Below are 55834 nucleotides of genomic sequence, written 5' to 3' on the forward strand. Positions count from 1 at the left end.
TGTCCACCGTGCTGAACCGTCCGGTGGAGGTGGTGTTCGCCACCAAACTCGGGCCACGAGAACAGCAGCTGCGCAACGCGGTACGCCGACTCCGCACCGCCGGAGCGGATCGCATCGCGGTGAGTCCCTACTTCCTGTCCGCCGGACTGCTCACCGAACGGGTCGAGGCCGCGCTCGATGCCCACGCACCGGGCGCCCTGGTCGCCGGGCCGCTGGGCGCCCACCGCGACATCGTCGATGCGGTGTGCCACCACTACTGGACCGCGGCCTCCACCCGTACGGCACGAGCTCAGGAGTCGTGCGCACACGATTCACCCACTCGCGATTCACCCACTCACGATTCACTCAGCGCGGCCACCTTCGTCGCTCGGGCGTAGATCGCCTCTCCCGCCTGCAGATTGAGCGCGTTGGCATCGCCTCGCGTGATCTGTGCCAGGAACTCGTCACCGGTGGTGGCCGCGATCAATTCGACCCGGGTCTCGAATCCGAGATGGACCACCCGCTGCACCGTCGCCTTGATCACACCGGTGTCGAGCGAGGCATCCGCCGCCGGCAGCGCCAGTTCCGGATTGCGGCCGATCCGGATGTCGTGCGGACGCACCAGCTCACCGTTGAGGCGCACGGTGGATCCGAGGAACGACGCCACGAACTCGTTGGCCGGACGGTCGTAGAGATCGTCCGGTGCACCCACCTGCTCGATCCGACCCTTGTTGAGCACGGCGATCCGGTCGCTCACGTCGAGCGCCTCCTGCTGATCGTGCGTCACCAGGACGGTGGTGACGTTGACGTCCTCGTGTAACCGCCGCAACCACTTTCGTAGATCCTCGCGGACCTTCGCGTCCAGGGCACCGAACGGCTCGTCGAGGAGCAGGACCTGTGGGTCCACCGCCAATGCACGGGCCAACGCCATGCGCTGACGCTGGCCTCCCGAGAGCTGCGACGGGAAGCGCCGCTGGAACACGGTGAGTCCCACGATGTCGAGCAGCTCGTCGACCTTGGCGTCGATCTGTGCCTTGGGCCGCTTGCGGATCTTGAGCCCGAACGCGATGTTGTCGCGCACGGTCAGATGTTTGAAGGCCGCATAGTGCTGGAACACGAATCCGATGTCGCGCTTCTGCGGCGCCGCCCCCGACACGTCGTTCCCACTGATGATGACGGTGCCCGAGTCGAGACTGTCCAGACCGGCGATGGCCCGCAGGAGGGTGGATTTGCCGGAGCCCGACGGTCCGAGCAACGAGGTCAACGATCCTTCCGGAATGTCGATCGACACGTCGTCGAGTGCCGCGAAGTCGCCGTACCGTTTGTTCGCGCCGATAACCGAGATGGACATGTCAGATGCCTTTCTTGCGCTGCACGACTTGCTGGGCATCGATGGATGCCGGACCGTGGGGAACGGTGAGGTCGGGTTCGACGTCGGCCTCGGTGCTGCCGGTGTAGGTTTCGCTCGCATCGGCGTAGCGACCCTTTGCCCGTCGTTCGACCAGCGTCATCGCCACCAGGACGAGGATGGCCACCAGCATCAACAGCGTCGCCGCGGCGTAGGCACCGAATTCGTTGTAGTCATCGGTGTAACGCGAGTTCACCAAGAGCGTCAGGGTCTGCGAGATACCCGGGAAGTTCGACGACACCATCGTCACCGCGCCGTATTCGCCGAGTGCGCGGGCGATCGTCAGGACGATGCCGTAAGTCAGTCCCCAGCGGATGGCGGGCAACGTGATCCGGCTGAAGGTCTGCCACCCGTTGGCGCCCAGCGTCGCCGCCGCCTGCTCCTGCTCGGTACCGATCTCACGTAGCACCGGCTCCACTTCGCGCACCACGAACGGCAGGGTGACGAACAAGGTGGCCAGCACCAGGCCGGGGAATCCGAAGATGATGCGGAATCCGGTGCTTTCGATCCCGCCGAACCATCCCCCGTAGCCCCACAGCAGGATCAGCGCAACACCCGCCACCACCGGGGAGACCGCGAACGGGAGGTCCACCACGGCCTGGAGGAAGCCCTTCCCCGGGAACCGGCCGCGGACGAGGGCGAGTGCGGTCACGATACCGAAGATCACGTTGAGCGGCACCACGATCACGACGATGAGCAGGCTCAACTGGAGAGCGGCGATGGCGGCCGGGGTGGTGATCCACTCCCAGAACTGACCCAGGCCGTGCTCGAACGACCGCCAGAAGATGAGCCCCACCGGCACGACGAGCAGGATGAACACGTAGAGAAGCGCGATGGTGCGCAACGTGTATCGCGTGGTTCTGGAGACCTTCATCGATCCTGCTCCTCTCGCACGGACTGGCGGCGGCCGATGATCCGCAGGACGAGCAGCGCGACGAACGCGATCACCAGGAGCATCACCGACACGGCCGCGGCGTTGACCGGCTCGTCGACCTCGATCTGCTGCTGGATGTATTGCGACGCCACCTGGGTGTCACCGGGGATGTTGCCGCCGATCAGGACCACCGAGCCGAACTCGCCGATCGCACGGGTGAAGGCGAGGCCGGCGCCCGTCAGGATGGCGGGCAACAACGCAGGCATGATGATCTTGGTCCAGATGATCCAGTTGCCCGCACCCAGCACCGCCGCGGCCTCCTCGACGTCGGTGTCGAGCTCGATGAGCACCGGCTGGACCTGCCGCACCACGAACGGCAGGGTGACGAAGGTCAGCGCGACCACCAGGGCCGGCTTCGTCGCATTGAGCTGGATGTCGATCGGACTGTTCGGACCGTAGAGGGACAGCAGCACCAGGCTGGCCACGATCGTCGGCAACGCAAAGGGCAGATCGATGATCGCATTGACGAATCCCTTGCCCGGGAACTCGTCTCGTACCAGTACCCAGGCGATCAACGTACCGAACACGACGTTGATGAGCGCGACGATCACGGAGACCAGGACGGTGATCCACAGCGCGTCGAGCGCGTTCGGGTCGGTGACCGCATCCCAGAACCCGCCCCAGCCGTCGGTGAAGGCCTGCGCCGTGATCGCCGCGATCGGCAGCAGGACGATCACGCTGAGCCACAGCCAGGCGACACCGACCCCGGCGGGCGAGACCCCGCTGAACGTCCGGCTTCGCCCGAGGAATCCTCCTGGCGGGGTGGAGTCAACCGTCTGCGTACTCATTGCCGGCCTCCCGCGTTGTAGATCTCGGTGATCGCGCCCTTCGACCCGAACAGTGCCGAGTCGACGGCCTTCCATCCGGTCAGGTCCTTGCCGTCGTTCTCTGCCGCAGTACCCTCCCCGAGCACGGCTCCGACCTCGTTGATCGTCCAGAGCTTCGCGATGTCGCCGGGGAACAGGTCGCGTGTCCGCGCGACCACGTCCGGCAGCACGGGACGGAACCCCTCCTGCGCCCAGAGTTGTTGGGCTGCGGGTGTGAAGAGATAGTCGACGAACGACGTGGCGGCTTCCTTGTCGGTGGAGGTGTTGACGACGGCGACCGGATTCTCGATCTTGAAGGTCTGCGGCGGGAGGAGGTAGTCGACCTGTTCGTCGGCCGGCACCGACGAGTTGGCCCGGTTGAGCATGATCGCCTCGTTCTCATAGCTGATCAGGACATCACCCTGCCCCTGCTCGAACGCGGTTGTCGCCTCGCGGCCGGACTTGGGCACCACTGTGATGTGGTCCCGGACGAGTTCGCTGACGTAGTCGAGACCCGCCTGGGAATTGCGGCCACCATCGCTCTTCGCGGCGTACGGGGCGAGCAGGTTCCACTTCGCCGATCCCGAACTGCCCGGATTGGGCGTGACGACCTGCACTCCCGGCTTGAGGAGATCGTCCCAGTCGCGGATGTGCTTCGGGTTGCCCTTGCGCACCACGAGGGCCACCACCGAACCGAACGGAGTGCTGTTGTCGGGTGCCTGCTTCTTCCAGTCCTCGTCGACGACCCCCTCTTTCACCAGACGGGTGATGTCGGGCTCCACCGAGAAGTTGACGACGTCGGCCGGCACCCGCCGGGCCACCTTGCGGGACTGGTCGCCCGAGGCGCCATAGGACTGGGAGAAACCGATGTCGTGGCCTGCGTCGGTGTCCCGGAACGCGGGGATGATGACGTCGAAGCCGGGCTTGGGCACGGCGTACGCCACGAGGTTCACATGCCGACTGCCACTCGAGATGTCCGCCCCTCCGGGTACGTCCGTCGAGCCGGCTCCACACGCCGTCACACTGGTGATGGCCATGAGTGTGACAGCCGCCACCACGGCGCTTCGCCAACTCCGCACAACCACGGATCTCGCCACGCAATCCTCCCGGGCTCACACGCCTCCACCGGGATCACCGAGCCCTCGCCCGTCCGCCCCCGGCACAACCTTGGACGCGTAAACGCTAGCAATGCCGTTTCGGTGTCCTGCGCATGTCAGGTGGATGATTTGGGGTGCGCAGTTCGCTGTGCTAGCGGGTGAGCACCCACGCGAGGACCACCAGCACGATCAGTGCGATCAGTGCGAGGGTCACACGGGACCGGATCATGGTCTAGAGCCCCTTCCCGTCGTCATCGGCGAACCGCCTGCGGTCGAGGACATCGGAGACCGTATCGACCAGCAGATTGAGGGCCGCGGCGATCAGGACGGCCAACGGGATGACGACGACGAGGGTCACCAGCAGCTGCGGGACGAAGGACAGTCCGGTCAGCCACTCCTCGACGCTGTCCCACCAGGCACTCACCGATGTCATCGTTCACCTCTTCCCGCAGTTCGCCCGAATCGGACACCGATCGAGAGTTTCGATCAGTCTGAATAAAACGCCCGACAGTCCGGTCGCCGGTCGAGTGGCGACAACAGGGGCCGATCGCAATGATATAGCCATGACCGTCCCGGCAGACGCCGCCGTCACCGCACTGCCGACCGCGACCGCATCACACGGGCCGGGTTCGACTCTCATCGAGCCGGAGGCGAAGGCGTTCTCGCCGGCCACGGCGGCCCACAATGCGTTCCCGCCCATCGGGGACTATGCCTTTCTCTCCGACACCGAGCCTGATCGCCCGGAACGGGTCCATCGAGTGGATGTGTGTGCCCCGGCCGGATTCGCCGAGTGTGTTCGGCGCCATCCTCGATCGCAGCGCCGGCCATTTCCGACTGGCGCCGTACGGCGTGAACGTCCCGGTCGACCGTCGCTACCTGCCTCACGTTGAAGGGTCTCACCTACTCCCCGACCGGTGCCCTGCTCGCGGCCGCCACCACTTCGCTCCCGGAAATCCCTGGTGGCGAACGCAACTGGGACTACCGCTACGCATGGGTGCGCGACTCGACGTTCGCGCTGTGGGGTCTCTACACGCTCGGTCTCGACCGTGAGGCGGACGACTTCTTCTCGTTCATCGCCGACGTGTCGGGCGTGACCAATTCCCAACACCACCCGCTGCAGGTGATGTACGGGGTCGGTGGCGAACGCACCCTCGAGGAGGAGGAACTCCACCACCTCTCGGGCTACGACGGCGCACGACCGGTCCGCATCGGCAACGGCGCGTACAACCAAGCGCAACATGACATCTGGGGAACCGTGCTCGACTCGGTGTATCTCAACACCAAGTCCAGCGAGGCAGTTCCCGAGACATTGTGGCCGGTGTTGAAGGCACAGGTCGAGGAGGCGGTGAAGAACTGGCACAAGCCGGACCGCGGGATCTGGGAGGTGCGTGGCGAGCCCAAGCATTTCACCTCGTCGAAGGCCATGTGCTGGGTGGCACTCGATCGTGGTTCCCGCCTTGCCGCTGCACGGCGAGAGGTCCTACGCCAGGCAATGGGCCGAGATCGCCGACGAGATCCGCGACGACATACTCGGCCACGGTGTCAACGCGCGCGGCGTCTTCACCCAGCGCTACGGCGACGACGCACTCGACGCCTCCCTGCTCCTCGTGCCGCTGCTGCGCTTCCTGCCCTCCGACGACCACCGGGTCCGCAACACCGTGCTGGCCATCGCCGACGAACTGACCGAGAACGGACTGGTCCTGAGATATCGCGTGGAGGAGACCGACGACGGGCTGTCCGGCGAAGAGGGCACCTTCACCATCTGTTCGTTCTGGTTGGTGTCGGCGCTCGTGGAGATCGGCGAGTTGTCGCGCGCCAAGGCGCTCTGCGAACGTCTGCTCTCCTACGCCAGCCCGCTGAAGCTCTACGCCGAGGAGATCGACGCCAAGACCGGACAGCACCTCGGCAACTTCCCGCAGGCATTCACCCATCTCGCACTCATCAACGCGGTCACGCATGTGATCCGCGCCGAGGAGGCGGCGAGTCACGGGACCTTCCAGCCCGCACACCACTGACGGCCGGGCGGCACAATCGGGTCCGAGGGATCAGCGGGTCACTTGGGTACGCCGCCCACGAGATGGTCGAAGGCGACCTGGACATGGATGCGCAGACTGTCGACCAGGCAGTCGTCGTCGGCGTAGAACGCGGGGCTGTGATTCATCGCCATACCCCGCCCGCCCTCGACCGGCGCCAGTGATGTGCCGGCGAACTGCGTGTCCTGGGTACCGAAGTTCAGGTACGCGCCACCGAATGCACGGGTGAACTCCGACATGTCGTCATAGCCGAGCATCCCGGGCATCTCCACCAGACGGTCGGGACCGATCACCCGCTTCACCGTCGGCAGGATCGCGTCGATCCACTCCTCGGTGTTGGCCAGCGGCGGCACGTACTGCAGGTATTCGACCGTGGCACTCGCCCCGTAAGCCGCAGCGTGATGCTCGGCCATGCGGCGGAGGTTGTCCTGCACGGTGCCCATGGAGGCCTCGTCGAGGCAGCGGATGGTGCCCCACAGCGTGACCCGCTCACCGATGATGTTGAACCGCCCGACGTCCTCGACGTGACCGATCGACACCGTTACCGCTTCGGTGGCCGGTACCTGGCGGTACAGCTGACCTGCACCGGAGATGATGTCGGCGACCGCAGGCATCGGATCGATACCGGCCCAGGGCATCGAACCGTGTACCTGCTTGCCCACCACCTCGATCTTCACCAGGCACGACGCCGCGTACTGGTTGCCGATGCCATAGCCGACGACGCCTTTGGGCAGTGGGGCGACGTGCATGCCGAACATCATCGTCGGGCGCAGGTCGGTGAATGCGCCGGCGTCGATCATGGCCTTGGCCCCGCCCGCCTCGTCGATCGGCGGCCCTTCTTCGGCCGGCTGGAACACGAACATCACCGTCCCGGGCAGGTCCTCACGAACCGACGAGAGCACGTCCGCCGCGCCCAGCACGGTCGATGTGTGGCAGTCGTGTCCGCATGCGTGGGCCACCGGGAACGGACCGCCCGGATACTCGCTGTCGACGACCGTGGATGCGAACTCGACTCCGGAGGCCTCGGCGACCGGCAGTGCGTCCATGTCGGCGCGTAGACCCGCGACGCGATCTCCCTTGCGACCACCGCGCAGGACGCCGACCACACCGTGCCCGGCGATGCCCGTGTGCACCTCGTCGAGCCCGGCCTGTCGCAGCCGATCCGCGACCAGCGCCGACGTCTTGACCTCGCGGTTCGACAGCTCGGGATGGGAATGGAGGTGGTGGCGCGTCTGGATCAGTTCGCCCAGTGCGTCTCGCGCCCTCTCGTCCAGCAGTTTCCTCGTGGCGGCAACATCATCGGCACCCATCGCACCATTGTCGCCGATCAGATGCCGGGACGTGATCAAACAGCGCTATCCGGCGACCGCTCCCAGTCCCCGGCGGACCAGCAGCGGACCGATCTCGGGTCGGCGGCCGATCAGTTTCTCGTGTGCGACAAGCGGATCGACGCTGTCGCCTCGGGAGAGGGTGGCCTCGGCAAACCGCTGCCCGTTGCTGCGTTGCAGACCACCTTCGGTGAGAAACCACTGCTCGGTCTCGGCGTCGAGGACCTCAGACCAGATGTAGGAGTAATAGCCGGCCGAGTACCCACCGCCGAAGATGTGATTGAAGTAGGCGCTGCGATACCGCGGCGGGATGAGATCGCCGACGAAGCCGGCCGACCGTAGCGCCGCGCGTTCGAACGCCTCGACGTCGTCGATGCTGTCGTCGGCGGTGATGCGGTGCCAGGCGAGGTCGAGAACCGCGGCGGCCAGATATTCGATCGTGCCGTGAGCGGTCTCGGTGTTCGCCGACTCGCGCGCCGCTTCGGCCAGCTCCGTGGGGATCGGGTCCCCGGTCTCGTGATGACGTGCGTAGTGCGACAAGACGTCCGGGTGCAGCGCCCACATCTCGTTGACCTGCGACGGAAACTCGACGAAGTCGCGCGGGACCGACGTCCCCGACTGCGACGGATAGTCGACCGCCGACAACAGGCCGTGCAGAGCGTGACCGAATTCGTGGAACAGGGTGGTGAGCTGATCCATCGTGAGCAGGCACGGCTTGTCGTCGTCCGGCTTGGTCAGATTGAGGACGTTCACGACCACCGGCTGGGTGGACAGCACCGTCGACTGGTCGACGATGTTGTTCATCCACGCGCCACCCCGCTTCGACGGCCGTGCGTAGTAGTCGCCGAGGAACAGACCGATGCTTCGGCCGTTGTCGCTGAACACCTCCCAGATCCGGACATCGGGGTGATAACCGGCCAGGTCGAGCCGTTCGGTGAATCGCAGTCCGTACAGCTCGCCCGCGGCATGGAACACGCCTCGGTCCAGGACCATGTTCAGCTCACAGTAGTTCGCGAAGTCGTCCAGTGGTACCGCCGATTTCGATCGTCGGTCTCGTTCCAGCCAGAAGGTGAGATCGGCGGGTCCGATGTGGTGGTCGGCCAATTGCGTCAGCCTCGTCAGCTCTCGGCCGCCGGCCCGCATCGCGGATTCGGTCAGCTCGCCGAGCAAGGCGGTGACCGATGCCGGGTCCGGTGCGGTCTCCTCCGCGATGACGTATTCGGCGTGATCGGTGTACCCGAGCAGCCGAGCGCGCCGGGCACGCAGACCCACGATCTCCAGGACCAGTTCGCGCGTGTCATCGCCGTTGGCGCGGGAGCAGCGGCGCACCGAGGCGTCGAAGACCCGTTGCCGCACAGCGGGATCGGTTAACGAGGTGAGCACCGATTGACTCGTCGGCAATTCCAGCGTGATCAGATATCCGGCGTCGTGTCCCGCGTCCGCGGCGGCCCGACGGGCCGCCCGGATCTCCCCGTCCGACAACCCGTCGAGCTCGGCCTCGTTGTCGATCAGCACTGCTGAGGCATTGGTGTCGTCGAGGATCCTCTGCGAGAACGTCGTGGTCAACCAGGCCAGCCGCGACGAGATCTGCCGCATCTGCTCCTGATCGTCGGAACCGAGGCCTGCGCCGGCACGGACCGATTCGCGGTATCGCTTGGCCAACAGTCGTTCCTGCGCCTCGGTCAGTGCCAGGTCATCCCGGCGCTCGTAAAGATCGGCGATCCGCGTGAACAGGCGGCCGTCCATCGCGATGGTGTTGGCGTGATCGGTGAGTAGCGTCGAGAGCTTCTGGGAGATCTCGTTGCGCACCGGATTCGTGTCCGGCCCGACCAGATTGAAGAACACCCCGCTCGCCCGCGCCAGATCGCGACCGGATAGTTCGAGTGCCTCGACCGTGTTGTGGAACGTGGCCGGGCGCGGGTCGTCGGCGATCGACTCGACCTCGGCGATCTGGGTCGCCATCGCCTCGGTGAAGGCGGGAAGGAAATCACCGTCGGTGATCGACGCGAAGTCGGGCAGGCCATGCGGCAGTGTGCTCTCGGCGAGAACCGGGTTGACCTCGCAACGATTCATCAGACTATTTCCCCTTCGGTTTGTCTCCGCCGGCATCAGTGGACAGGGCTGCGACGAAGGCCTCCTGCGGGACATCGACACGGCCGATCGTCTTCATCCGCTTCTTGCCTTCCTTCTGCTTCTCGAGCAGTTTGCGCTTACGGCTGATGTCACCGCCGTAGCACTTGGCGAGCACGTCCTTGCGGATCGCCCGGATGTTCTCGCGCGCAATGATCTTCGACCCGATCGCGGCCTGGATCGGCACCTCGTACTGCTGGCGGGGGATGAGTTCCTTCAGCTTGGTCGCCATCTTGTTGCCGTAGGTGTAGGCGCCGTCGCGGTGCACGATGGCGCTGAAGGCGTCGACCGCCTCGCCCTGCAGCAGGATGTCGACCTTCACCAGGTCGGCCTCCTGCTCCCCCGACTCCTCGTAGTCGAGGCTCGCGTACCCGCGGGTCCGCGACTTGAGGGCATCGAAGAAGTCGAAGATGATCTCCGCCATCGGCAAGGTGTAGCGCAACTCGACGCGGCTCTCCGACAGGTAGTCCATCCCGCCGAGTTCACCACGCCGCGTTTGGCACAGTTCCATGATGGTGCCCACGAACTCGCTCGGCGCGATGATCGTCATCTTCACGATGGGCTCGTAGATGTGCTTGGCCTTGCCCGCAGGCCAGTCCGACGGGTTGGTGACAGTGATCTCCGCACCGTCCTCCATGATCACGCGGTACACGACATTCGGTGCCGTGGAGATCAGATCGAGGTCGAACTCCCGCTCGAGTCGTTCGCGGGTGATCTCCATGTGCAGCAGGCCGAGGAATCCGCAGCGGAAGCCGAAGCCGAGCGCCACCGACGTCTCCGGCTCGAACGTGAGCGCGGCATCGTTGAGCTGCAACTTCTCGAGGGCCTCACGCAACACCGGATAGTCCGATCCATCCACCGGGTAGAGCCCCGAGTAGACCATCGGCCGCGGCTCGCGGTATCCGGTCAGGGCCTGCTGGGCACCGTTGCGCGCGGTGGTGACCGTATCGCCGACCTTCGACTGGCGCACGTCCTTCACGCCGGTGATCAGGTAGCCGACCTCACCGACGCCGAGGCCCTTCGACGGTTTCGGCTCCGGGGACACGATGCCGACCTCGAGCAGTTCGTGTGTCGCGCCGGTCGACATCATCAGGACCTTCTCGCGTGGGACGACGCGACCATCGACGACTCGGACGTAGGTGACCACGCCGCGATAGGTGTCATAGACCGAGTCGAAGATCATCGCGCGTGCCGGTGCGTCGGCGTCACCGGTCGGCGCCGGGATCTCGTCGATCACCTTGTCGAGGAGGGCACCGACACCCTCGCCGGTCTTGCCCGAGACACGCAGGACGTCATCGGCCTCACAGCCGATGATGTGGGCGATCTCGGCGGCATAGCGATCGGGATCGGCGGCGGGGAGATCGATCTTGTTCAGCACCGGGATGATGGTGAGGTCGTTCTCCATCGCGAGGTAGAGGTTCGCGAGGGTCTGCGCCTCGATGCCCTGGGCGGCGTCGACCAGCAGGACCGCCCCTTCGCAGGCCTCCAGAGCGCGTGACACCTCGTAGGTGAAGTCGACGTGGCCAGGAGTGTCGATCAGGTGCAGCACGTAGTCGGTGGACGAGCCGTCGGCATCGGTGACACTCCACGGCAGACGCACGTTCTGCGCCTTGATGGTGATGCCCCGCTCACGCTCGATGTCCATCCGGTCGAGGTATTGCGCGCGCATCGCTCGTTCCTCGACCACGCCGGTGAGCTGCAGCATCCGGTCGGCCAGGGTGGATTTTCCGTGGTCGATGTGGGCGATGATGCAGAAGTTCCGGATCCGCGCAGGGTCGGTGAAGGTGGTGTCGGCGAAGTTGGGAATCGAACTGCTCCTCGGAACGTGCGTGGCATGGGTCGCGGTCGGTGCGGCCGCATCTGTACACCAGTTTCTCATGCCTGACCGTGCTGTCGACGTGGACGCTCGCCGCTACCGTGAGGGACATGGCCTCGAGCACCCCTGAGACGACGTCCCATGACACCGACGGCGTGGTCGCCGAGGTGTCTCGTCCAGCCGGTCCGAGCCGCGGCGTGGCAGTTCTCGCGCACGGCGCCGGCGGCAATCGTCACGCGGTGATCCTGCGGGCGATCGCCGCCGAACTCTGCACCCACGGGCTCGTCGTCGCCCGCATCGACCTCCCGTATCGGCAGCGGAGACCCAAGGGACCGCCGAGTCCGTCCACGGCTGCCGCCGACCGTGACGGCATCGTGGCAGCCTGCGCCGCCTTTCGCGAGGAGTCCGCCGGCCCCCTGATCGTCGGCGGTCACTCGTATGGCGGCCGACAGGCATCGATGGCCGTCGCCGAGAATCCCGACCTCGCCGACGGCCTGTTGCTCAGCTCGTACCCACTGCACCCACCGGGCAAGCCCGAGCGGCTCCGAACCGAGCATCTCCCCTCGATCACCGTGCCCACCGTGATCGTCCACGGGAGCACGGATCCGTTCGCGACCCCCGACGAACTCACCGCGGCCGTCGCACTGATCCCGGCACCCGTGCGGGTCGTCGAGATCGACAAGGTCGGACACAACCTGAACCCCGACCGGAAGCCGACCGCCGCACTGACGGCCGAAGCGGTCACCGAAATCTTTTTCGCCCCGGAGCCGACATGACCGCCGACAGCGAGGCCGGCGGGGCGCAGAGTCCGCCGCCCGGGCATCCGACACACGAGTTGGCCCGGCAGATCCTCTACTCGCCCGACCTCGACGGTGCGGCCGATCCGGGTGAGATCGTCTGGACCTGGGTCCCCTTCGAAGACGACGCGGACAAGGGCAAGGACCGCCCGGTACTGGTCGTCGGACGCGACATCGACGACGCCGACCGTTCCCACCTGCTCGGCCTCATGCTCTCCAGCAAGGACTGGCACCGCGAGGACTCGGACTGGATCTCGGTCGGGACGGGGGTGTGGGATTCCTGGCACCGCGAGAGCTTCGTCCGCCTCGACCGCGTTCTGATGGTCGCCGAGCACGGCATCCGCCGCGAGGGGGCGATCCTCGACCAGGATCGTTTCGAGATCGTCGCCGCACGGCTGCGCACCGATTTCGGCTGGCGGTGAGACCACGTGTCGCTCGCTCCTCAAGACAGCACACCGCCCATCGCGGTCCCTGAGGAACAGCGCCGGCGGGGTGTCACTAAGGGCGCCCCCTCCGGTCACCGCCGGTGTTCACGCCAGTCGCGTGATCTCCACGACGACGTCGAGATCTGTTGCCCCGCCGCCGGTGTAGATGCCTTTCAGCGGCGACACGTCGGAGTAGTCACGGCCGACGCCGACCGAGACATGTTGTTCGCTGATACCGGTGTTGTTGGTCGGGTCGTATCCCCACCAGCCGCCGGTCCACGCCTCGATCCACGCATGGCTCTGTCCCTCGACGGTCGTGTCGATCGTCGCGTTCGGCTTCGGGTGCAGATATCCCGACACGTAGCGGGCCGGAATCCCCAGACTGCGCAGCATCAACAAGGTCAGGTGCGCGTAGTCCTGACACACGCCCTTACGCTCGTTCCAGGCATCGACGGCAGTGGTGTGCACACCGGTGGTACCTGGGACGTACTCCATCTCCTCGTGCACATACCGGCACACCGCCTCTACGGCGTCTTCGGGATCGAGACCCTTCGCCAATCGGTTTGCCGCAGAATATAGTTGACGGTTCTTGCAGACGTATGTGGTGTACGAGAGCATCTCGTCGTAGCGATCCGCGACGTAACCACCGCGTATCTCGTCCCAGGTGACCTTCTCGGAGGGACGTTCTCCCGCTTCGGTTTCCACCACCGACATACCCGACACCTCGAGCTCCTCGTGCGGAGCGTGCAGATCGAAGGCGGTCACCGCGCTACCCCAGTAATCGGTGTACCGATAGGACCGGGTGGCGGGCACCGTCTCCACCCGGTTCACGATGACGTTCTGCCGGTTGTCACTGCGCGGGGTGAGGCGCGCCTCGTTGTAGGACGACGTGACCGGGCTCTTGTAGGCGAATCCGGTGGAATGGACGACGCGCAGACGCCAGCTCACAGCTCACTCTCCTCGATGACATGATCTTCGGCATCGCTGACCCGGGCGTCCGCCCACGACACGTAGGGCGACACGTGGAAATACTGTGCGGTGACCGCCTCGTTCACCTCACGACAGGTGTCTTGGAGGTCGATCAGACGATCTTGCAGGTCGTCGAGCAGCTTGCCCGGCTCGAGGAACTCGAGGGAGCTACGCGCCCGCCCGAGCAACAGGAGGGCCTCCACCTGGGCACCCACCCGGCTCGGACGTTTCTCCAGCTCGACCAGATTGCTCTCCGCCACGCGCAGAGCATGGAACACCGACCGCGGGAAGAGCCGATCGACCAGCATGAACTCGACGATGTTCTCAGCGTTGAGGACGCCACGGTAGGTACGCAGGAACGTGTCGTGGGCGCCCGCGGACACCAGGACGCTCACCCACGCCGGCGAGCTGACCCGGTCCCCCGCACGCGACAGCAGCATTCGGATGGTCATGTCGACCCGTTCCACCGACCGCCCGAGGAGCAGGTAGCGGTAGCCGTCGTCGTGACTGAGGGTCGCGTCGGCGAGGCCCGCGAACATCGCGGCCCGATTCTTCACGTACGACAGGAACTCGTGCGGTCCGAGGCGCCGGGCACGTCGTTCGGCATCCCCGAGTCCGTTGTAGGTGGTGTTGAGACACTCCCACATCTCGCTGGACGTCACTTCTCGTGCACCGCGGGCGTTCTCGCGTGCCGAGCGGATCAGATCGATGATCGACCCGACCGAATCCTTGTCGTAGGCGACGCGTTCGGTGAGGGTCCACACGTCGAGTGGGTCGTCGGTGTCGGGTGTTTCCAGACCCAGCACCTGGATGACCAGGCGAGCCTGACGGTCCACGTCCACCGTCGCGTCCTCGAGGAGTTGGTGGATCGCGACGTCGAGGATCCGGGCCATGTCGTCGGCGCGTTCGACGTACCGGCCGATCCAATACAACGATTCGGCGTTGCGGGCCAGCATCATTCGAGCCCACCCCGCGTAGCGCCGATGCCCTGATGCCGCGTCGCGGATTCTTGTCCCTGCTGCTGTTGCTGGGATTGGGTGTGCAGCGGGTCCGGCGCACTCTCGGCCGGCCGAGCGGCGGCCACACCGCTGGCGTCGACGACCTTCGCCCCCGAGAGTTCCCGTTCCTCCGACGACCGGGACGACGCGAGCACCCAGGTGTCCTTGGAGCCGCCACCCTGGCTGGAGTTGACCACCAGCGAGCCCTCCGGCAGGGCGACGCGGGTGAGCCCGCCCGGCAGCACCCAGACGGATTCACCGTCGTTGACCGCGAACGGCCGCAGGTCGACATGGCGGGGCCGGACGTCACCGTCGATCTTGGTGGGCACGGTCGAGAGCTGCACCACGGGCTGCGCGATCCAGCCGCGGGGATCGTTGCGGACCTTGCGCGCCAGGGTGTCGAGTTCCGCCTTGGTGGCGTCCGGACCGAACACGATGCCGTAGCCGCCGGAGCCCTCGACTGGCTTGATCACCAGTTCGTCGATGCGGTCGAGGACTTCCTCGCGTTCGTCGTCGAGCCAGCACCGCAGCGTGTCGACGTTCATCAGTGACGGCTTCTCGCCGAGGTAGTACTCGATGATCTCCGGTACGTAGGTGTAGATGAGCTTGTCGTCGCCGACGCCGTTGCCGACCGCGCTCGAGATCACCACGTTGCCGGCCCGAGCGGCGTTCAGCAGCCCGGCGACCCCGAGCATCGAATCCGGCCGGAACTGCATCGGATCGAGGAAGTCGTCGTCGATACGGCGGTAGATGACATCGACCCGCTGCTCTCCCTCGGTGGTCCGCATATAGACGATGTTGTCGCGGCAGAACAGATCTCGTCCCTCGACGAGTTCCACACCCATCAGGCGGGCCAACAGCGAATGCTCGAAGTAGGCAGAGTTCGCGACGCCCGGCGTGAGCACCACGATGTTGGGGTCGGCCTCGTTGAAGGCCGCCGAGGCACGCAGCGCACGCAGGAGGTGACTCGGGTAGTCGGCCACCGCGCGGACCCGATGTGACGAGAACAGATCCGGGAACACGCGCGCCATGGTTCGTCGGTTCTCCATCACATAGGAGACGCCGGACGGCGAACGAAGATTGTCCTCGAGGACCCGGAAGTCACCGTTCTCATCCCGGATCAGGTCGATGCCCGCAACGTGGATACGAACTCCGTTGGGTGGCCGGATGTTTGCGGCCTGCCGGTGAAAGTGCTCGCACGAGTGGACAAGGCGTTTGGGAAGGACGCCGTCCCGAAGGATCTCCTGCTCGCCGTAGATGTCGTCGAGGAAGAGTTCGAGCGCTTGCACCCGCTGGGTGATCCCGGCCTCCAACTTTGTCCATTCCGTCGCCGAAATGACCCGTGGCACAACGTCGAGCGGGAAAGGCCGTTCTTTGCCGGACAGCGAGAACGTGACGCCCTGGTCGATGAAGGCGCGACCGAGCGCGTCCACGCGGACGTCGAGATCGGCGCGGTCATACTCGGCCATCGCCTTGTAGATGCCACGGTAAGGCGCCCGAACCTCGCCGTCGGCGTCGAACATCTCGTCGAAAGCCTTGCCGTACGGGCCTTTCGAGTATCCGGTGAAGATCGTGTCGTCGATCGCCTTCGGTTCCCGCACAACAGTCTTCGCGCGCTTGGCGGTGGCACCCGACTCGCGCGCCCGCCCCTTGGCGGCGGGCGCCGCCTTACCGTCGCCACGGGTACCGCCGGACTTGGCACCCTTGGTCGTTCCGGTTGCGTTCGACTTGCGGGAGGCGGCCTTGGTGGCGGCTCGCTTGGTGGACGCTGAGGACGTCGACGCGGGACTCATAACTTGACATGGTGCTACAAAAACGCGGATTCGGCATGACGGTTCGACACGCCAGGCTCACAGCGAGCGGCGAACTCCCAGTGCGCGCCGCCGAATCCGGCGCACGATGTTCATCGCGCGGGTCTTCCATCTCGGGCCGACCGCGGGCAGCGGCGCCACCTTGACCATCTCGGCCATCGTGTCGAGGGCGACGTCGAGGACGTCCTGGGCCGCCGGCGGCCGCTCGTCGCCGGCAACCTCTGAGCTCACCGCCAGATCACCGAGCTCACCCGAGACGTGATAGCCGGCTGATCGCACCTCGCCGATCATCTCGTCGGCGGTGTGCGCAACCCAGGTCCGCTGATCAGCGGTGAGACCACGCGGAAGTCCCCGGGCACCGCGAAACAGGATCTCGCCGATCACCTGCCCCTTGATGACCCGCTCGTATCGCTGCCACGCCACCTCAGACGGCTGCAGGCGATGGTTGAGCTGACGCAGGAAGTCGGCCTGGGCAGCCGACAGCGACGAGTTGAGACTCGGCACCGGGATCGTGAGTGCTTCGGGGTCCACTTCGAGCACCCGAAGAAATCGTTCCCACAGACCGTCGCCGGGCGTGTCGCGCTGCGCGGGCACGGTCACCACGTGCACCCGCTCCGGCCCGACCGCGCGAGCCCAATCAGAGAGGATCCGGATGTAGTCCTGGAACTCCCAGAACGGTTCCTCGACGCCGCCGTCGGTCGGCGCGACGAATCCTGGAAGGGCCGGACCGGAGGTGTGTACCGAGGCCAGGAACTCGTCGAAGGTCGCCTGTCGCTGGTTCTTGATATTCTCCTGCCAGACTGACGGCAGCTGTCGCGCCAGGTCACGCACCGTGGCGATCACGTGCACCTCGTCGGCGAAAGAAAGATCGTCCATCAGTCTCGCGATATGCTCCGGCGTCGCCGTCGCGTAGAGCTCGTGAGACAGCAGCGAGGTCTGCGGCCACGCCTTGATCTGCGCGAGCAACGTCGGCCACTTGCGCGCGAAGGCCGGATCCACCCAGTCGAGGTAGCGCTCAGGCTGCAGATGAACCGCGGCGTGAAAGTGATCGGAGATGACGTCACCCGGATACAGGAGGCCGGACGACCGCATGGCCAGGTCACGGTTGCGCCAGAGCCGGTCCTGAAGATGCGTGGTTCCCGTCTTGGGCAGGCCGATGTGTACGTAGACAACAGACATGATGGGTTGAAGCCTAGTTGGTGGAAAACCTTGCGCATCGTCTGGCGATGGGGTGCCCGGCCGCGCCGGCAGTCGCGATTTGGGTGCTGTGGAGCTCGACTGGTAACGTAGACCGCTGTCGCAGTGTCGGCAGGATCATCCCGATCCGGACCGGTCCGAACTGCTCAGGCGCGACACGCTCGCCGCCGAAACAGAACAACGAGTACCAACCCGAACCAAAGAGGTATACACGCGTGGCAAACATCAAGTCGCAGGTCAAGCGCATCCGCACCAACGAGGCGAGCCGTCAGCGCAACCAGGCTGTGCGCTCGTCGCTGCGGACCGCGATCCGTCAGTTCCGTGCGGCTGCCGACGCCGGCGACAAGAACAAGGCCGCCGAGCTCGCCGCCGATGCAGGCAAGAGGCTCGACAAGGCCGCTTCGAAGGGCGTCATCCACGCCAACCAGGCCGCCAACAAGAAGTCGGCGATGGCGCTGGCAGTCAACAAGCTCTGACCTGCCCCCAACAGCTGTAGCCAATTCTTCACGGCTTACCCCGGTGACATTCACGCGGTCACCGGGGTGAGTTGCGTCCTGTCAGTCCCGTCGGCTGCGTTCGCGAGCAGGACGTAGATCCGCGACCGCCGCGACCGCGTGCTCGAGACTGAAGTCCGCGTCCGCTGCCTGTCCTTTGACGTCGCCGTTGAGCTGGGCGACCACGACGATCGCCGACGCGATCGAGGTGGAGTCCCAGGCCCGGGCCTGCGCCTGCACTTTCTTCACCCGCCGTGGCGGCATGCCCAATTCCGATGCGGCCGCGTACTGGTCCATCGACCCCATCGCCCGCACGCGGGCGATCGCATGCACCGCCTCCGCGAGGGCATCGGCCAGCAGCACTCGAGGCACCCCGTGATGCTCGGCCCACGCCAACGACTCCAGTGCGCCCGCCCGATCGCCGGTGACCGCCTTGTCGGCGACCTCGAAACCCGTGATCTCCGGGCGGCCCTGGTAGTAAAGCCGTACCGCGTCCACGGTGACCTTGCCGCCGGTGTCGGCCACCAGCTGGCTGCAGGCCGCCGCGAGTTCCCGCAATTCGGAACCGACCCCCTCGACGACCTGCTCGACGACGTCGTTGCTGACTTTCGCACCGACTCGCCGGAACTCGTCACGGACGAAATCGATGCGCTCGGATGGCCATTTGGGACCGGCGCAGTCGTGCTCGACCGCACCCGCCTTCTTCAGTGCCGGCACCATCGACTTGGCACGGCCACCGCCGGTGTGGGCGACCATCAAGGTGATGCCCTCGGGGAGCTCCTTGGCCGCCTCGCTGATGAGCGCCGCGGGCTCCTTGCCGGCCTCGGCGGCCGACTCGACCACCACGATGCGATCCTCCGCGAACAACGATGGGCTGAGCAGTTCGGCGAGCTCGTGCTCGGTCACGTCGCCCGCCCGGACCCGCGTGACCGGGATGTCACCACCGGTGGCCGCGGACCGTTCGGCGACCACCGCCGTGATCACCCGGCCCGTCAAGAAGTCGTCGTCCCCGAGCAGCAGGTGCAGGCGTTGCGTCACGGCGACCATCGTGCCAGACCCGCCCGACATCGCGGCCACGACCGGGCACCCGCGCATCGAGTTCACGGCGACGCGTCGCCAGATTTGCCAGGTGGTGCAGCACGAAGACGACCAGGGCGAGGCCGCTGGCCACGACAATCGCGCCGACGAGGCCCGACGGCACCGGGACGGCAGCCCAGGACCACCTCCCGAGCACCCGGGCACACATCAACATCCACCACAACTCCGGTCCCAGACCTCGGATGACCAACTCGGCACAGCCCGCGCCGAACCCGTCCGGCCCGCCGATGGCACCGACCACGGCGGCCGCCGTTCCGACTACGCCGACAAGGCCGACCACCGGGACGACCAGGATGTTGGCCAGTAGCCCGACGATGCTGAATCGCCCGCTGAGCACCGCGATGACCGGCGCGGTGGCCAGCTGGGCGGCCACCGCCATCGCCACGAGTTCGGCCAGCATCGGCGGAACACGCCGATCTCGCAACCAATCTCGCAACCCACCGGACCAGAGCACCAACCCTGCGGTGGCCAGTACCGACAATGCAAACCCCGGCGCGACGGCCAATTCCGGCCACCACAGCAGCCCGACCACGGTTGCCGCGCCGAGGGCAGGCATCGCCTGGGCCCGCCGTGACCCGACCAGTGCCAGCAGCCCGACCATGCCCATCATCGCCGCCCGCAACACGCTCGGCGACGGGCGGACGAGGATCACGAAACCCACCAGGACGATCGTCCCCACCACCGCCGTGACCCACGGCGACGCGCCCAGCGATCGGATTCCGACTATGGCTGCCCCGCAGACGATTGCGAAATTGCTGCCGGACACGGCAAGCAAGTGGGTCAATCCGGCCGCCCGAAAGTCGTCGCGCACGTCCGCGCCGAGCATGCTCGTGTCCCCGAGGACCAGCCCCGGCAACAGACCCGAGGCATCCGGGCCGAGTGCGCGCGCCGACAGCACCCTCAGCCGTTGCCGGATCTCGCCCGCCATACGCTGGTGCGGTGGCGGGCGACCGACCAGTCGCGGCTCGGACACCGCTGACAGCTGTGCTGCCATCAGGTCGTGACCTCGAGGCGGGCTGATGCGCACCAAAGCCGAAACATGCTGTCCTGGAATGACTTCCGCCCAGTCATCGGCCGCACCGGTCAGCTCGGCACCGATACGGCGACAGTCGCGACCGGCGACCGCGTGCACGTCGACGCGGACCCGGACCCGCGCTCCGGGATCGAGGGTCACCGGGTCGTCGCGGATCGTGACCGTGACCCGGGCCTTCCCGTCGATGTGCGACAACGGATGCGCCGCACGCGCATCGAGACGAATCGCGAGGGCCCCTGCCGTCACCGCCGCCAGACCGCAGATCACCACCGCGAATGACACCGCCGCCCAGCTCGCCCACCCGAGTCGGACCGACGCCGCCGCGCTCACGCATCCGGCGCCTCCGGCCATCACGATCATCCACAGGGAATCCGACCTGCCGAACAGCCCGATCAAACTGACCAGCCACACGACCACTGCGGGTACGACCAACCGGTAGTCGCCGGCGGGAATGAGCCCGCCCGCCATCGACCGGCGCGTCACACGGTGACCAGGTCGCGCAGCTTCGCGAGACGGGCCGGACCGATGCCGTCGACCTCGCCGAGTTGCTCGACCGAGGCGAACTGCCCGTGGGTGTCACGCCATCCGATGATGGCCTTGGCCGTCACCGGGCCCACCCCGGGCAGCTCGTCGAGCTGTGCCTCCGTCGCCGTGTTCAGATTCACCTTGCCCGTTGTGCCGCCTGTCGGGCCCGAGGTTGCCGGTCCGCCACTCCCCGCGGACGGCGGGTCTGCTGCACCGGCAGCACCGGACGGCCCGACGACGGCGCTGCGCATGGACATCCGTCCACCGCTGCCGGCATAGCCGACCAGGATCTGGTCACCATCGTTCAGCCGCTGAGCCAGGTTGAGAGACAAGAGATCTGCACCCTGGCGGGCACCGCCGGCCCGGTCGATGGCATCGGCGACGCGCGCCTGCCCGCGCAGCCGGACGAGGCCGGGACGATGCACGAGGCCGACGACGCTGACCACGAGGTCCTCGGCGGCAGGCGGCGGCACAACCGACGCGGCCGGCGCCGCCGCCGAACCGGTCGGCCCGGCCGCAGTCGGAAAGGCAACGGGTGTCGTCGCGTCCTCGGACCCGCCCCCTAGCAAAGTGAACCCGGCCACCGCACACGCGACGATCCCGACCAGGATCAGGGCGATCGCGGCGGGCGGTGCGACGGCAAACCGCCGCCGCGGGCCCGCCTCGTCCAGCTCGTCCGGATCGGGTTCGCCGAAACTGTCCCCGACGATCATCCGGGATCGCGGGCGCTCTTCCGGCGGAACGGGATCCAGCCAGGTGGGCACCGCCGCGACCCCCCACGGGCTGTCCACCGCACCGGTGTCGACCGGCTGGTCGATGGGAGCGGGGGCGCCCGGGCCGACGTCGGCCGCAGGGTCGGGAGCGGAATCCCAGACGGCGGAGACGTCGACGTCAGGAGCATGCGGTGGCGCGAGCTGCTCAACGGGAGGCGGCGACAGCCGGTCCAGCGCGGAGCGGGAGCGCCGAGCGCCCCGGTGCTCGACCGCAGGCGCACCGGAGGAGGGTCGTCGCGCAGAGGTGCTCATGACCGATGAGCCTAGGGACCGACACCGCCGATGACGGCCGCCAACGGGCCGGTCGACCCGATCTGTGGATGGATTCGGATCTGTGAATGGCCTGCGGCGTCGGTCTTCTCAGACCTCGACGGGATCGAGGCCCGTGGCGATCGCCACCCCGATGGCCCCGGGGCCAACATGGCAGCCGAGGATCGGCCCGAGGTCGACGATGAGTTCCGACGTCACGACCCGTAGCCGCTCGGTCAGTTGGTCGGCCAGTTTTCGTGCCAACTCGGGGGCCGCACTGTGCTGGACGCCGAGAGTCACCGGCCTGCCGTCGGCCGACTCGACGGCCGCATCGACCATCTTGGTGAGCGCCTTGGAGAAGGTGCGGTGGCGCTCCTTGAGCGTGAGGATTCCGTCGACCATGTGCAGGATCGGCTTGATCGAGAGCGCCGAGCCCAACATCTTGCTGGCCGCACTGATCCGGCCGCTCTGGCGGAGGTTGTCGAGCTGGTGAACGCAGATCATCGAGTCGACAGTGGCGGCCTGCCGGATCGCCGACTCGTACACGCGGTCCCGATCGGCGCCGGAGGCCGCGGCCTGGGCGGCACCGATCGCGGTGAAGCCGACGGCGAGGCCCACCGACCTGGCGTCGACGACCCGCACCTGTCCGGGAAACTTCTCGGCCGCCAACCGGCCGGCACCCCAGGTGCCCGACAGCCTGCGTGACATGTGGACCGCCACCACACCGTCGCCGTCGCTCGCGGCCAATGCTTCCTCGTAGGCGATCCCGAGGTCGTGCGGATTGGCGCCGGAGGTCGTCACGCCTGGCGTGGAGATGATGTCGTCGGGGATGTCGTCGACGCCCTCGAGGTAGTCGGTGCCGTCGAGTTCGAGGTGAAGCGGTACCTGCCGGATGCCGTAGTGATCGGTGACGGCGTGCGGCAACCGCGACGATGAATCGGTGACGACGACGACTGGCACGCGTCTACGTTAGCCGGTCGCCTCCCGACCGGCCGCGCGCCGGTCGAGGACGTCGCCGACCACCGGCACCACGACGTCGGCGATGCCCCGATGACACTCGTATCCCCAGTGGATCCCGTCCGGATTCATCTCGTCGCTCATGCCGCCACCGACCGGAAAGAACCCATCCCGGGTGACCGGGTAGAAGTCGGCGGTCGGCAGATCGTGCGCGCCCGCCCATTCGGCCATCGCGGCCGTGGTGGGGATGCGGCCACTGTGCACGTAGCCGTAATACGGACTCCGATGCGTGGGAGGCAGGCACACCACGATCGGCAGATCCGGTCGGAGGTGAGTCAGCGCGGCGCGGATCTTCTCCAGGTATTCGACCGTCACCGTGGGAGGCAGGGCCACCGGCCAACCGACCGTGGACAACCGCGGTTGCAGCCACTGGTATCCGTCCCGGACGACCTGCCGCAACCGGTTCGGACGGACATACCGGATCTGTTCTCGGACCGCGGTCGGCAGCGGCGAGGGAAGACTGTCCATCCCGCCGAACGCCAGGACCACGACGTCGGCGCCCGGTACCGCGGCCCAGATGTTCGGGTCCTGGGTCAGCGCCCACCACACGTCACGGCTCGTCCAGCCGATCCGCCCGAACAGCCGTACCTCGCGGTCGCAGGCCGCACCGACGAGATTCGGCCAGATCCTCGGATCGTCGGCGGCCAGCCCGCCCGACGGGCCGTAATAGGCCAACGAGTCGGACAGGATCAGGACCGTGCCGTCGGAACGTCCGGACGACGCCGCCGGGAAGGTCATTGGACGGCCGCGTCGGCGCTCTCGGCCGACGCGTTCCAGACATCGAGCCGCCAGTGTGGCGGGCTACCCGGGACACCGTGACCCGACAGTTGCACCCAGCTGGTGTTGGCGAGCCCGCCGAACACCGGCCACGACGTCTCCGGGAGGTCGAGGAGCGCCGCGGTCAGTGCGGCGATGACGCCGCCATGGGCCACGAGCACGACCGGGGCCTCCGGATTGTCGCCGGTCCCCCATTCGTCGAGATCGGAGACCAGCTCCGCCACGAGCGGCACGGCCCGCCGCGCGACGTCGATCCGGCTCTCGCCGTTCGGCGGACGCCAACCGGCGTCGTCGCGCCAGATCCGCCGCGCACCCGGCATGACGTCGTCGACCTCGTGGTGGGTCATCCCCTGCCAATCGCCGAGGTGGGTCTCACGCAGCCGCTCATCGGTGTCGACCGACAGCCCGGTGCTCCGCGCGAGCGCTTCGGCGGTGTCCCGGGCGCGCGCGAGATCCGACGACCTGATGAGCATCGGGGCACGCTTGGCGAGCACCTCCGCCGCGGCAGCTGCCTGCCGGACCCCGAGGGCCGAGAGGTCGGTGTCGAGTTGCCCCTGCATGCGGCTGGTGGCGTTGTATTCGGTCTGGCCGTGCCGCAACAGGATGAGGCGCCGCACCACGGGTGTCAGTCGCTCGACCGCGGTGTCGTGCGAATCGGGTCCCCCGCTCATCCCAGGCCGTCCACCTCGATGATCGGGCAGTCCTGCCACAGCCGCTCGAGCGCATAGAACTGTCGCTCGTCGCTGTGCTGGATGTGCACCACGATGTCGGCGTAGTCGATCAGCGCCCAGCGTCCCTCGCGTGTGCCCTCACGACGTACCGGCTTGTACCCGGCCTCGCGGAGTTTGTCCTCGACCTCGTCCACGATCGATGTCACCTGCCGCTCGTTGTCGGCAGAGGCGATCACGAAGATGTCGGTGATGACGAGCTGTTCGGAGACGTCGATGACGGTGACGTCATGCGCGAGTTTGTCGGCGGCGGCGAATGCCGCGACCTTGGCCATCTCCAGCGCTTCGGCTGTGGCAGTCACGGGTGTCCTTCCATCGGAGGTTTCGGGGCGGTCGCAACCGATCGGTCGCACCAGATCGATCAGGGAGCAGAAACGCCCGGCGAGGATGCCCTCGGTGAACGGTACAGCTTGCGTTTGGCGATGTACTGGACCACACCGTCGGGAACCAGATACCAGACGGGTCTTCCGCGGGCTGCGCGGGCGCGGCACTCGGTCGACGATATCGCCAGCGCCGGGATCTCGAGCATCTGCAGGGTGTCCGGGGGCAGCGCCTCGAGGTGTTGCGCGAGGTGCATGGCGTGGAGTTCATACCCGGGCCTGCTCACGCCGACGAAGTTGGCGAGTTCGAAGAGTTCCTCCCAGTCCTGCCAGGACAGGATCGACTCGAGCGCATCGGCTCCGGTGATGAAGTAGAGCTCTGCTTCCGGATGCATGCTGCGCAGGTCACGCAGTGTGTCGACGGTGTATGTATCACCGTCACGTTCGATGTCGACACGACTCACCGTGAACCGGGGATTGGAGGCGGTGGCGATCACCGTCATCAGGTAGCGGTCCTCGGCCGGGCTCACCGCACGTGCCTGCTCGGCTTTCACCACCGCGGCGTCCTCGGCGAGTTTCTGCCACGGCCGACCGGTCGGCACAAAGATGACCTCGTCGAGGGAGAAGCGATGCGCGACCTCGCTGGCCGCCACGAGGTGGCCGTTGTGGATCGGATCGAATGTGCCACCCATGATGCCGATACGGCGTGCACGCGGCTGCTGTTGCAACGGGCGGTCGGTGGCCATGAGGTGTGAGTTTACGCGGTCGGCCCCGGGTGTCCGCCCGGCCCGGGGCCGATCACACCGGGAGCAGATCGGCGATCGCCCGGCCGAGCTGGGTCGCGTTCCGGCATTCGAACATCTCGATGATCTCCGCGTATTCGATGGCCGCGGAGTCACTGGTGCCCCAATTGCGCTCCGCCTCGGGATTGAGCCAGTACGCGTGCCGGGCACGGTCGGTGAGTTCACGCAGCGCGCCGAGATGCGGGTCGTGATAGTTGGTCCGCCCGTCACCGAGGATCAGCAACGCACCGCGATGGGTGAGCGACTCGCCGTACTCCTCGACGAACCCGCGCAGCATGTTGCCGTAGTCGGAATGGCCGTCCCGAGTGCTGATCCGCGCTGTGGTGATCATCCGGTGCATGCTCGCACCGAAGTCCTCGTCGTCTGCGCCACGGTCGAAGAAGTCGGTGACCTCGTCGACCGTGTCCACGAACGCGAACACTCGCACTTTCGAGAATTGTTGGCGCAGTGCGTAAACCAGCCTCAGAGTGAACTGCGAGAAGCCGGCGACCGAGCCCGAGACGTCGCAGATGACGACGAGTTCCGGCCGGCCGGGCCGCGGCTTGCGATGGCTCAGCTCGATCGGTACTCCCCCCGTGGACATCGAGGCGCGGAGCGTCTTGCGGACATCGACGGCACCGCGGCGGGATCGGCGACGACGGATCTCCAGCTTCGCGGCGAGCAATCGCGCGAGCGGCTGGATGGTCCGTCGGATCTCGGCGAGATCCTGCGCGCCCGCGCTGAGGAAGTTGATGTTCTCGGGCAGCGGCGGCACCGCGTAGTCGGCGACCCGTTCGCGTCCGTTGCGCCCCGCCATCCGACGTTGCGTCTCCGCCTCGATGGCGGCCCGGAGCTCCCCGGCCCGGGCGCGGGCGGCGCGACGGTAGAGGGGTTCGGTGCCGGGGCGGTCGCCGCCCGAGCCGTCCTCGTCTCCCCCGCCGGCCATGGCCGCCGCGATCCGCGCGATCAGGGTCTGCGGGTTGACCGTCGACAGCGCCTGATAAGCCGAGAACGCCTCGCCACGCGTGGAGTCATAGCGGCCGAGCCGATCGACGATGAGCGCGATCATCTGGTCGAGCCGGCCGTCCGCATCGGCCGAGTCGTCGGCGAGCATGTCGGCGACCATCTCGCGCATTGTCTCCACGTCGATCTCCCCGTCCAGTGTGCGCGGCAGGTCGGTCACCGCGGTCCGCGCGCCGGTGCCAAGGGGGAACCAGAGGTCGAAGATCGTGTCGAAGACCCTGCGGTGCATCTGGTCACTGATCAACGTGGTCGCCAGCCCCTCACGGAGACTGCGCCGGTCGAGGAGGTCGAGCACCTCCATCGCCTGCGCGGCGTCGATGAGAGACGACGGCCCGACGATCATTCCGCGTCGGCGCAACTCGTCGACGAACCCGGTGAGGTGGGAGATCATCGGCACCTCATCGGTGCCCGCGGCACCCGACACGGCGGACCCGTCGGTCGACATCAGCCCAGCTTGAGTTCTTTGAGGGCCGTCTTCAGGTCCGGTCGGTGCTTGAGCACCACTCCCAGGGTGCGGGCGATGAGGCCGTCGTCGAGTTTGCCGCCGCCGGAACCACTCGACTCGCCGGCGCCCAGCGCGAGCAGGGTGTTGGCCCAGTCGATGGTCTCCGCCACCGACGGCTTCTTCCGGATGTCGAGGGTGCGCAACACACCGACGACACGTACCAGTTCGGCGGCCAGCGCATCCGACAGGCCCGGCACTCGCGAGGCCAGGATCTCCCGCTCACGGACGGCGTCCGGGAAGTCGATGTAGAGGTAGAGGCAGCGACGTTTGAGCGCCTCCGACAGGTCCCGGGTCGCGTTCGACGTCAGGATCACCACCGGCCGCCGGGTCGCGGCCACAGTGCCCATCTCCGGGATGGTCACCGCGAAATCGCTCAGCACCTCCAGGAGCAGGCCCTCCATGTCGACGTCGGCCTTGTCGACCTCGTCGATGAGCAGCACCGTCGGTTCCGATCGCGAGATCGCCTTCAGCAACGGCCTGGGCAACAGGAACTCATCGGAGAAGATGTCGGCCTTCGCCTCGTCCCATTCGCGACTACCGGTCGCCTGGATGTGCAGGATCTGCTTGGCGTGGTTCCACTCGTAGAGAGCGCGTGCCTCGTCGATGCCCTCATAGCACTGCAGGCGAATGAACTCCGCATCCGTCGCCTGCGAGATCGCCCGCGCCAGTTCGGTTTTACCCACACCGGCCGGACCTTCGACGAGCAACGGCTTGCCCAGCCGGTCGGCGAGATAGGTGGATGTGGCGGTGGCGTCGTCGGCGAGGTAACCGGTCGACCGCAGCCGCGAGACCACGTCGGCGACGTCGCCGAACGACGGAACGGTGGCCGGACCGCCGCCGGCCGCGGTGGTTGCGTCGCCCATCATGCGGACCGGATGTGGCCGTCGCCCCAGACGATCCACTTGGTCGAGGTCAGCTCGGGCAAACCCATCGGCCCCCGCGCGTGGAGTTTCTGGGTCGAGATCCCGATCTCCGCACCGAAGCCGAACTGTTCTCCGTCGGTGAATGCGGTGGAGGCGTTGACCATCACCGCTGCCGCGTCGACGCGGGAGGTGAACTCGCGGGCGGCCGCGAGATCCGTGGTCACGATCGCCTCGGTGTGGCCCGTGCCGTAGGTGTCGATGTGCGCGACTGCGGCGTCGAGTCCGTCGACGATCTTCATCGCCACGTCCATCGACAGGTATTCCTCGGACCAATCGGTCTCGGTGGCCGGCTCCATCCCCGGCTCGTCACCGTGGATGACCACTCCTTGCGCCTGCAGTGCCTGCCTGATCTTCGGCAGCGCGTCGCCCGCGACGGCCTTGTCGATGAGCACGGTCTCGGCGGTGTTGCAGACGCTGGGGCGGCGCGTCTTGGAGTTCAGGATGATCCGGGTCGCGACATCGACATCGGCGAGCGCGTGGACGTAGACGTGGCAGTTGCCGGTGCCGGTCTCGATCGTCGGGACCGTGGCGTTGGCGACGACCGCGTTGATGAGTCCGGCCCCACCGCGCGGGATCACCACGTCGACCAGACCGCGTGCGCGGATCAGGGCGGTGACGCTGGCGCGATCCTCACTGGGCAGCAACGCGACCGCGTCGGCACTCACGCCCTTACCGCGCAGCACCTCCCGCAGGACGCGCACCAGCTCGGCGTTCGAATCGGCAGCCGACGACGAGCCGCGCAACAGCATTGCGTTGCCCGATTTGAAAGCGATCCCGAAGGCGTCGACGGTGACATTCGGACGCGCCTCGTACACCATCCCGACCACACCGAGCGGAACTCGCACCTGCCGCAGTTCGAGACCGTTCGGAAGCGTGTTGCCGGAGACGACCTCGCCGATCGGGTCGGGCAGCACGGCCACCTGTCGGAGACCGTCGGCGATGCCGGTGATCCGTTCCGGGGTCAGGCGTAGACGATCGATCAGGTTCGCCTCGGTGTCGTCGTTCTCGGCACGGACGACGTCGGCGGCGTTGGCGGCGAGGATGGCCTCGCTGTCGGCCTCGATCGCCTCTGCGGCGGCGAGCAGGATCTCGTTCTTGGCCGCGGTGGTCAGGCCGGCCAGCGTCCTCGACGCGACCCTGGCCGCCTTGGCCAGCCCCCTGACGACCTTCTCTATGTCGGCCGTCTCCACGCCCGGTACGGCGGTGGGTGCACTCATGGATTCCTCGACTTCACGTGCGGAATTATGTCGCTCACCAGACTAACGCGGTAGATATTGCAAACGTAGCCTCGGGTGGCCGGCCTTGTCTTCTCCGTCAATTCCGAAATCCCGAACGTCGACGTCATCGACGTCATCGGGGTCGCGTTCGCCCGCGCCACGACGAACGGGATGTTGGAGACGCCGCTCTCGGTCTCGGTGTCGAGGCTCAGGATCGTGGTCCGTTCGATGTCCACGCCACTGTTGATGGAGTTCATCATGTCCGACACCTGCTGATGTCGAACGAAGCATTGTCGCCCTGGAACGGGGAATCGATCCTTGTCATGAGGCGGCCTTTCGTCGAGATGGTCGCCTCCCCGACGCAGCCGTACTCAGCACTGCTGCAGGGCTTTTCGTAGTGTTGTGGCCGACGACGCATCAAGTAGCAGGTGGTACGTGGACGCCACGGTCACGAACTGGATTGAATACTGGCACCGGAATCCTTTGTTCGGCGGCATCCATCGACCCGGTTCCTGATCCGACTTGGTCAGATTCGACGCCGCGTCCACGGCCACGAGATTGGCGGGGTCGTTGGCCAGATTCATGCGCGTCGCCGGCGACCACGACCACGCCCCCATGTCCCAGGCGTAGGCCAGCGGCACGATGTGGTCGATCTGGACCGCCCCGGCGCGACGGTCGCGCCGGAACACGATGAACTCACCCGTGTAGGGACTACGGAACTCGCCCGCAACAACGGCTCGCGGACAGGACGACACCGCAGCTCGGCGCGTGTCGGTCAGGTCGCGGGCGAGGACGTCGTTGCGGGTGTCGCATCCGTTGAATCCTCCCGCGGCCGCCGTGGCATCGGTCCACGCGGAGCCGAATGCTTCGCGCTGGTAGTCCTCTCGCGACGGACGTTGCGCGAGTACCGAAACACCAGCCAGTGCCCGCAGTGCGCGATCGGCATGCTCGCCCACGGCAGGATCCGACGTCGATCGATCGCTCTGTGCCACGGTCCCGGTCGCCACGATCAGTGCACTCAGGACGCATCCGCAGAGGATCAGCCACCAGCGCAGCGGCCACTCGCCCAGGAACGTCATGGTCATTGGACGTCGCGGCGGACCCCCGCGTTCCATCGGCGCACGGATCAAATCCTCGCCGAAATCTGGATCACGGACGCCGGCTGTCCGGAATCAGTCCTAGCGTGGCCGTCATGAACCTGGTATCGATCCGAATCATCACCCGATCCGTCAACCGACTCGTCACCTTCTACGAAGTGGTGACCGCATCGCCGGCCCGTTGGGCCACACCCGATTTCGCAGAGATCGTCACTTCGGCAGGAACCCTCGCCATCGGCAGTGAACGTACCGCCGCACTCTTCGCCGCCGGCTCCGTCGAGCCCGCGACGAACCGATCCGTGATCATCGAGTTCCGCGTCGATGATGTGGATGCCGAGTACCGGCGTCTGGCCGGTCAGGTCGGCGAGGTGGTCCAGGAGCCGACCACGATGCCGTGGGGCAACCGATCGGCTCTGGTACGCGATCCGGACGGCAATCTGGTCAACCTCTTCACCCCGGTCACCAGTGATGCGTTGGCTCGCCAGGACGGGTGATCCTGCGGCCGGACGCCTCCGGGCGCCGCGAAACGCTATGACTTGTCGAGGTATTTGACCTTGTTCGGCACGAGGATCGCGTCGACGAGATCGGCCAGCGGACAGTGATCGGCCAACGGCAGATCCGCTCCCACGATCTCCTCGGCGAGATCGCGTGCGTCGGCGATGACGTCACTGTCACCCAACAGCGACAGGAAGCGCAGCGACGAGGTGCCGCCCGACTGTAGCGATCCGAGGACGTCACCCTCGCGTCGCTGTTCGAGATCGACTCGCGCGAGCTCGAATCCGTCGGTCGACCCCTCGACCGCGCGCAGCCGCTGCATCGCCTGCGACACCTGCGGGGCCGACGTCATCAAGAGACACAGGCCGGCGTGGCCACCACGACCGACGCGGCCGCGCAGCTGGTGCAACTGACTGACCCCGAACCGCTCGGCGTCCACGATGACCATCATCGTGGCGTTCGGCACGTCGACGCCGACCTCGATGACGGTTGTCGACACCACCACGTCGACCTCGCCGCGACCGAACGCGTCCATCACCGCGTTCTTCTCGTCCGCGGGCAGACGCCCGTGGAGCATCTCGATCCGATGGGCCCCGAGCGGGCCGGCCAGCAGCTCCGCATATTGATCGACCACCGACGTGCTCTTCGGCGCCTGCCCGTCGTCGTCACGCCGTGACTTCTTGTCATCGACATCGTCGCCGATGCGGGAGCAGACCACGTAGACCTGCCGGCCCTCGGTGATCTCCTCGGCGGCTCGAGCCCACGCGCGGTCGACCCAGGCCTCGTTGCCCATCGGGACCACCGACGTGCTGATCGGTTGCCGTCCCCGGGGCAGCTCGGTCAGCGTCGAGGTCTCCAGGTCGCCGAAGACCGTCATCGCCACGGTCCGCGGGATCGGGGTTGCGGTCATCACCAGGAAATGCGGCATCAGCCCGTCTTTTCCCTTGGCACGCAATACATCGCGCTGTTCGACGCCGAACCGGTGCTGTTCGTCGACCACCACCATCCCCAGATCGAAGAAGGTGACGTTCTCCTCCAGCAGCGCATGGGTTCCGATCACGATGCCCGCGGTACCCGTCACCACGTCGAGGAGCGTCTGCCGCTTGCCGGCGGTCTTCATCGAACCGGTCAGCAAGGCGATCGTGGTGGCCCCCTCGGCGGCGGTCAGCTCACCCGCCTCGGCGAGGTCGCCGAGCATCGTCCGGATGGTGCGATGGTGCTGGGCCGCAAGGACCTCGGTGGGCGCCAGGATCGCGCACTGATGGCCGTTGTCGACGACCCGCAGCATGGCCAGCAGTGAGACGAGCGTCTTTCCGGACCCGACCTCGCCCTGCAGCAGCCGGCTCATCGGTGCTTCTCGTCCGAGTTCCTCGGCGATCTCGGCGACAACCGTGCGCTGTCCGTCGGTCAGCGTGAACGGCAAGCGTTCGAGCAGCCGGTCCTCGAGTCCGCCGGGCACATGCGGAGAGGGCGGAGCGCTCTCGCCCCGCCCGGCGACCCGCCGTTGCGCGAGTACGGTCTGGATGGCCAGCGCCTCGTCGAACTTCAGACGGGCACGCGCCGCGTCGATGTCGTCCTCGGTGTCGGGCAGATGAATCCGGCGCAAGGCGTCGCCGGTGCCGATCAGACCGCGGTCGGAGCGTTGGTCCGGGCCGAGCGCATCCTCGGTGTTCGCACTGCTCTCCATCGCCGCCAGGATCCGGCGGATCGCACCCCAGATGTCCCAGGTCTGGATATCCTTGGTCGCCGGGTAGATCGGCACAATGGGGCGGTCGAACGCGGCCGGGTCCACGTCGCCACCGGTGATCTCGGCCTCGACGGCGTACATCTCCGAGAGCATGGCGGAGCCCACCACGCGGTCGACCTCGGGATCGCCGTCGGGGAGGACGGCCCATTCCGGATGCGACAGTTGGACCTTGCCCTGGAAGGTCTTCACCTTACCGGCCATCATCACCCGTGCGCCGGATTTGAGCTGGTGCTGAATGAACTTGGCGTTGAAGAAGTTCGCCTCGTAGGCGTGGCTGCCGTCGGTGACCGCGACTTTGAGGAACTGACCATGACGCTTGCGCATCTGGATCATCCGCGAGCCGGTGATCCGGCCGACGATGGTCACCCACTCGTCGTTCTGGGGCAGTTCGTCGTTGGACAGCTGGCCGTGGCGGACATATCGGCGCGGTGCGTACCGCAGCAACTCCCCCACGGTCGACACCGACAAGGATGCGAGCTTGGTGGCGGTCTTCGGGTCGAGCGCCACGTCGAGCGCGTCGGACATCGCAACCACTATTCGACCCCCACCTGGATCAACTGGTCCGACTGTCCCGTCTGGTAGATCGCGAGTTCCACACCTGGGTAGCTCCGCCGCATCTGGATGCCGATCGCATCGAGGGCCGCGTCGTCGACGTCGGCCCCGGCCATCACCGTGACCATCTCGCCACCGGTGGTCAGCATCAGGTCGATCAACGCGGTGGCGGCCCCAGTCTGGTCGGGTGCGATGACCAGGACATCGGAGCCGATCAGCCCCAACACATCACCGACCTCGCAGGTACCCGCGAGCGTCATCATCTTGGCTCGGGCACGGACCAGCGAACCCCAGCGCGTCGCGGCCGCCGCCTCCGCCATCGCATAGGTGTCCGCGTCCGGCGATTCGGCGTCGTCGTGCACCGCCAATGCCGAAAGGCATTGCACCATGGACGATGTCGGGAGATGAACGACCGTCCGCTGAGTCGATCGCGTCGCCGCGGTCACCGTGACCAGATCCTGCGACGCGAGTTTCCCGTTGGCCATCACCACCACATGTGCGCTGTCGGTCGCCCGGATCGCCTCGACCAACGCCTCCGGGGTGAGCCCGTCGTCGGCGCGCAGCACGGCGGCGCCGGCCTCGCCGAACAGCTCGGCGGACCCCTCGCCGGTGACCACGGCGACCACCGCCCGCTTGTGCCGGGGCGGCGGCTCGGCGGTGTCGGTCCGGGCTCTGATCGCGTCGAGCGCGAAACAGCTGATCCGAATATCCGACACGGCACCCCGCGTGACGCCTGCCTCGACAGCCTTGCCGGGGTCACAGGTGTGGACGTGGACCGAGAAGCGCTCGCCGTCGCCGGCGGAGCTGTCCCCGACGATCACCACGGCATCGCCGAGATCGTTCAGGGTCTCGCGCAACGAGCCGATCTGATCACCGGCAGCACCGTCGAGGAAATACATCACCTCGAAATCCATGTCGCTGCCACCGGAACACGCATCGTTGCCCTGATGGCCCGGCTCGCCCCCGCCGGTGAGGATGCCGCGGTAACGGCGGCGGCGCTGGGCCACGCCGGTGAGGACCGCGACCATCGCGTCGGCGAGCGCCAGGAATCCGCGACCGCCGGCGTCGACCACTCCCGCGCTCGCCAACTCCGGCAATTGCTCCGGTGTTCGCTCCAACGCGTCGGCACAGTCGTCGGCCACCGCCCGGGCCAGGTCACCTGCCGACTCCGAAACATGCGCGGCCGCAGTCTCGGCGCCCACCCGGATCACGGTCAGGACCGTTCCCTCCCGGGGCTCGCTGACCGCCCGCACCGCGGCGAGCGAACCCAAGCGGAGGCCGGCCGCCCACAGGTGGTTGAACGTCATGTGCGATCCGTCCGGCGACAGCTCGGCGGCGTCGGAGAGCCCGACCAGGATCTGGGAGAGGATGATGCCGGAGTTGCCCCGCGCCTGGGCCACCGCGCCGTCGGCCATCGCGTGGGCCACCGCCCCGATCGTCGTGTCCTCCGGCACCAGATCGGCCGCATCGGCCGCGGCCCGCATGGTGAAGAGCATGTTGCTGCCGGTGTCCGAGTCGGGGATCGGGAAGACGTTCAGGTCGTTGATCTCGCCACGCAGCGCCTCCAGGCCGTCGACCGCCGCGTGCGCCCAGTCCCGCAAGAGCTGCGGATTCATCGTCCGGGTGCTGACACCGTCGAACGCCGACTCCATGAAACCCCTTACCGTTGGCCGTGGCGAAGGCCGCCCGTTGGATGTGTTCGAGGTTACTCGCGCGGGCCGACAGCGGCGTAGGGTGACCAGGCGTGGGAGGGTGCCCACACCGGTCTGGACAGAGTGGATTTGTCCGCGCCGGGCCGGTGCGGCTATTCTTGCAGGGTTGCCTTGCTGCAGTACCGGTCGACGCCGAGTCGCCGACCGTGGGACGAGCGGGCAGAACACGACCACTTTCATCAACACAAGGGAGTTCGACGATGGCTGCCGTCTGCGATATCTGCGGCAAGGGACCGGGCTTCGGCAAGTCGGTTTCGCACTCGCACCGGCGCACGAACCGCCGGTGGAACCCGAACATTCAGTCGGTGCGCGTCGAGGTCGCGCCGGGGAACCGCAAGCGTAAGAACGTGTGCACCTCCTGCCTGAAGGCGGGCAAGACCGCACGCGTCTGATCGTCGGGCGGCGACGCCCACATCGATCGATCCGATCTTCACGCTGAACCCGACTCCCGAGCGAGCATTCGCTCGCCCTGGGAGTCGGGTCTTCTGCGTTCGGAGATAGAGTCTCGATCCATGACCGCACAGCCTGCCTCCGCGCCTACTGCTCCCCCCGTCCACCAAGACGGATCCGTCCTCACCATCGCCGTCTCCACCCCGGCTGCGGGGACTTCGCTCGCCGACGACGCCCTGGCCCTCGGCACGCCCGCCCTGCACGAGGTGGCGCGCGGCGAGCGTGAGGTCGGCGCGATCCTCCTCGTCGGCACGGGCGCGAACTTCTGCGCGGGTGGCAACGTCCGCGCATTCGCCTCCGCCGAGCATCGCCCGACGTATCTGCGCGGTCTCGCCGACAACTTCCATGCGTTCGTCAATGCCCTCTATGCCGCGAACCGACCGGTCGTCGCGGCCGTCAAGGGCTGGGCCGCCGGAGCCGGCATGAGCCTCGCCCTGCATGCCGACGTCGCGATCGGCGGCTCGGCGACCCGACTGCGGCCCGCTTACCGTGGCATCGGCCTGTCGCCAGACGGCGGCCTCACCTGGACGCTGCCGCGGATCGTCGGACCGGCGCGCGCCCGGCACATCATCCTGACCGACCAGGTGATCGACGCCGACCAGGCGCTCTCCTGGGGACTGCTGTCCGACGTGGTCGCCGACGACGAGGTCGAATCCGCGGCCCGCGCGGCCGCGGAGAAGATCGCGGCCGGCCCCTGGCAGGCGAACGCGGCCGCACGGGCCCTGCTCACCCAGTCGGCGACGCGATCGCTGGGCGATCAGCTGTACGCCGAGGCCGAGTCGATCTCCGGGCTGTCGGGGTCGCCCGAAGGCATCGAGGGCGTCGACGCCTTCGTCGGGAAACGCTCCCCCGACTTCGGAGCGGCGCGCACCTCCTGACCCGTCCCGCTGCTCAGGCGGGCAACCGCCAGTCGACCGGATCGGCGCCGAGTTCCTCGAGTGCCTCGTTGGCCCGGCTGAACGGCCGGGAACCGAAGAACCCTCGACTCGCCGACAACGGGGACGGGTGCGCGGACTCGATCACCGGGACGTCGGGTAGCCATTGTTTGAGGCTGCCCGCGTCCCGGCCCCACAGGATGGCGACCAGCGGCTCGGCGTCCCGCGCGACGAGCGCCTTGATGGCGCACTCGGTCACCTGCTCCCACCCCTTGCCCCGGTGCGACGCAGGCTCGCCGGGCGACACGGTGAGCACTCGGTTCAGCAGCAGCACACCCGATTTGGCCCACGGCGTGAGATCGCCGTTGGCCGGCATCGGGTAACCGAGGTCCTCGTTGTACTCGCGGTAGATGTTCGCCAGGGACCGTGGGACAGGTGAGACGTCCTGAGCCACCGAGAAGCTCAGCCCGACGGCGTGGCCGGGAGTCGGGTACGGGTCCTGGCCCACTATCAGCACCCGGACGTCGTCGAACGGCTGAGTGAAGGCTCGCAACACATTTGCGCCCGCGGGGAGATAGCCGCGGCCGGCAGCGTTCTCTTCGCGCAGGAACTGTCCCATCGCCGAGATGACCGGCTCCACCGGCGCCAGGGCCGCCGCCCAACCGGGATCGATCAACTCCGACAACGGTTTCGACGAGGACCCTGCCCCGCCGGCGGTCACCCGATCCTCCGCAACGCGTCACGGAAGTACTTGCCGTTCTGGAAGTACATCTCCACGTTGAGGTCCACGTGCCCCTCCGGGACCTCGTATCCCGCACGGATCTTCGCGGGCACCCCGAGCGCCATCGACCTCTCCGGGACCGCGAACTTGAACGGCACCACCGCGCCCGCCCCGACGACGGCACCCGACCCGATCGTCGAACCGTTCAGGACGACCGAACCCGACGCGATCAGGCAGTGGTCGCCGATCGTCGCACCCTCGATGTGCGCGTTGTGACCGACCACGCATTCGTCGCCGATCACCGTCGCGTCGATCGGGGTGCAGTGAATGATGGTGCCGTCCTGGATGTTGGTCCGGCGACCGATCGTGATGGTCCCCGAATCACCACGCAGGACGGCGCCGGGCCAGACCGAGACGCCGTCGGCGAGCGTCACGTCGCCTATCACCGTGGCATCCGGATGGATGTAGACGTCATCACCGATGATGGGTTCGCGGTCGCCGAGAGCGTAGATAGCCATGCATCGAATCTAAACATCCGACCCGGCCGGGGCGTCGTCAGGCGTCCGTCAATCCCCGAACGACTGCCACCCGTGCAGTCCGCTCACCACGCGACCATCCACCCGAACCCCGCTTCCCTCGCCGACGTCGCCGATCCGGGTCCAGCCGGGCGGCAGCCCGCCCGGGGGGAAGGCGGCCAGCAGTTCGTGGTCCTCGCCGCCCGTCAGTTTCCACTCCTGCGGGTCCACGCCGAGCACGGTCGCCGCACCGTGCACCGCTGCGTCCGTGGGGATCCGGTCGGTCTGTACGGCCAGCGCGACCCCGGCCGCAGTCGCCATGGTGATCAGTTCCTCGATCAGGCCGTCGGAGATGTCGGTCATCGCATGTGCCCCGGCCCGGGCGGCCGCCGGCCCCTGCGTCAGATCGGGCGACGGCAGCCGGTGCGCGGCCAGCAGCGTCGGGAACTCGTCGAGATGACCGGCGTAGCCACGGGTGTCGGCGTCGATCAGCAGGGCCAGGCCGGCGGCACTGGCACCCAGCGCATGGCCGGTCACCGCGAGCACATCGCCGGCTCGGGCTCCACCGACGACGATCGGTACGGCGCCGTCGAGGGCGCCCACCGCGGTGACGCCGAGTACCACCTGATCGGCCGCCACCAGGTCGCCCCCGAGTACTCGTCCCCCGATGCGGTGAGCGGTCTCGACGATCCCCGCGTTGAGATCGAGAACGGTCCCGACCGTGGTGTCGGGAGGACAGCCGATGGACACGACGATCCCGGTGGTGCGGCCGCCCATGGCGGCGATGTCGGCGGCGCTCTGGATCACCGCTCGAGCGCCGATCGTGCGCGCATCCGACCAGTCGAACCGGAAATGTCGTCCCTGGACGGCGGTGTCGGTGCTGATCACTGTGGGACCGGCGGTGTCGATCACGGCGGCGTCGTCGCCGGAGCCGATGACGATGTCCTGGCCGGCCCGCGGGCGGACCGGGTCGTCGGCGAGAGCTGCGCGGGTGAGTTCGGTGATCAAACGCCGTTCCCCGACCTCACCGACGGTGCGGGACCTATCCACCGGGTCCTCGGCACTTCCGACGGTCACGACATCTCCTCGGTCTCTGAGTCGCGCTTGGACGGGGTTGTCAGCGACAATATGGCGACAGTGTATTGGCTCGCCGGTACGTCACTGCGCCGTGCGGTCGTTCGCGACTCACGATGTCGGGGGCCGGCTCGGGTCGAACAGCGCGACCCCGGCCGGGTCGCGTCGACGAGAGGATGGGCGTGGTTCAGGCATACATACTGATCCAGACCGAGGTCGGACGAGCCGCGCTTGCCGCGGCGACGATTGCGGAGATCTCCGGTGTCGCCTCGTCCGAGGAGGTCAGCGGACCGTACGACGTCATCGTCCGAGTCGACGCGGCCGACGCCACGCACCTCACCGACGACGTCGTGCCGCAGATCCAGAAGGTCGACGGCATCACCCGCACCCTGACCTGCCCGGTCGTCCAGAGCCCGCGCTGAGCCCGGGTTGCCGAACGCCGGCGCCTGCGAACGGGACCGACACGACCGCGCACTAGGGTGTTGGACGTGACCGAGGAGAGCGAACCCGACGGTGCACCCGACGGTGCACCCGACGAGGGGGAGGACACAGGGGCCGACGATGTCGACACTCGTCACGGCACCGGTCCTCGTCTGAGTCCGGCGTTGATCGCGACGCTGGTCGCCATCCCCGTCATGGTCCTCATCGGTTTCATCACGTTCGCCGCGCTGCGCCCCGACGACACCACGCCCATCGAGTCCTATGCGACCGGGGAATCGTCCTCGGCCGACTGCGGGAAGCTGATCGCGGCGCTACCGCAGACGTTCGACGGGTTCGGCGACAAACAGGTCGACGGCACCACCGTGAAATGGCCTGCCGACGGTGACGGGGATGCGGTGACCTTGCGGTGCGGTATATCCCGCCCGTCCGAGCTGTCCCCGACGAGCAACCTGCAGGTGATCAATCCGGTGCAGTGGTTCATCACCGACACCGTCGAGGGCTCGGGTCAGGCCTACGTCTGCGTCGATCATCGTCCCTACGTGGCGATGTGGATTCCGGCCAATGCCGGGAACGGTCCGATCACGGATGTCTCCGCAGTGATCGAACAAACCCTGCCGCGTGGCCCGCTCGACTTCGGCTGAGCCGGAACCAGATCGAACCCCGATCGAAACTCAGTCGTAGATCTCCGGTTTGGTGCTGCGGCCGAGCAGCGAGCTGATCGCGTCGGCAACCGACAGCCCACCGTGACAGACCTGATGGACGGCATCGGTCAGCGGCATCTCGACGTCGAACTTGTCGGCGAGGGCGCGCACCGACGTACACGACTTGACGCCCTCGGCCACCTGGCCGTGGGTGGCCTCCTGCGCTTCGGCGAGTGACAGACCCTCACCGAGCCGGGCGCCGAAGGTCCGGTTGCGCGACAACGGGGATGAACACGTGGCGACCAGATCGCCGATCCCGGCCAGGCCGGCAAGCGTCTCGATCTGTGCACCCACGGCGACCCCCAGACGGATGGTCTCCGCGAGGCCGCGGGTGATGATCGTCGCCAGGGTGTTCTGTCCGAATCCCACTCCACTCGCCATCCCGCAGGCCAGCGCGATGACGTTCTTCACCGCCCCGCCGATCTCGCAGCCGACCACATCGGTGTTCGTGTAGGGCCGGAAGTACCCGGTGTTGAAGGAATGTTGCAGATCCCGTGCACGCTGTTCGTCGGTGCACGCGATCACCGTGGCCGCGGGCTGGCCCTCGGCCACTTCGCGGGCCAGATTGGGCCCCGACAACACCGCCACCTGCCCCGCCGGAACACCCGAGACCTCGGCGATCACCTCGCTCATCCGTAGCAGGGTGCTCGTCTCGACCCCCTTTGCGAGCGAGACGTAGGTGGTCTCCGGGGTCACCTGCGGCAGCCATTCCGTCAGGTTCGCGCGCAGCGACTGGGACGGCACCGCGCACACCACCACGTCGGCTCCCGCCAGGGCGTCGGGGATCGAACTCGTCGCGAACAGCTGGTCGGGCAACGTGATGCCCGGGAGGTAGTCGGCATTCGTGTGATCGGTGTTGATCCGATCGGCCAGTTCCGGGCGCCGAGCCCAGATGGTCGTGTCCGTACCCGCATCGACCAGCACCTTCGCCGTCGCCGTCCCCCACGACCCGGCACCCATCACCACCGCACGCACGACCACTCCTTTGCCGACCACCACTGCCGTCCCCAGCGTAGTGCGTGGGACGCCGTGCCCGACGACGAATCCTTTGTGGGGTGCACGTGACCGCCCCGGCCCGCGGGTCGGCATCATGGAGTCCATGGACACGCCATCGCATCCGGATCCGGGCGGTCGTGGCCTGGGTGATGTCGTCGCGGTGATGGCGGTCAAACGCCTCGAGCAGGCCAAGACACGTCTGGCCGCGAGCCGGGAGCCCGGCCACGGGCCGCTGCACCGTGCTCTCGTACTGGCGATGATGGTCGACACCGTCGAGGCCGTCGAGGCCGCGGGCATCGGGCGCGTCATCGTGATCAGCCCCGACGATGCCGTGTTGGCCGCGGCGGGCACCGCAGGCGCCGTCGGGGTTCGCGAACCGTCCGACTCCGCATCGAGCGGGGTGACACGGCTGAATCTCGCGTTCGCGCACGCCGCCGCGGTGGCGCGTGATCGATGGCCGACGGCCTGGCGGGTGATGTTCATCCAGGCCGACCTACCCGCGGCCGGTGCCCGGAGCCTCCGGGAGGTGATCGCCGGTGCCGCGGCACACCCGCACGCCGTGCTCACCGATCGCGACGGCAGTGGCACCACCATCCTCATGCGCGACACGTCAGTGGCCGGGCCACCCCGCTTCGGTCCGGATTCCGCTGCGGCACATCGGAAGGCAGGTGCGGTCGAGATCGACCCACACCATGAGCGCTGGCCCGACCTGCGTACCGACGTCGACACTGCCGAGGATCTGGAGGTCGCGCGATCACTCGGTCTGGGCCCGCACACCCTGGCGGCGCTGGAGGACCGGGAGTTCTCCACCGACGACACCGTTCCGCTCGGCAACGGCAACTGACCTGTGCGGCGGACCGTCGGCCACCGGCCAGACGTGTCAGGGCACGGCCGATGCGTCATGATTGAACGGTGAGCCCCGCCGACGACATCGCCACCCAACCGATCACGTCCATCCCCGGTGCGCCCCCGGCCGCGACGTTGCTTCCCGACGAGTCCGCGGACCTGCCCGACGACCGCTATCTCAATCGCGAACTGAGCTGGCTCGACTTCAACTCGCGAGTGCTCGCGCTGGCCGAGGACGTCTCGATGCCATTGCTCGAACGCGCGAAGTTCCTCGCGATCTTCTCCTCCAATCTCGACGAATTCTTCATGGTGCGCGTCGCCGGACTCAAGCGTCGCGACGAGACCGGACTCTCCGTGCGTTCCGCCGACGGTCTGTCACCACGCGAGCAGTTGCTGCGGATCGCCGGTCGCACACAGACCATCGCCGACCGGCATGCCCGGGTCTTCCTCGACTCGGTTCGACCGAATCTGGCGGAAAACGACATCCACGTCGTCACCTGGGCGGAACTGAACGACGACGAGAAGGCTCGTCTGGTCGATCATTTCCACGAGGACGTGTTCCCGGTCCTCACCCCGCTGGCGGTCGACCCGGCGCATCCGTTCCCCTACATCAGCGGGTTGTCGCTCAATCTGGCGGTCACGGTGAAGGACCGAGCCGAGGGCGGCGAGCACTTCGCGCGTGTCAAGGTGCCCGACAACGTCAATCGCTTCGTCCGCGTCGATCGGCTGATGCGGCGGGGTTCCGGCTCATCGAAGGACTCCGACCAGCGGGCCATGTTCTTGCCGTTGGAGACGTTGATCGCGGCCAACCTCGAGCACCTCTTCCCCGGCATGGAAATCGTTGAACACCATGTCTTCCGGATCACCCGCAACGCCGACTTCGAGGTCGAAGAGGACCGCGACGAAGACCTGCTGCAGGCACTCGAACGCGAACTCGCACGCCGGCGCTTCGGTTCTCCCGTGCGACTCGAGGTGGCCGATGACATGAGCGAGCACATGCTCGAACTCCTGTTGCGCGAACTCGACGTGAATCCCGCAGATGTCATCCAGGCACCCGGTCTCCTCGACCTGTCCTGCCTGTTCGAGATCCACGGGCTCGATCGTCCGCATCTCAAGGACCGCCCCTTCGTCCCCGCCACCCATCCGGCCTTCGGCGAGCGCGAGACGCCCAAGAGCGTGTTCTCGACGTTGCGCGAGGGCGACGTGCTCGTGCACCACCCGTACGACTCCTTCTCCACGAGCGTCCAACGATTCATCGAACAGGCCGCCGCAGACCCACAGGTGCTCGCGATCAAGCAGACCCTGTATCGCACGTCTGGTGATTCACCGATCGTCAACGCGCTGATCGATGCCGCCGAGGCAGGCAAACAGGTCGTCGCACTGGTGGAGATCAAGGCGCGCTTCGACGAGCAGGCGAACATCAAGTGGGCCAGACAGCTCGAGCAGGCGGGTGTGCATGTGGTCTACGGCCTCGTCGGGTTGAAGACACATTGCAAGACGTGTCTCGTGGTGCGCCGCGAGGGATCGGTGATTCGTCGCTATTGCCACATCGGTACCGGCAATTACAACCCGAAGACCGCGCGACTGTACGAGGACGTGGGCTTGTTCACCGCGGCACCGGACATCGGCGCCGACCTGACCGACCTGTTCAACACCCTCACCGGTTACTCACGAAAGATGGAGTACCGCAACATCCTGGTGGCCCCGCACGGCATCCGGTCCGGGATCATCGCCCGGATCGACAGCGAGATCGAACGCCATCGGCAGGGTGACACCCGTGCGCTGATCCAGCTCAAGGCAAATGCGCTCGTCGACGAGCAGGTGATCGACGCCCTGTATCGGGCTTCGCAGAGCGGTGTCCCGGTCGAGATCGTGGTGCGCGGCATCTGTGCGCTCCGTCCCGGAATGGTCGGGATCAGCGACAACATAGTGGTGCGCTCGATTCTGGGGCAATTCCTGGAACATTCGCGAATCCTGTATTTCGGCGCCCAGAACGAATACTGGATCGGCAGTGCCGACATGATGCACCGCAATCTCGATCGTCGTGTCGAGGTGATGGTCCAGGTCCGCGACGAGCGCCTGACCTCCGAGCTCGGCGACATGTTCGCCTCCGCACTCGACCCGCGCACGCGGTGTTGGGTGCTGCAGTCCGACGGGAGTTGGGTCGCCTCACCGGCCGAAGGAGAAGAGGTGCGCGACCACCAGCGTCAGATGATCCGGCGCAATCGTCGCCGGACGGACCCGAATCCGTAACCGTTCTCGCAACATCGAACCTCTAGGATTCGTGTCGATGTCGAAGACAACGAAGACGGTCTGGGCTGCCGGCGGCGTCCTGTGGCGCCCGACTCGAGACGGGCAGGTCGAGGTCGCACTGGTCCACCGACCCGACTATGACGACTGGACCCTGCCGAAGGGAAAGATCGACGCAGGCGAGACCTTGATCGCGACCGCTGCGCGCGAGATCCGCGAGGAGACAGGACAGCAGGCCCGGCTGGGGCGGCATCTGCGCGACGTCGGATACGTGCTGCCGAACGGCAACCGCAAGCGCGTCCGGTACTGGGCAGCACGGGCCCTCGGCGGCGAGTTCGAACCCAGTCACGAGGTCGACGACCTCCGCTGGCTCGACATGGCCACCGCCACCGAAAAATTGAGCTATCGACTGGATCGGGCGATTCTCACCGAATTCGACAGGCTCCCCGCCGACGTCCACACGCTGCTGCTCGTCCGTCACGCGCGGGCCGGGCGGAGGTCCCGCTACAAAGGCGACGACCGCCTGCGCCCATTGGATTCCACCGGCCGCCACGAGGCCCGCGAACTGGCCGGCCTGCTCGAGATCTTCGGTGCCGAGCGACTACATGCGGCCGATCGGGTCCGGTGCGAGCAGACCCTCGCACCACTGGCGCACAATCTCGGGGTCGTGACCGTCCCCGAACCTGCGCTGTCCGAAGAGGCCTACATCGCCGACCCGCAGCAGGCTCACCACCGCATCCGCGAGATCGCATGGGACACCTCGGCCATCCACACGGTCTGCAGTCAGGGCAAGGTCATCCCGCCGATGATGCGATGGTGGTCTGATCGGGATGGCATCACCCTGCCGCCCAAACGCAATCGCAAAGCCAGTGTCTGGGTGCTCTCGACCCGTCAGGGGCAGCTACTCGCCGCCGACCACATCGACAGTCCGCTGCCGCACACCGACATCGACGTCGAATCCTGACCCGGACACACATCAGCCCCCGACGGGGGAAGAACGTCGGAGGCTGATGTGGGGTGACTCGGGACGCCTCAGCGTCGCGTGGCCTTCTTGGCCGGAGCCTTCTTGGCTGCGGTCTTCTTGGCCGGAGCCTTCTTCGCCGGAGCCTTCTTGGCCGGAGCCTTCTTGGCTGCGGTCTTCTTGGCGGGCGCCGCCTTCTTGGCCGGAGCCTTCTTGGCTGCGGTCTTCTTGGCGGGCGCCGCCTTCTTCGCCGGAGCCGCCTTCTTGGCCGGAGCCTTCTTGGCCGCGGTCTTCTTGGCCGGGGTGGCCTTCTTTGCCGCGGTCTTCTTCGCCGGGGTAGCCGCGGCAACGCTGCCACGCTTCACCGCCGGGCCGGACGAGGCGAGCTTCTGCTTGCCCGCGACGACTGCCTTGAACTGCGCTCCCGGTCGGAACGCGGGAACCGAAGTGGCACGCACCTTCACGGTCTCCCCGGTGCGCGGGTTGCGGGCGACGCGTGGGGCGCGCCTCCGCTTCTCGAACACGCCGAAGCCGGTGATGGTGACACTCTCACCCTTGTTCACCGCGCGCACGATCGTGTCGACGACAAGCTCGACAGCGGCAGTCGCAGTCTTGCGATCCGCATCCAGCTTCTTGGTCAGCTCATCGATGAGCTCTGCCTTGTTCATTGAAAACCTCCGCAAGCTGATCTGACCCATCTGTAAAGTCAGCTATCTCCACACGGTAAACGTCCAATTCGAAAACGTCCATCTTCCACGCCAATTAACCAGGCATGTTGCGAAATCGAAAGCAGCAATCGCTTTCCGCGGAGGCGGTTTACAGGCCGCGAATTTCAGCTGTCGAGCGTGACCGGCTTGAAGCGAGGGCGCGACGTCTCGAACTCAGAAATCGCTTCTACCTGGCGTAATGTCAGTCCGATGTCGTCCAGGCCCTCCATGAGACGCCACCTCGTGTAGTCATCAATTGCCAACGGCACCACAAGGTCTGCTGCGGTGATCGTCCGATCGGCAAGACTGACCGTCAGTTCCAGGCCCGGCTGCTCCTCGAGTCGTTTCCACAGCAGTTCGACGTCCGACTGCTCCACCTGAGCGGCGACCAGGCCGGCCTTTCCGGCGTTGCCGCGGAAGATGTCTGCGAACCGCGACGAGATCACGACCCGAAAGCCGAAGTCCGACAGCGCCCAGACCGCATGCTCGCGAGACGATCCGGTACCGAAATCGGGACCGGCTACCAGAATCGAGCCGCGGCTCCACGGCTCGTTGTTGAGGATGAAGTCCGGGTCGGCGCGCCACCCGGCGAAGAGACCGTCCTCAAAACCTGTGCGGGTCACCCGCTTCAGGTAGACGGCCGGGATGATCTGGTCGGTGTCGACATTGCTGCAGCGCAGCGGCACACCGATCCCGGTGTGAGTGATGATGGGGTCCATGGTCCAAATTCCGATCTGAGGAGTGGGCGACGGTCAGGCGAGATCCGCGGGAGCAGAGAGCGTGCCGCGAATGGCTGTGGCTGCGGCCACGGCCGGTGAGACCAGGTGAGTTCGACCACCCTTACCCTGCCGCCCTTCGAAGTTGCGATTCGATGTCGATGCGCATCGCTCCCCGGGAGAGAGCTGATCCGGGTTCATGCCCAGGCACATCGAGCATCCGGCCTGCCGCCAGTCGGCGCCGGCGGCGGTGAAGATCTCACCGAGACCTTCGTCTTCGGCCTGGGCGCGCACGCGCATCGATCCCGGGACGATGAGCATCCGCATACCGTCGGCGACCGTGCGACCCTTGAGGACATCGGCCACCGCACGCAGATCCTCGATGCGGCCGTTGGTGCACGACCCGACGAACACGGTGTCGACCTTCACGTCCCGCAAGGGCATTCCCGGCGTCAGATCCATGTACTCGAGCGCGCGACGTGCCGCGCTCGCGGCGTTCTCGTCGGCGATTTCGGCCGGGTCCGGCACACGCGCGGCCAGCGGAAGACCCTGCCCGGGGTTGGTCCCCCAGGTGACGAACGGCGTCAATTGCGTGGCATCGATGTGGACTTCGGCGTCGAATTCGGCGCCGGTGTCGGTGCGCAGACTGTCCCAGTACGCGACTGCGTCATCCCATTCGGAACCGGTCGGCGCGTTGGGCCTGCCCTTCAAGAAGTCGTAGGTCACCTGGTCCGGCGCGATCATGCCGGCACGTGCACCCGCCTCGATCGACATGTTGCAGATCGTCATTCGCGATTCCATCGAGAGCTTCTCGATCGCCGAGCCCCGGTACTCGAGGACGTAGCCCTGGCCACCACCGGTGCCGATCTCCGCGATGACGGCGAGGATCAGGTCCTTGCTCGTCACCCCTGGTGGCAATTCGCCGTCGACGGTGATCGCCATCGTGCGGAAGGGGCGCAGCGAAAGTGTCTGGGTGGCCAGCACGTGCTCGACCTCGGAGGTACCGATTCCCATTGCCAGCGCGCCGAATGCGCCGTGGGTCGAGGTATGGCTGTCTCCGCACACCACGGTCATCCCGGGCTGCGTCAGGCCGAGCTGCGGGCCCACGACGTGCACGATGCCCTGTTCCGCGTCGCCCATCGGATGCAGACGGATGCCGAATTCTTCACAGTTTCGGCGCAACGTCTCCACCTGGGTGCGCGAGACCTCGTCGGCGATCGGCTTGAAGATGTCGACCGTCGGGACATTGTGGTCTTCGGTGGCGATGGTCAGGTCGGGCCGACGGACCGGACGGTCCGCGAGACGGAGGCCCTCGAACGCCTGCGGACTGGTCACCTCGTGGACGAGGTGGAGGTCGATGTAGATGAGGTCGGGATTGCGATTCCCGGACGCGTCTTCTTCGCCGCGCACGACGACGTGGTCGTCCCACACTTTCTCGGCGAGAGTGCGCGGTGTGTTTGTGCTGTCACTCATGGCTGTACTCGCATCTGTTCGGATCGTCACGACACGCCCACCCGATTCCCCCGTCGGCGTGCATCTCACTATTTGGAACGCTAGTATCGTCCTATGGGAAAGGATAACGCATCGGCGCCCAGCAGTGGAATCGGTGTCCTCGACAAATCGGTGACAGTTCTGCGGGCCATCGCCGAGGCCCCGCGCAACCTGACCGAATTGTGTGATCGCACCGGCCTTCCGCGGGCCACGGCGCACCGGCTCGCGGTCGGGCTCGAGACACACCGTCTGCTCGCGCGTAATGGCGCCGGACGCTGGTATCCCGGTCCCGCACTGAGCGAACTCGCGGCGTCGGCGCACGATCCGGTTCACGAGGCCGCGTTGATGGTACTGCCGCGCCTGCGTGAGATCACCGGCGAATCGGTGCAGCTCTACCGCCGCGAGGGCGCCGAACGTGTCTGTATCGCCGCGATGGAACCACTGACCGGGCTCCGCGACACCGTTCCGGTCGGCACCCGGTTCCCGATGAGTGCCGGGTCGGCCGCCAAGGTTCTGCTCGCCTGGACCGAACCTGGTACCCAACGGGCATTGCTGCACGACAGCGTCTTCGGAGAACGCGCATTGCACGAGATCCGGCGCCGCGGGTGGGCCCAGAGTGCCGGGGAACGGGCGGCCGGAGTGGCGAGTGTCTCGGCGCCCGTCCGCGACGCGACCGGCGAGGTGGTCGCCGCGATCTCGGTGTCGGGGCCGATCGACCGGATGGGCCGTCGTCCCGGGGCCCGATGGGCCGCCGATCTTCTCGCGGCGGCAGACGCGATCCACAAACGGCTCCAGCCCACCCGCGTCTGAACCGGGGAGCGTGGGCGTCCGACCGCCGATCGCCTGCACGCCGTCGCCACCGGTCGGTTAGCGTCAGACCATGGGAGTCAATCAGCGCAATCAGATCGTCATGTCCGAGACCGAGATCAGCGAATTCGTCGCGAACGGCCGAACCGCGACGCTCGCGACCAGCGGCGCGGACGGGAGCATTCATCTCGTCGCCATGTGGTACGGCGTGGTCGACGGCGAAATCTGGTTCGAGACCAAGGCCAAGTCCCAGAAGGCGGTCAATCTTCGACGCAACAATCGATGTTCGGTCCTGATCGAGGATGGCGATACCTACGACACGTTGCGTGGCGTCTCCTTCGAAGGGGCCGCGGAGATCCTCGATGATCCGGATTCCTGCCTGAAGGTCGGTATCAGCGTGTGGGAGCGCTACACGGCCCCGTACACCGAGGAGTCACGGCCGTTCGTCGAGCAGATGATGAACAAGCGAGTCGCCGTCCGCATCGTGCCGGGCCGCGTCCGATCCTGGGACCACCGCAAGCTGGGACTGCCGGAGATGCCCGTGGCCGGGAGTACGGCGCCCGGTGCGTGACGAGCGGCATCCGTCCACGCGGTGGCGACGCATGCGTAGCCGCATGCGACGGACCCGCGCGCGCCGTCTCCGTTGACCCAGGAGTCTGTGGCCGGCGAGTACTCTGGTGATCTTCGGTTCCGGCCGGAGTCACCAGGAGGGCGAGATGCCCAACCATCATCCGTCTCGATCATGGCGCGGGTGCGCCCTGTGCAAACCGCAGAAGCGTCGTGGTCAAGGCCGACCCGAGCGTGATCCCTGGGCCGTCCGCCGGCGGCTCGGTGTCAGTCGGCGCTATGGGCGAGGCGATCTCGGCAATTGAGCTCGACGCAAAGAGACCCCCTCTCCTGCTTCGTTGCAGGTGAGGGGGTCTCTTTGTTCTTGTAGCCCCGACGGGATTCGAACCCGCGCTACCGCCTTGAGAGGGCGGCGTCCTAGGCCGCTAGACGACGGGGCCATGAACTGAGTGTTCAGTTGTACGTGCTCAGTGTGAATCTACGGGATACGGCCTCGATTCGAGGCGGCCACCCGAGGACTCGCTGGGGTACCAGGACTCGAACCTAGAATGGCGGTACCAGAAACCGCTGTGTTGCCAATTACACCATACCCCAAGGTTTCCCCTTCCCGGCTGGCCGGACTCACTCTCCGGCCGGTCTGAAAAGGACCGAGGAGAAGAGTACCGAGGGGCACCCTCCGATCACAAATCGCCAGGTCAGAGCCTTAGCTCTGCACAGCTTCGCGGGCGGCGGCGAGACGCGCGAGGCTCTTGTCGCGGCCAAGGAGCTCCATCGATTCAAAGAGCGGCGGGCTCACCTGGGAGCCGGTCACCGCAACACGGACGGGACCGAACGCCTTGCGCGGTTTGAGGCCGAGCGTGTCGACCAGAGCCACCTTCAGCGCCTCCTCGATCGCCGACCCGGTCCATGCCAGGAGTCCGTCCATCGCGGCGATCGCGGCGTCGAGCACCTCACCGGCATCGGCACCGAGGTTCTTGGCCGCCGACTTCTCGTCGATGACGAAGTCGTCGTCGGACACATACAGGAACGACATGAGCGGCCAGGCATCCCCGAGTACCTGAATGCGGGTCTGCACCAACTCGGCGAGAGCGGTGAACGACGCGTCGTCGATCGGCTCGCCGAGCTTCCCGTGCACGATCAGGTAATCCTTGAGGCGCGTCGCGAAATCGCCGAGATCGAGGCCACGGATGTGTTCGGCATTGATCGCGTCGGCCTTCTTCTGATCGAACCGGGCGGGGTTCGAATTGACCTGACGCACATCGAAAGCCGCGATCATCTCGTCGAGCGAGAAGACGTCCGTCTCATGCGAATAGCCCCAGCCGAGGAGCGCGAGGTAGTTCAGCAGCCCCTCGGGGATGAATCCGCGGTCACGATGGTGGAACAGGTTCGACTCCGGATCACGCTTGGACAGCTTCTTGTTGCCCTCCCCCATCACGAAAGGCAGATGCCCGAACTCGGGAACGCGGTCGGCGATCCCGATCCGGGTCAACGCCTCGTAGAGCGCGATCTGCCGGGGCGTCGAGGAGAGCAGATCCTCGCCACGCAACACGTGGGTGATATTCATCATCGCGTCGTCGACCGGATTGACCAGCGTGTAGAGCGGATCGCCGGTCGCACGGGTCAGGGCGAAGTCGGGGACGGTGCCGGCCTTGATCGTCGTGGTGCCGCGAACCAGGTCGTCCCAGACCAGGTCGTGATCCGGCATCCGCAGGCGGACAACGGGTTTGCGCCCCTCTTCGGCCAAGGCCGCGCGCTGCTCGTCGCTCAGATCGCGGTCGAAGTTGTCGTAACCCAGTTTGGGATCGCGGCCTGCCGCACGGTGCCGCGCCTCGACCTCCTCGGGTGTCGAGTAGGCCTCATAGGCCTCCCCCGCGGCCAGCAGCTGTGCGACGACGTCGAGGTGGGTCGCGCGTCGCTCCGACTGTCGGTACGGGCCATAGGGCCCGCCCACTTCGGGGCCCTCGTCCCACTCGAGCCCGAGCCATCGCAGGGCATCGAGGATCGCGGCATAGGACTCCTCGCTGTCCCTCGCGGCGTCGGTGTCCTCGATCCGGAACACGAAGGTGCCGCCATCATGACGGGCCTGGGCGAAGTTGAACAAGGCCGTCCGGACCAGACCGACGTGTGGGGTTCCGGTCGGGGACGGGCAGAAACGGACGCGCACATCGGAGCCACTCATGGAGGTCAGCGTATCGAATCGAGTACTGCCGTCGGTTCCCCGTCCGATCTATGACTGGCCGCTCAGGCCTGCGCGGCCAGGAAGTCCACGAGAAGCCGGTTCACCTCGGCCGGCTGTTCGAGGTAGCCGAAGTGTCCCGCCTTGGCCACCTCTTCATACCGCGCACCGGGAATCGCCTCGGCGACCTCACGCGCGAGTTTCGGCGGCAGCGTGCGGTCGTCGGCGAAACCGATGACCATCGACGGGCGGGTGATACCCCGATAGGCACCCAGACGGTCGACCTCACGGTCGTGCAGGGCGAGCTGCGCACGCACTCCCGGCGTGATCGTCTGCGGCGAGAAGCCGATGACGTCGAGCCAGTCCTTCGCCGTCCGATCGTCGTCGAGCGTGTGCGGTGACAGATTCAGATGGGCCGTGATCGCGGCCTCATAGTCCGGCGGCAGAGTGATCTTGTTGTCGTACAGGGCACGCTCCCCCGCCGAGATCGCCTGCTGCAACGGGGTGTTTCGGCCATATGTGGCGATCATCACCGCCGCCTTCACGACATCCGGCCGCGTGAGCGCGAGTTCCTGGGTGATCCTGGCTCCCAGCGAGGTCCCGACGACAAATGCCGGACCAGCCGCGAGGTGTTCGATGAGCGCGGCAGTGTCGGCAACCATGTCGTCGTGCGAGAAACCGTCCGCACACTCCGACGAGGGTGCGATTCCTCGATTGTCGAAGGTCACCACCCGGTAGCCGGCCTTGGTCAGCGCCGGTTGCTGATGGGCCTGCCACACCCGCCCCGGACTACCGGTGCCCATCACGAGCACCACGAGCGGACCTGAACCGAAGTCCTCGTAGGCGATCTCTATCCCGTTGACCTGCGCGACCTTCGGGCCCCTCACGGCTTGTCCACCACCGGATTGGCGAGGGTCCCGATTCCTTCCACGGTCACCGAGACCCGTTGTCCGGCCGTCATCGGGCCAACACCCTCGGGCGTTCCGGTCAGGATGACGTCGCCGGGCAGCAGCGTCATGACGCGCGAGATCCACTCCACGATCGCACCGACGTCGTGCAGCATCATCGAGGTCCTCGACCGCTGGGTCACCTCGCCGTCGAGTTCGGTGACCAATTCGGCGTCGGTGGGATCGAACTCGGTCTCGATCCAGGGGCCGAGCGGGCAGAACGTGTCGTAGCCCTTGCCACGGGTCCACTGTCCATCGGCCTTCTGCTGATCGCGGGCCGTCACATCGTTGGCGACCGTGTAACCGAGGATGACGTCCTTGGCCTTGGCAGCGGTCACGTCCTTGCACGGCTGGCCGATCACGACCGCGAGTTCACCCTCGAAATCGACGCGCTCCGAACTCGGCGGGCGCACGATCGGGACCTCCGGACCGACGATCGAAGTGTTGGGCTTCAGGAAGATGACCGGATCCGCCGGCGCCTCACCACCCATCTCGGCGACATGGGCGGCGTAGTTCTTCCCGATGCAGATGACCTTCGACGCGAGAATGGGCGCGAGCAATCGCACATCGGCAAGTGCCCACGACCGCCCGGTGAACGTCGGGGTACCGAACGGATGCTCCGCTATCTCGCGCGCCCGCTGCCCACCGTCGACGTCCTCGATGGAGACAAACGCGACCCCGTCTGGGCTGGCAACTCGTCCTAAACGCATGGCACGACATTATCGCACCGGCTTTCCCACAACTCGGGACACCGGTTTGACGTGAAGTTCGGGCGTTCTAGAATATGGACCTTACGTACCACTATCTGAGATGAGGTGATCGTGTGGGCGGCGTCGGGACAACCCGGTCGACGGTCGGATCGGCGGCGGTGACGATGTCACCACGGCGCCGATGGGCCATGCTGTGTTGCGCATTGGTGGCTGCCATGACCACGACCTGCGCGGTCAGCGGTGTGGCCTATCTCATCCCGGCGCTCCATACCGACCACGGGCTGTCCCTCACGCAGGCATCGGTTCTGGCCACCATTCCCACCGTGGGCCTGATGCTGCTGATCATCCCGTGGGGCGTGCTGCTCGATCGGTTCGGCGAGCGTCGGGTGCTGATCATCTCTCTGGTCATCACACTGGCGGGCACAGCGGGCACGGCGGTGGTCTCGGCCCTCGACGCGCCCTACTGGGTACTGGCGACCGGGCTGTTCATCGGCGGTCTGGGCGCGGGCGCCGCCAACGGCGCGAGCGGCCGGATCGTCGTCGGCTGGTTCCCGGCCCACCAGCGCGGAACCGCAATGGGCGTCCGCCAGATGGCCCAACCTCTGGGCATCGGCGTGTGCGCGCTCACCATGCCGTTCACCGCCCAGTCCTACGGTGTCACAGCCGCACTCCTGATCCCGGTCGCCGTGACCGCCATCGGTCTGGTCGCGTGCGTCGTCGGGATCGTCGACCCACCGTTGGCCGGGGCCCAGCCTTCGGGAGCCCCGGCCAGAACCGACAACCCATACCGCGCAGGAAATTTCCTGGCTCGCGTACACGGAGTCAGTGTGCTGCTGGTGATCCCGCAGTCGATGATGTGGACCTTCGTGCCCACCTGGCTGATCGTTGCGCATCACTGGTCGCCCGGCGCCGCCGGCGCACTCGTGACCGCCACGCAGGTGGTGGGGGCATTCGGCCGGATCGCCGCGGGCCGGGTCTCGGACAGGTGGGGCTCGCGGATGCGTCCCATCCGGGTGATCGCGGTCGCCGCGGCGTTGTCGATGGCGGTACTGGCGTTGACCGACTGGCTGCACAGTCCGGTCGCGCCGGTCGTGATGGCGATCGCGACCATCGCGTCGGTCGCCGACAACGGCTTGGCGTTCACCGCGATCGCCGAGTTCGCGGGTCCGGGCTGGAGTGGCCGCGGCCTGGCCGTACAGAACACGGCTCAGTACCTGGCGACGGCCGCCACCACACCCGTGCTGGGTGCGCTGATCGGTGCCGCCGGGTTCCCCCTCGCGTTCGCCCTCACCGCCCTCACTCCGTTGGTCGCCGTTCCACTGGTTCCTCGCGATCCAGGAGTCGATTGACCACACCCGCCGCGGTCGACGCGTCATCGACCACCACGATGTCGCGCCGCCCGTCCTGGCGCACCACCAGGAGGGCGGAGCCGGATCTCAACACGAATCCCCTGGCTCCCTTGAGGTCTCCGTGAACCGCGATGCGGTGGCCGAAGCCGCCGAAATCACGGAGAGCACGCACACCGACCACCTCGGCGTGGTCGATCTCCGACATCGCGACCTGCGTGCGCGGCCTGCCCAATCGGCCGCGCACCGTCACCCCGGTCCGATCCACGGTGACCCGGATGCCCCACATCGCGATGGCCGACACCACGACGAGCAACAGGACCGCCGCGACGAGCCACGAGCGCAACACCAGGGCCAAGCTCGCAAGGATCACCACGGCCCCACCGAGGATCAGGGAGGCCGCGAGCGACGATGACACGACCCGCGTCCAGACGATCCGCTCCTCCGCCCCGATCGCGACGCGCGGGCGGTCCCCGATGTCGGCGGTGGGTGGCGTCACGGTCCACGAGGGCACCAGCGCGGCGAGGCCGAGACCACCCATGAGGCCGATCGCCAACGACAACGCGATCTGCCACTGCGGTGTCGGTACCGTACCGGCATCGGCCACGCCCCGTTGACAAGCCGTGGTCGACACGATCACGGCGACGATCGAAATGACCACGCCGGCAACAATTCCGATGCCTGTTCGGATGATCTTGGGATCGGTGGCCCTGACGCTCAGGGCCACGCCGATCGCTGCGCCGATGATCCCCACCGCAATCAGCGTGACGATCACGAACGTCAGAGCCGAGAAGTCGTCGGCGCCGTGTGACGACCAATGCGTGGCAACCGGATCGGGCAGGGTCGTCCGCCACGACGCGACCAGGGCGGCGCCGACCGCCGCCGCCAGCACCGACGGCAGAATCGCCAGCACGCGCACCACCCGGCGATCCCGGACGGTCATGCCGCCCCCTCCCACGCTCCGGCCACCCGTCGAATCCCTCACGTCTGCCACCTCTCCCGGATCTCGACCACCAGCACGTCAGGCCTGATGTCCAACCGCCGCGCCACGTCCACGAGCCGATCCATCGCCTCGACGAACTCCGAGCGATCAGGAGCCGCAGCCGTGACGACGGCGCCCCGCCCACGCCGGAGTTCGACGACCCCTTCGTCGCGCAGCAGCTGATACGCGCGCAGCACTGTGTGCAGATTGATGTCGAGGCTCTGGGACAGTTCGCGGGCGGGCGGCAGCCGTTCACCGGCTTCCACCTCGCCGCGGACGATCGCCCCGCGGACCGACGACGCCACCTGTTCGTAGATCGGCGCGCGCGAGGCCTGGTCGACACGGATCAACACATAAAGATCATATAGTTCTATCTCAACTAGAACAATGGATGTAACGAAAACGAACGACCCCCACCCGGATACGTCCAGATGGTGGTCGTCGCCTGCCTTGAGCCCTAGAGGCGCTCGCGGATGCGGCGGCCGATCTCCGCGGTCTTCAGGTCTTCGGACCCGCGCTCGGCCAGGTCGTCGATGACGGCCTTCTCCACCCGCTCCGCGGCATCCGTCTCGCCCAGGTGGGCGAGCAACAACGCTGCGGACAGGATCGCGGCGGTCGGATCCGCCTTGCCCTGTCCTGCGATGTCCGGAGCACTGCCGTGGACGGGCTCGAACATCGAGGGATTCGCCCCCGTCGCATCGATGTTGCCGGATGCGGCCAATCCGATACCACCGGTCACGGCGGCCGCGATGTCGGTGAT

Annotated in this window: 55 protein-coding genes, 2 tRNA genes and 1 pseudogene (2 of these 58 only partly in view); 17 read left to right on the forward strand and 41 right to left on the reverse strand. The window is 66.9% G+C overall.

Annotated elements, in window-relative coordinates; genetic code table 11:
• A protein-coding gene (locus ACLQ3I_RS01460; RefSeq protein ID WP_425791665.1) for a sirohydrochlorin chelatase crosses the window boundary here: on the forward strand, nt 1-377 show its final stretch. 442 nt of this gene lie to the left of the window's left edge; the window shows 377 of its 819 coding nt (coding positions 443-819); the start codon falls outside the window, past its left edge; it ends in the stop codon at nt 375-377.
• On the opposite strand, the gene ACLQ3I_RS01465 is transcribed toward ACLQ3I_RS01460, so the two are convergent.
• The 5 genes from ACLQ3I_RS01465 to ACLQ3I_RS01485 all read right to left on the reverse strand — a co-directional run bounded on the left by ACLQ3I_RS01465 (nt 335) and on the right by ACLQ3I_RS01485 (nt 4657).
• A complete protein-coding gene (locus ACLQ3I_RS01465; protein WP_425791663.1) occupies nt 335-1330 on the reverse strand; it encodes a sulfate/molybdate ABC transporter ATP-binding protein in 996 nt (331 codons plus the stop codon). The two genes, ACLQ3I_RS01460 and ACLQ3I_RS01465, sit on opposite strands and share 43 nt — an antisense overlap.
• A 1-nt stretch (nt 1331) precedes the next feature.
• Entirely contained in the window at nt 1332-2261 is a 930-nt protein-coding gene (cysW, locus tag ACLQ3I_RS01470) for a sulfate ABC transporter permease subunit CysW (RefSeq protein WP_425791661.1), read from the reverse strand.
• Entirely contained in the window at nt 2258-3109 is an 852-nt protein-coding gene (cysT, locus tag ACLQ3I_RS01475) for a sulfate ABC transporter permease subunit CysT (RefSeq protein ID WP_425799931.1), read from the reverse strand. The genes cysW and cysT overlap by 4 nt, the downstream gene beginning before the upstream one ends.
• Nucleotides 3106-4164: a sulfate ABC transporter substrate-binding protein gene (locus ACLQ3I_RS01480; protein WP_425791657.1), complete on the reverse strand. Its 1059-nt coding sequence runs from the start codon at nt 4162-4164 to the stop codon at nt 3106-3108. Before ACLQ3I_RS01480 ends, cysT begins: the two co-directional genes overlap by 4 nt.
• 292 nt (nt 4165-4456) lie before the next feature.
• Entirely contained in the window at nt 4457-4657 is a 201-nt protein-coding gene (locus tag ACLQ3I_RS01485) for a hypothetical protein (RefSeq protein WP_425791655.1), read from the reverse strand.
• A gap of 130 nt (nt 4658-4787) precedes the next feature.
• Between ACLQ3I_RS01485 and ACLQ3I_RS01490 the strand changes: the two are divergent.
• Nucleotides 4788-6239 (forward strand): annotated as a pseudogene (locus tag ACLQ3I_RS01490) (glycoside hydrolase family 15 protein).
• Between the two features lie 38 nt (nt 6240-6277).
• Here ACLQ3I_RS01490 and ACLQ3I_RS01495 read toward each other — a convergent pair.
• Genes ACLQ3I_RS01495 through lepA form a run of 3 tightly spaced genes read right to left on the reverse strand, consistent with a single transcriptional unit; the run spans nt 6278 to nt 11594 of the window.
• On the reverse strand, nt 6278-7567 hold the full coding sequence (locus ACLQ3I_RS01495; protein ID WP_425799932.1) for a M20 metallopeptidase family protein: 1290 nt from the start codon (nt 7565-7567) through the stop codon (nt 6278-6280).
• Nucleotides 7568-7612: 45 nt separating this feature from the next.
• Nucleotides 7613-9658 carry a M3 family metallopeptidase gene (locus tag ACLQ3I_RS01500; RefSeq protein WP_425799933.1) on the reverse strand — a complete coding sequence of 682 codons (2046 nt, stop codon included), beginning with the start codon at nt 9656-9658 and terminating at the stop codon, nt 7613-7615.
• A gap of 4 nt (nt 9659-9662) precedes the next feature.
• Nucleotides 9663-11594, reverse strand: a complete 1932-nt coding sequence (gene lepA, locus ACLQ3I_RS01505) for a translation elongation factor 4 (protein WP_425791649.1) — start codon at nt 11592-11594, stop codon at nt 9663-9665.
• Nucleotides 11595-11641: 47 nt separating this feature from the next.
• Here lepA and ACLQ3I_RS01510 point away from each other — a divergent pair, with 47 nt between their 5' ends.
• Together ACLQ3I_RS01510 and ACLQ3I_RS01515 are read left to right on the forward strand one after the other, a co-directional pair.
• Nucleotides 11642-12307, forward strand: coding sequence for an alpha/beta fold hydrolase (locus tag ACLQ3I_RS01510; RefSeq protein ID WP_425791647.1), 666 nt, complete (start codon nt 11642-11644; stop codon nt 12305-12307).
• A complete protein-coding gene (locus ACLQ3I_RS01515; RefSeq protein WP_425791645.1) occupies nt 12304-12750 on the forward strand; it encodes a type II toxin-antitoxin system PemK/MazF family toxin in 447 nt (148 codons plus the stop codon). The genes ACLQ3I_RS01510 and ACLQ3I_RS01515 overlap by 4 nt, the downstream gene beginning before the upstream one ends.
• A 108-nt stretch (nt 12751-12858) precedes the next feature.
• Here the strand turns inward: ACLQ3I_RS01515 and ACLQ3I_RS01520 are convergent, their stop codons facing one another.
• Genes ACLQ3I_RS01520 through ACLQ3I_RS01535 form a run of 4 tightly spaced genes read right to left on the reverse strand, consistent with a single transcriptional unit; the run spans nt 12859 to nt 17710 of the window.
• Nucleotides 12859-13701 (reverse strand): transglutaminase family protein, encoded by an 843-nt coding sequence (locus ACLQ3I_RS01520; protein WP_425791643.1) that lies wholly within the window; start codon nt 13699-13701, stop codon nt 12859-12861.
• Nucleotides 13698-14681: an alpha-E domain-containing protein gene (locus tag ACLQ3I_RS01525; protein ID WP_267629410.1), complete on the reverse strand. Its 984-nt coding sequence runs from the start codon at nt 14679-14681 to the stop codon at nt 13698-13700. The genes ACLQ3I_RS01520 and ACLQ3I_RS01525 overlap by 4 nt, the downstream gene beginning before the upstream one ends.
• Nucleotides 14678-16513, reverse strand: coding sequence for a circularly permuted type 2 ATP-grasp protein (locus ACLQ3I_RS01530; RefSeq protein ID WP_425791641.1), 1836 nt, complete (start codon nt 16511-16513; stop codon nt 14678-14680). The genes ACLQ3I_RS01525 and ACLQ3I_RS01530 overlap by 4 nt, the downstream gene beginning before the upstream one ends.
• A gap of 57 nt (nt 16514-16570) precedes the next feature.
• Nucleotides 16571-17710 (reverse strand): sulfotransferase family protein, encoded by a 1140-nt coding sequence (locus ACLQ3I_RS01535; protein ID WP_425791639.1) that lies wholly within the window; start codon nt 17708-17710, stop codon nt 16571-16573.
• Nucleotides 17711-17943: 233 nt separating this feature from the next.
• Between ACLQ3I_RS01535 and rpsT the strand changes: the two genes are divergently transcribed.
• Nucleotides 17944-18204 (forward strand): 30S ribosomal protein S20, encoded by a 261-nt coding sequence (gene rpsT / locus ACLQ3I_RS01540; RefSeq protein WP_425791637.1) that lies wholly within the window; start codon nt 17944-17946, stop codon nt 18202-18204.
• An 81-nt stretch (nt 18205-18285) separates the two neighbouring features.
• On the opposite strand, the gene holA is transcribed toward rpsT, so the two are convergent.
• The 11 genes from holA to ACLQ3I_RS01595 form a co-directional block, all read right to left on the reverse strand.
• Entirely contained in the window at nt 18286-19269 is a 984-nt protein-coding gene (gene holA, locus ACLQ3I_RS01545) for a DNA polymerase III subunit delta (protein ID WP_425791635.1), read from the reverse strand.
• Nucleotides 19160-20836, reverse strand: coding sequence for a ComEC/Rec2 family competence protein (locus tag ACLQ3I_RS01550; protein WP_425799934.1), 1677 nt, complete (start codon nt 20834-20836; stop codon nt 19160-19162). The genes holA and ACLQ3I_RS01550 overlap by 110 nt, the downstream gene beginning before the upstream one ends.
• The gene (locus ACLQ3I_RS01555; RefSeq protein WP_425791632.1) at nt 20833-21903 is read right to left on the reverse strand and encodes a helix-hairpin-helix domain-containing protein; all 1071 of its coding nucleotides are present in this window, start codon (nt 21901-21903) and stop codon (nt 20833-20835) included. Before ACLQ3I_RS01555 ends, ACLQ3I_RS01550 begins: the two co-directional genes overlap by 4 nt.
• A gap of 108 nt (nt 21904-22011) precedes the next feature.
• Nucleotides 22012-22860, reverse strand: coding sequence for a DegV family protein (locus ACLQ3I_RS01560; RefSeq protein ID WP_425799935.1), 849 nt, complete (start codon nt 22858-22860; stop codon nt 22012-22014).
• 9 nt (nt 22861-22869) lie between these two features.
• Entirely contained in the window at nt 22870-23655 is a 786-nt protein-coding gene (octT, locus tag ACLQ3I_RS01565) for a diglucosylglycerate octanoyltransferase (RefSeq protein ID WP_425799936.1), read from the reverse strand.
• Complete coding sequence (locus ACLQ3I_RS01570) at nt 23652-24365, reverse strand: histidine phosphatase family protein (protein ID WP_425791627.1); 714 nt, start codon at nt 24363-24365, stop codon at nt 23652-23654. Before ACLQ3I_RS01570 ends, octT begins: the two co-directional genes overlap by 4 nt.
• Nucleotides 24362-24724 (reverse strand): ribosome silencing factor, encoded by a 363-nt coding sequence (gene rsfS / locus ACLQ3I_RS01575; RefSeq protein ID WP_164309112.1) that lies wholly within the window; start codon nt 24722-24724, stop codon nt 24362-24364. Before rsfS ends, ACLQ3I_RS01570 begins: the two co-directional genes overlap by 4 nt.
• A gap of 59 nt (nt 24725-24783) precedes the next feature.
• Nucleotides 24784-25488, reverse strand: coding sequence for a nicotinate-nucleotide adenylyltransferase (gene nadD / locus ACLQ3I_RS01580; RefSeq protein WP_425791623.1), 705 nt, complete (start codon nt 25486-25488; stop codon nt 24784-24786).
• A gap of 52 nt (nt 25489-25540) precedes the next feature.
• Nucleotides 25541-26992: a vWA domain-containing protein gene (locus tag ACLQ3I_RS01585; RefSeq protein WP_425799937.1), complete on the reverse strand. Its 1452-nt coding sequence runs from the start codon at nt 26990-26992 to the stop codon at nt 25541-25543.
• Entirely contained in the window at nt 26992-27915 is a 924-nt protein-coding gene (locus ACLQ3I_RS01590) for an AAA family ATPase (RefSeq protein ID WP_425791619.1), read from the reverse strand. The genes ACLQ3I_RS01585 and ACLQ3I_RS01590 overlap by 1 nt, the downstream gene beginning before the upstream one ends.
• Nucleotides 27915-29192, reverse strand: coding sequence for a glutamate-5-semialdehyde dehydrogenase (locus tag ACLQ3I_RS01595; RefSeq protein ID WP_425791617.1), 1278 nt, complete (start codon nt 29190-29192; stop codon nt 27915-27917). Before ACLQ3I_RS01595 ends, ACLQ3I_RS01590 begins: the two co-directional genes overlap by 1 nt.
• 75 nt (nt 29193-29267) lie before the next feature.
• Between ACLQ3I_RS01595 and ACLQ3I_RS01600 the strand changes: the two genes are divergently transcribed.
• The gene (locus ACLQ3I_RS01600) at nt 29268-29468 is read left to right on the forward strand and encodes a hypothetical protein (RefSeq protein WP_425791615.1); all 201 of its coding nucleotides are present in this window, start codon (nt 29268-29270) and stop codon (nt 29466-29468) included.
• A gap of 95 nt (nt 29469-29563) precedes the next feature.
• On the opposite strand, the gene ACLQ3I_RS01605 is transcribed toward ACLQ3I_RS01600, so the two are convergent.
• Nucleotides 29564-30277, reverse strand: a complete 714-nt coding sequence (locus ACLQ3I_RS01605; RefSeq protein WP_425799938.1) for an HNH endonuclease family protein — start codon at nt 30275-30277, stop codon at nt 29564-29566.
• Nucleotides 30278-30384: 107 nt separating this feature from the next.
• On the opposite strand from ACLQ3I_RS01605, the gene ACLQ3I_RS01610 reads away from it, so the two are divergent.
• Nucleotides 30385-30783: a VOC family protein gene (locus ACLQ3I_RS01610; protein WP_425799939.1), complete on the forward strand. Its 399-nt coding sequence runs from the start codon at nt 30385-30387 to the stop codon at nt 30781-30783.
• 35 nt (nt 30784-30818) lie between these two features.
• Here the strand turns inward: ACLQ3I_RS01610 and recG are convergent, their stop codons facing one another.
• Nucleotides 30819-33056, reverse strand: a complete 2238-nt coding sequence (recG, locus tag ACLQ3I_RS01615; RefSeq protein WP_425799940.1) for an ATP-dependent DNA helicase RecG — start codon at nt 33054-33056, stop codon at nt 30819-30821.
• Between the two features lie 8 nt (nt 33057-33064).
• Nucleotides 33065-34735 (reverse strand): DAK2 domain-containing protein, encoded by a 1671-nt coding sequence (locus ACLQ3I_RS01620; RefSeq protein WP_425799941.1) that lies wholly within the window; start codon nt 34733-34735, stop codon nt 33065-33067.
• 260 nt (nt 34736-34995) lie between these two features.
• On the opposite strand from ACLQ3I_RS01620, the gene rpmB reads away from it, so the two are divergent.
• The gene (gene rpmB, locus ACLQ3I_RS01625) at nt 34996-35187 is read left to right on the forward strand and encodes a 50S ribosomal protein L28 (protein WP_124706538.1); all 192 of its coding nucleotides are present in this window, start codon (nt 34996-34998) and stop codon (nt 35185-35187) included.
• A 120-nt stretch (nt 35188-35307) separates the two neighbouring features.
• Nucleotides 35308-36123, forward strand: a complete 816-nt coding sequence (locus ACLQ3I_RS01630) for an enoyl-CoA hydratase/isomerase family protein (RefSeq protein WP_425791605.1) — start codon at nt 35308-35310, stop codon at nt 36121-36123.
• A gap of 13 nt (nt 36124-36136) precedes the next feature.
• Here ACLQ3I_RS01630 and ACLQ3I_RS01635 read toward each other — a convergent pair whose 3' ends face one another.
• The 3 genes from ACLQ3I_RS01635 to thiL are packed head-to-tail and all read right to left on the reverse strand — an operon-like array spanning nt 36137 to nt 38433.
• Nucleotides 36137-36841, reverse strand: a complete 705-nt coding sequence (locus ACLQ3I_RS01635) for a uracil-DNA glycosylase (protein ID WP_425791603.1) — start codon at nt 36839-36841, stop codon at nt 36137-36139.
• Nucleotides 36838-37359 (reverse strand): gamma carbonic anhydrase family protein, encoded by a 522-nt coding sequence (locus ACLQ3I_RS01640; protein ID WP_425791601.1) that lies wholly within the window; start codon nt 37357-37359, stop codon nt 36838-36840. The genes ACLQ3I_RS01635 and ACLQ3I_RS01640 overlap by 4 nt, the downstream gene beginning before the upstream one ends.
• 48 nt (nt 37360-37407) lie before the next feature.
• A complete protein-coding gene (gene thiL, locus ACLQ3I_RS01645; protein WP_425799942.1) occupies nt 37408-38433 on the reverse strand; it encodes a thiamine-phosphate kinase in 1026 nt (341 codons plus the stop codon).
• Between the two features lie 173 nt (nt 38434-38606).
• Here thiL and ACLQ3I_RS01650 point away from each other — a divergent pair, with 173 nt between their 5' ends.
• Nucleotides 38607-38852: an Lrp/AsnC ligand binding domain-containing protein gene (locus ACLQ3I_RS01650; RefSeq protein ID WP_425791597.1), complete on the forward strand. Its 246-nt coding sequence runs from the start codon at nt 38607-38609 to the stop codon at nt 38850-38852.
• 60 nt (nt 38853-38912) lie between these two features.
• Nucleotides 38913-39512 carry a DUF3515 domain-containing protein gene (locus ACLQ3I_RS01655; RefSeq protein ID WP_425800682.1) on the forward strand — a complete coding sequence of 200 codons (600 nt, stop codon included), beginning with the start codon at nt 38913-38915 and terminating at the stop codon, nt 39510-39512.
• Between the two features lie 30 nt (nt 39513-39542).
• Here the strand turns inward: ACLQ3I_RS01655 and ACLQ3I_RS01660 are convergent, their stop codons facing one another.
• A complete protein-coding gene (locus ACLQ3I_RS01660; protein WP_425792095.1) occupies nt 39543-40547 on the reverse strand; it encodes an NAD(P)H-dependent glycerol-3-phosphate dehydrogenase in 1005 nt (334 codons plus the stop codon).
• A gap of 124 nt (nt 40548-40671) precedes the next feature.
• On the opposite strand from ACLQ3I_RS01660, the gene cofC reads away from it, so the two are divergent.
• The 3 genes from cofC to ACLQ3I_RS01675 all read left to right on the forward strand — a co-directional run bounded on the left by cofC (nt 40672) and on the right by ACLQ3I_RS01675 (nt 44628).
• On the forward strand, nt 40672-41412 hold the full coding sequence (cofC, locus tag ACLQ3I_RS01665) for a 2-phospho-L-lactate guanylyltransferase (RefSeq protein ID WP_425799943.1): 741 nt from the start codon (nt 40672-40674) through the stop codon (nt 41410-41412).
• A 68-nt stretch (nt 41413-41480) separates the two neighbouring features.
• Nucleotides 41481-43667 carry an RNA degradosome polyphosphate kinase gene (locus ACLQ3I_RS01670; RefSeq protein ID WP_425799944.1) on the forward strand — a complete coding sequence of 729 codons (2187 nt, stop codon included), beginning with the start codon at nt 41481-41483 and terminating at the stop codon, nt 43665-43667.
• Nucleotides 43668-43704: 37 nt separating this feature from the next.
• The gene (locus ACLQ3I_RS01675; protein WP_425791591.1) at nt 43705-44628 is read left to right on the forward strand and encodes an NUDIX hydrolase; all 924 of its coding nucleotides are present in this window, start codon (nt 43705-43707) and stop codon (nt 44626-44628) included.
• A 68-nt stretch (nt 44629-44696) separates the two neighbouring features.
• Here ACLQ3I_RS01675 and ACLQ3I_RS01680 read toward each other — a convergent pair whose 3' ends face one another.
• The 3 genes from ACLQ3I_RS01680 to leuC form a co-directional block, all read right to left on the reverse strand.
• Nucleotides 44697-45293 carry an HU family DNA-binding protein gene (locus ACLQ3I_RS01680; RefSeq protein ID WP_425799945.1) on the reverse strand — a complete coding sequence of 199 codons (597 nt, stop codon included), beginning with the start codon at nt 45291-45293 and terminating at the stop codon, nt 44697-44699.
• A 164-nt stretch (nt 45294-45457) separates the two neighbouring features.
• Nucleotides 45458-46051 carry a 3-isopropylmalate dehydratase small subunit gene (gene leuD, locus ACLQ3I_RS01685; protein WP_425799946.1) on the reverse strand — a complete coding sequence of 198 codons (594 nt, stop codon included), beginning with the start codon at nt 46049-46051 and terminating at the stop codon, nt 45458-45460.
• A gap of 33 nt (nt 46052-46084) precedes the next feature.
• Nucleotides 46085-47521 carry a 3-isopropylmalate dehydratase large subunit gene (leuC, locus tag ACLQ3I_RS01690; protein ID WP_425791587.1) on the reverse strand — a complete coding sequence of 479 codons (1437 nt, stop codon included), beginning with the start codon at nt 47519-47521 and terminating at the stop codon, nt 46085-46087.
• A 93-nt stretch (nt 47522-47614) separates the two neighbouring features.
• On the opposite strand from leuC, the gene ACLQ3I_RS01695 reads away from it, so the two are divergent.
• A complete protein-coding gene (locus tag ACLQ3I_RS01695; RefSeq protein WP_425791585.1) occupies nt 47615-48349 on the forward strand; it encodes an IclR family transcriptional regulator in 735 nt (244 codons plus the stop codon).
• Nucleotides 48350-48419: 70 nt separating this feature from the next.
• A complete protein-coding gene (locus ACLQ3I_RS01700) occupies nt 48420-48917 on the forward strand; it encodes a PPOX class F420-dependent oxidoreductase (RefSeq protein ID WP_425791583.1) in 498 nt (165 codons plus the stop codon).
• A 363-nt stretch (nt 48918-49280) separates the two neighbouring features.
• On the opposite strand, the gene ACLQ3I_RS01705 is transcribed toward ACLQ3I_RS01700, so the two are convergent.
• The 5 genes from ACLQ3I_RS01705 to ACLQ3I_RS01725 form a co-directional block, all read right to left on the reverse strand.
• Nucleotides 49281-49353, reverse strand: a tRNA-Glu gene (locus ACLQ3I_RS01705).
• 82 nt (nt 49354-49435) lie between these two features.
• A tRNA-Gln gene (locus ACLQ3I_RS01710) sits at nt 49436-49507 on the reverse strand.
• 109 nt (nt 49508-49616) lie between these two features.
• A complete protein-coding gene (gene gltX / locus ACLQ3I_RS01715; protein ID WP_425799947.1) occupies nt 49617-51092 on the reverse strand; it encodes a glutamate--tRNA ligase in 1476 nt (491 codons plus the stop codon).
• A 62-nt stretch (nt 51093-51154) separates the two neighbouring features.
• Nucleotides 51155-51976, reverse strand: a complete 822-nt coding sequence (locus ACLQ3I_RS01720; protein ID WP_425791579.1) for an alpha/beta fold hydrolase — start codon at nt 51974-51976, stop codon at nt 51155-51157.
• A complete protein-coding gene (locus ACLQ3I_RS01725; RefSeq protein WP_425799948.1) occupies nt 51973-52746 on the reverse strand; it encodes a fumarylacetoacetate hydrolase family protein in 774 nt (257 codons plus the stop codon). Before ACLQ3I_RS01725 ends, ACLQ3I_RS01720 begins: the two co-directional genes overlap by 4 nt.
• A 215-nt stretch (nt 52747-52961) precedes the next feature.
• On the opposite strand from ACLQ3I_RS01725, the gene ACLQ3I_RS01730 reads away from it, so the two are divergent.
• Complete coding sequence (locus tag ACLQ3I_RS01730) at nt 52962-54095, forward strand: MFS transporter (protein WP_425799949.1); 1134 nt, start codon at nt 52962-52964, stop codon at nt 54093-54095.
• Here the strand turns inward: ACLQ3I_RS01730 and ACLQ3I_RS01735 are convergent.
• From ACLQ3I_RS01735 to ACLQ3I_RS01745, 3 genes are all read right to left on the reverse strand, one after another.
• On the reverse strand, nt 54043-55035 hold the full coding sequence (locus ACLQ3I_RS01735) for a hypothetical protein (protein ID WP_425799950.1): 993 nt from the start codon (nt 55033-55035) through the stop codon (nt 54043-54045). The two genes, ACLQ3I_RS01730 and ACLQ3I_RS01735, sit on opposite strands and share 53 nt — an antisense overlap.
• A gap of 38 nt (nt 55036-55073) precedes the next feature.
• Nucleotides 55074-55427, reverse strand: coding sequence for a GntR family transcriptional regulator (locus ACLQ3I_RS01740; RefSeq protein WP_425791571.1), 354 nt, complete (start codon nt 55425-55427; stop codon nt 55074-55076).
• Between the two features lie 104 nt (nt 55428-55531).
• Nucleotides 55532-55834: the final stretch of a 3-isopropylmalate dehydrogenase gene (locus tag ACLQ3I_RS01745; RefSeq protein WP_425791570.1), read on the reverse strand. Its footprint extends 708 nt past the window's final position; 303 of the gene's 1011 nt are visible here — the last part of the coding sequence; its start codon lies off the right edge, out of view — the gene reads right to left on this strand; its stop codon occupies nt 55532-55534.

The organism is Gordonia sp. DT101 (assembly GCF_049844895.1).
In the GTDB taxonomy this organism is placed as follows: Bacteria; Actinomycetota; Actinomycetes; order Mycobacteriales; family Mycobacteriaceae; genus Gordonia.

Bases quoted from the DNA above. Each gene is read 5' to 3' on its own strand.
- ACLQ3I_RS01465 (WP_425791663.1), bottom strand. From the start codon at position 1,330: ATGTCCATCTCGGTTATCGGCGCGAACAAACGGTACGGCGACTTCGCG.
- cysW (WP_425791661.1), bottom strand. From the start codon at position 2,261: ATGAAGGTCTCCAGAACCACGCGATACACGTTGCGCACCATCGCGCTT.
- cysT (WP_425799931.1), bottom strand. From the start codon at position 3,109: ATGAGTACGCAGACGGTTGACTCCACCCCGCCAGGAGGATTCCTCGGG.
- ACLQ3I_RS01480 (WP_425791657.1), bottom strand. From the start codon at position 4,164: ATGGCCATCACCAGTGTGACGGCGTGTGGAGCCGGCTCGACGGACGTA.
- ACLQ3I_RS01485 (WP_425791655.1), bottom strand. From the start codon at position 4,657: ATGACATCGGTGAGTGCCTGGTGGGACAGCGTCGAGGAGTGGCTGACC.
- ACLQ3I_RS01495 (WP_425799932.1), bottom strand. From the start codon at position 7,567: ATGGGTGCCGATGATGTTGCCGCCACGAGGAAACTGCTGGACGAGAGG.
- ACLQ3I_RS01500 (WP_425799933.1), bottom strand. From the start codon at position 9,658: ATGAATCGTTGCGAGGTCAACCCGGTTCTCGCCGAGAGCACACTGCCG.
- lepA (WP_425791649.1), bottom strand. From the start codon at position 11,594: ATGAGAAACTGGTGTACAGATGCGGCCGCACCGACCGCGACCCATGCC.
- ACLQ3I_RS01510 (WP_425791647.1), top strand. From the start codon at position 11,642: ATGGCCTCGAGCACCCCTGAGACGACGTCCCATGACACCGACGGCGTG.
- ACLQ3I_RS01515 (WP_425791645.1), top strand. From the start codon at position 12,304: ATGACCGCCGACAGCGAGGCCGGCGGGGCGCAGAGTCCGCCGCCCGGG.
- ACLQ3I_RS01525 (WP_267629410.1), bottom strand. From the start codon at position 14,681: ATGATGCTGGCCCGCAACGCCGAATCGTTGTATTGGATCGGCCGGTAC.
- ACLQ3I_RS01530 (WP_425791641.1), bottom strand. From the start codon at position 16,513: ATGAGTCCCGCGTCGACGTCCTCAGCGTCCACCAAGCGAGCCGCCACC.
- ACLQ3I_RS01535 (WP_425791639.1), bottom strand. From the start codon at position 17,710: ATGTCTGTTGTCTACGTACACATCGGCCTGCCCAAGACGGGAACCACG.
- holA (WP_425791635.1), bottom strand. From the start codon at position 19,269: ATGGTCGCCGTGACGCAACGCCTGCACCTGCTGCTCGGGGACGACGAC.
- ACLQ3I_RS01555 (WP_425791632.1), bottom strand. From the start codon at position 21,903: ATGAGCACCTCTGCGCGACGACCCTCCTCCGGTGCGCCTGCGGTCGAG.
- octT (WP_425799936.1), bottom strand. From the start codon at position 23,655: ATGACCTTCCCGGCGGCGTCGTCCGGACGTTCCGACGGCACGGTCCTG.
- ACLQ3I_RS01570 (WP_425791627.1), bottom strand. From the start codon at position 24,365: ATGAGCGGGGGACCCGATTCGCACGACACCGCGGTCGAGCGACTGACA.
- nadD (WP_425791623.1), bottom strand. From the start codon at position 25,488: ATGGCCACCGACCGCCCGTTGCAACAGCAGCCGCGTGCACGCCGTATC.
- ACLQ3I_RS01585 (WP_425799937.1), bottom strand. From the start codon at position 26,992: ATGTCGACCGACGGGTCCGCCGTGTCGGGTGCCGCGGGCACCGATGAG.
- ACLQ3I_RS01590 (WP_425791619.1), bottom strand. From the start codon at position 27,915: ATGGGCGACGCAACCACCGCGGCCGGCGGCGGTCCGGCCACCGTTCCG.
- ACLQ3I_RS01595 (WP_425791617.1), bottom strand. From the start codon at position 29,192: ATGAGTGCACCCACCGCCGTACCGGGCGTGGAGACGGCCGACATAGAG.
- ACLQ3I_RS01605 (WP_425799938.1), bottom strand. From the start codon at position 30,277: ATGACCATGACGTTCCTGGGCGAGTGGCCGCTGCGCTGGTGGCTGATC.
- ACLQ3I_RS01610 (WP_425799939.1), top strand. From the start codon at position 30,385: ATGAACCTGGTATCGATCCGAATCATCACCCGATCCGTCAACCGACTC.
- recG (WP_425799940.1), bottom strand. From the start codon at position 33,056: ATGTCCGACGCGCTCGACGTGGCGCTCGACCCGAAGACCGCCACCAAG.
- ACLQ3I_RS01620 (WP_425799941.1), bottom strand. From the start codon at position 34,735: ATGGAGTCGGCGTTCGACGGTGTCAGCACCCGGACGATGAATCCGCAG.
- rpmB (WP_124706538.1), top strand. From the start codon at position 34,996: ATGGCTGCCGTCTGCGATATCTGCGGCAAGGGACCGGGCTTCGGCAAG.
- ACLQ3I_RS01630 (WP_425791605.1), top strand. From the start codon at position 35,308: ATGACCGCACAGCCTGCCTCCGCGCCTACTGCTCCCCCCGTCCACCAA.
- ACLQ3I_RS01640 (WP_425791601.1), bottom strand. From the start codon at position 37,359: ATGGCTATCTACGCTCTCGGCGACCGCGAACCCATCATCGGTGATGAC.
- ACLQ3I_RS01650 (WP_425791597.1), top strand. From the start codon at position 38,607: ATGGGCGTGGTTCAGGCATACATACTGATCCAGACCGAGGTCGGACGA.
- cofC (WP_425799943.1), top strand. From the start codon at position 40,672: ATGGACACGCCATCGCATCCGGATCCGGGCGGTCGTGGCCTGGGTGAT.
- ACLQ3I_RS01675 (WP_425791591.1), top strand. From the start codon at position 43,705: ATGTCGAAGACAACGAAGACGGTCTGGGCTGCCGGCGGCGTCCTGTGG.
- ACLQ3I_RS01680 (WP_425799945.1), bottom strand. From the start codon at position 45,293: ATGAACAAGGCAGAGCTCATCGATGAGCTGACCAAGAAGCTGGATGCG.
- leuD (WP_425799946.1), bottom strand. From the start codon at position 46,051: ATGGACCCCATCATCACTCACACCGGGATCGGTGTGCCGCTGCGCTGC.
- leuC (WP_425791587.1), bottom strand. From the start codon at position 47,521: ATGAGTGACAGCACAAACACACCGCGCACTCTCGCCGAGAAAGTGTGG.
- ACLQ3I_RS01695 (WP_425791585.1), top strand. From the start codon at position 47,615: ATGGGAAAGGATAACGCATCGGCGCCCAGCAGTGGAATCGGTGTCCTC.
- ACLQ3I_RS01700 (WP_425791583.1), top strand. From the start codon at position 48,420: ATGGGAGTCAATCAGCGCAATCAGATCGTCATGTCCGAGACCGAGATC.
- gltX (WP_425799947.1), bottom strand. From the start codon at position 51,092: ATGAGTGGCTCCGATGTGCGCGTCCGTTTCTGCCCGTCCCCGACCGGA.
- ACLQ3I_RS01725 (WP_425799948.1), bottom strand. From the start codon at position 52,746: ATGCGTTTAGGACGAGTTGCCAGCCCAGACGGGGTCGCGTTTGTCTCC.
- ACLQ3I_RS01730 (WP_425799949.1), top strand. From the start codon at position 52,962: ATGACCACGACCTGCGCGGTCAGCGGTGTGGCCTATCTCATCCCGGCG.
- ACLQ3I_RS01735 (WP_425799950.1), bottom strand. From the start codon at position 55,035: ATGACCGTCCGGGATCGCCGGGTGGTGCGCGTGCTGGCGATTCTGCCG.